Here is a 57,671-nt window from a genome sequence, read left to right on the forward strand (position 1 = left end):
TCGTAGACGGAGCGGTTGATCCGCATGATATTCTGCGTCTGCAAGGTATCGAAGCACTGGCGCGTTATATCGTTCAAGAGGTGCAAGAGGTTTACCGTCTTCAAGGCGTGAAGATTTCCGATAAACACATCGAAGTCATCATCCGTCAAATGCTGCGCCGTGTGAATATTGTCGATTCAGGTGAAACCGAATTCATTACCGGTGAGCAAGTCGAACGCGGCGATGTCATGACAGCCAATGAAAAAGCTTTGGAAGAAGGCAAAGAACCAGCACGTTACGAAAACGTATTGTTGGGTATTACCAAAGCCTCCTTGTCAACCGACAGCTTCATTTCTGCCGCATCGTTCCAAGAAACGACCCGCGTTCTGACCGAAGCTGCCATTATGGGCAAACAAGACGAGTTGCGTGGTCTGAAAGAGAACGTAATCGTAGGTCGTCTGATTCCTGCCGGTACTGGTTTGACCTACCACCGCAGCCGTCGCCAGCAATGGCAGGAAGCGGAGCAAGAAGCTTCCGAAATCGAAGCAAGAGATGAATAATCCGTAGGATGTTTGTTTGAAAGAAAACCGCAAGGCAATATCACTTGCGGTTTTCTTTTTCAGACGACCTGTGTGGATTATAGTGGATTAACTTTAAACCAGTACGGCGTTGCCTCGCCTTGCCGTACTATCTGTACTGTCTGCGGCTTCGTCGCCTTGTCCTGATTTAAATTTAATCCACTATATCAATGCCGTTGTGAAAAGTACGGTAGGAAGGGTGGCTCTAATGGAGTTGCGAACTGACTTATTTTTGATAAAGGTCGTCTGAAATAGGGAGTGCAGAGTTTGAGAACTCTTTATCCATTTCAGACGACCTCAGTTGCTAAATAGTTCTTAGTAAATACAAAATACCAACTTTTCTCTACCGTTTGCTTGACTAAACTCTTGCAATAAAAATATAATTCCACTCTTGCCGACATGGTGTCGGCAAGTATTTAACTCAACAGGACGAGAAAATATGCCAACTATTAACCAATTGGTACGCAAAGGCCGTCAAAAGCCCGTGTACGTAAACAAAGTGCCTGCACTGGAAGCCTGCCCGCAAAAACGCGGTGTGTGCACCCGTGTATACACGACTACCCCTAAAAAACCTAACTCTGCATTGCGTAAAGTATGCAAAGTCCGCCTGACCAACGGTTTTGAAGTCATTTCATACATCGGTGGTGAAGGCCATAACCTGCAAGAGCACAGCGTCGTACTGATTCGCGGCGGTCGTGTAAAAGACTTGCCGGGTGTACGTTACCACACTGTACGCGGTTCTTTGGATACCGCAGGTGTTAAAGACCGTAACAACAAGCCCGTTCTAAATACGGTGCTAAGCGTCCTAAATAATTACAGGGACTTAAATAGGCACGTCGGCCGCCTAAGCTGAACAACGGCCGAGTAAGTGAATGCTCTTTTGGGTATTCATGGGAATTGACCCGACTGAATAGATTAAAGGAAATTAAAATGCCAAGACGTAGAGAAGTCCCCAAGCGCGATGTGTTGCCTGATCCTAAATTTGGCAGCGTCGAGCTGACTAAATTCATGAACGTATTGATGATTGACGGTAAAAAATCTGTTGCCGAACGTATCGTTTACGGTGCATTGGAGCAAATCGAGAAAAAAACCGGCAAAGCAGCAATCGAAGTATTCAACGAAGCCATTGCAAACGCCAAACCTATCGTGGAAGTGAAAAGCCGCCGTGTGGGTGGTGCAAACTACCAAGTTCCTGTTGAAGTTCGTCCTTCACGCCGTCTGGCTCTTGCAATGCGCTGGGTTCGCGATGCGGCCCGCAAACGTGGTGAGAAATCCATGGACCTGCGTTTGGCAGGCGAGTTGATTGATGCGTCCGAAGGTCGCGGCGGTGCGTTGAAAAAACGTGAAGAAGTACACCGCATGGCTGAAGCCAACAAAGCATTCTCTCACTTCCGTTTCTAATTTTGAAAGGCTAATAAAATGGCTCGTAAGACCCCGATCAGCCTGTACCGCAACATCGGTATTTCCGCCCATATTGACGCGGGTAAAACCACGACTACAGAACGTATTTTGTTCTATACCGGTTTGACCCACAAATTGGGCGAGGTGCATGATGGTGCGGCTACTACCGACTACATGGAACAAGAGCAAGAACGTGGTATTACCATTACCTCTGCTGCCGTTACTTCCTACTGGTCAGGTATGGCGAAACAATTCCCCGAACACCGTTTCAACATCATCGATACCCCGGGACACGTTGACTTTACTGTAGAGGTAGAGCGTTCTATGCGTGTATTGGATGGTGCGGTAATGGTTTACTGCGCGGTGGGCGGTGTTCAACCGCAATCTGAAACCGTATGGCGTCAAGCCAACAAGTACCAAGTGCCACGCTTGGCGTTTGTAAATAAAATGGACCGTCAAGGTGCCAACTTCTTCCGCGTTGTCGAGCAAATGAAAACCCGTTTGCGCGCAAACCCAGTACCTATCGTAATCCCGGTTGGTGCAGAAGACAGTTTCACCGGTGTTGTTGACCTGCTGAAAATGAAATCCATCATCTGGAATGAAGCCGATAAAGGTACAACCTTTACCTATGGTGACATTCCTGCTGAATTGGTTGAAACTGCTGAAGAATGGCGTCAAAACATGATTGAAGCCGCAGCAGAAGCCAGCGAAGAATTGATGGACAAATACTTGGGCGGCGATGAGCTGACCGAGGAAGAAATCGTAGGCGCATTGCGTCAACGTACTTTGGCAGGCGAAATTCAGCCGATGTTGTGTGGTTCCGCATTTAAAAACAAAGGTGTTCAACGGATGTTGGACGCAGTTGTAGAATTGCTGCCTGCTCCTACCGATATTCCTCCGGTTCAAGGTGTTAACCCTAACACTGAAGAAGCCGACAGCCGCCAAGCCAGCGATGAAGAGAAATTCTCTGCATTAGCGTTCAAAATGTTGAACGACAAATACGTTGGTCAGCTGACTTTCATCCGCGTTTACTCCGGTGTCGTGAAATCCGGTGATACCGTATTGAACTCTGTAAAAGGCACTCGCGAACGTATCGGTCGTTTGGTACAAATGACTGCTGCAGACCGTACCGAAATCGAAGAAGTACGTGCAGGCGATATCGCGGCCGCTATCGGTCTGAAAGACGTTACTACCGGTGAAACCTTGTGTGCGGAAAGCGCGCCGATTATCTTGGAACGCATGGAATTCCCTGAGCCGGTAATCCATATTGCCGTTGAGCCGAAAACCAAGGCCGACCAAGAGAAAATGGGTATCGCCCTGAACCGTCTGGCTAAAGAAGACCCTTCTTTCCGTGTTCGTACGGACGAAGAATCTGGTCAAACCATTATTTCCGGTATGGGTGAGCTGCACTTGGAGATTATTGTTGACCGTATGAAACGCGAATTCGGCGTGGAAGCAAATATCGGTGCGCCTCAAGTGGCTTACCGCGAAACCATCCGCAAAGAAGTCGAAGCCGAATACAAACACGCCAAACAATCCGGTGGTAAAGGTCAATACGGTCACGTTGTGATCAAAATGGAACCTATGGAACCGGGTGGTGCAGGTTACGAATTTATCGACGAAATTAAAGGTGGTGTGATTCCTCGCGAATTCATTCCGTCTGTCGATAAAGGTATCCGCGATACCCTGCCTAACGGTATTGTTGCAGGCTACCCAGTAGTTGACGTACGCGTACGTTTGATCTTCGGTTCTTCACACGACGTCGACTCCTCTCAACTGGCCTTTGAATTGGCTGCTTCCCAAGCCTTCAAAGAAGGTATGCGTAAAGCCAATCCTGCTCTGCTTGAGCCAATCATGGCAGTTGAAGTGGAAACCCCTGAAGAATACATGGGTGACGTAATGGGCGACTTGAACCGTCGTCGCGGCGTCGTATTGGGTATGGATGATGACGGTATCGGCGGTAAAAAAGTCCGTGCCGAAGTACCACTGGCAGAAATGTTCGGTTATTCGACCGACCTGCGTTCTGCAACCCAAGGCCGCGCTACTTACTCTATGGAGTTCAAGAAATATTCTGAAGCTCCTGCCCACATAGCTGCTGCTGTAACTGAAGCCCGTAAAGGCTAATCAGGCAAATAGGTCGTCTGAAAGGCTGAAATGATTTTTTTCAGACGACCACCCCTGTTCTTTAATCGATCTTTAATGTAAAGGAATTAGCTCATGGCTAAGGAAAAATTTGAACGTAGCAAACCGCACGTAAACGTTGGCACCATCGGTCACGTTGACCATGGTAAAACCACTCTGACTGCTGCTTTGACTACTATTTTGGCTAAAAAATTCGGCGGTGCTGCAAAAGCTTACGACCAAATCGACAACGCTCCCGAAGAAAAAGCCCGCGGTATTACCATCAATACCTCACACGTAGAATACGAAACCGAAACCCGCCACTACGCACACGTAGACTGCCCGGGCCACGCCGACTACGTTAAAAACATGATTACCGGTGCCGCACAAATGGACGGCGCAATCCTGGTATGTTCCGCTGCCGACGGTCCTATGCCGCAAACCCGCGAACACATCCTGTTGGCCCGCCAAGTAGGCGTACCTTACATCATCGTGTTCATGAACAAATGCGATATGGTTGACGATGCCGAATTGTTGGAACTGGTTGAAATGGAAATCCGTGACTTGCTGTCAAGCTACGACTTCCCGGGCGACGACTGCCCGATCGTACAAGGTTCTGCACTGAAAGCCTTGGAAGGCGATGCCGCTTACGAAGAAAAAATCTTCGAACTGGCTGCCGCATTGGACAGCTACATCCCGACGCCCGAGCGTGCCGTGGACAAACCGTTCCTGTTGCCTATCGAAGACGTATTCTCCATCTCCGGTCGCGGTACCGTAGTAACCGGCCGTGTAGAGCGCGGTGTCATCCACGTTGGTGACGAGATCGAAATCGTAGGTCTGAAAGAAACCCAAAAAACCACTTGTACCGGTGTTGAAATGTTCCGCAAACTGCTGGACGAAGGTCAGGCAGGTGACAACGTAGGCGTATTGCTGCGCGGTACCAAACGCGAAGAAGTGGAACGCGGTCAAGTATTGGCTAAACCGGGTACCATCACTCCGCACACCAAATTCAAAGCGGAAGTGTACGTATTGAGCAAAGAAGAGGGTGGTCGTCATACTCCGTTCTTCGCCAACTACCGTCCTCAATTCTACTTCCGTACTACCGACGTAACCGGCGCGGTTACTTTGGAAGAAGGTGTAGAAATGGTTATGCCTGGTGAGAACGTAGCCATTACTGTAGAACTGATTGCGCCTATCGCTATGGAAGAAGGTTTGCGCTTTGCGATTCGCGAAGGCGGCCGTACCGTAGGTGCAGGTGTGGTTTCTTCTATCATCGCTTAATTGAAGGATATCGATAAATGGCAAACCAAAAAATCCGTATCCGCCTGAAAGCTTATGATTACAGCCTGATTGACCGTTCTGCCCAAGAAATCGTTGAAACTGCAAAACGTACCGGTGCCGTTGTAAAAGGTCCGATTCCGTTGCCGACTAAAATCGAGCGTTTCAACATTCTGCGTTCTCCACACGTGAACAAAACTTCTCGTGAACAATTGGAAATCCGTACCCACTTGCGCCTGATGGACATCGTGGATTGGACTGACAAAACTACCGATGCACTGATGAAACTGGACTTGCCGGCCGGTGTTGACGTAGAAATTAAAGTTCAATAATTGTTGCTTTTATGAAACCGAACGGATATCTCGTTCGGTTTTTTTGTTATCTATGTGTGTTGTAGAAATTAACAGCGTTGTTACACTTTCAGCTTTTGTTCGAATGCCTAACTAAGAAGTGATTCGGTATTGTCAAGAATATAGATAGACGTAGGAAACACGCTCTTCCTTTGACAACGCTGGATAGTTATTTCTGGATAGTTATTTAATGAAACATTTAAGCAAAAACAAAAGCTGTCCGAGGTAAAAAAAGCATAAGCAACGTAACAATTTCCTATATTTAAGGTCGTCTGAAAGCCCTTTATATCTTTCAGACGACCTCTATGGGTTTAACTGCAAGGAGTCCGTTTTAACGATTTTTAGGAGGCTGGAGTTTCTCTACCTGAATGTCTTTCGGATGGTCAGCGATAAATGATTTGGTCGCTTTGAGAATTGCTTGGATGCGAGGATCGGTCCATGGGACGATTCTATTGTGTTCATCACGTTTGTCAGACCAGATAATCACACCATCAGTATATTTTTTACTGATTTCCAGCATTTTTTTCCAACGTTCGGCATCAATAAATTGTTTGAAATAAGGACTACCTGTGGCGGAATAATATTGTGGCCAAAGGTAGCCGATGATTTTTTTATCGGGATAGCGTTTTTTGATGTCGGTAACGGTGGTTTGGACATCTTTTTCCCATTGCGCCAAATCGGGCGTGGTGATGTAGAACACGGGATTGGCGTAGTCGCTGATGGCTGCGCTCATCTGACGGCGTTTACTGAACTGCCGCCATTTTGCCAATACTGCTTCGTTGTCCGCCTGAGTTTGGTAGTAGCGGATGGCGTGCAGGTGTTCGTCGGGCAAACCGTAGTTGCTGATGTAGGCGCGGGGATTTTCTTCTTTGAAAATCCGGTACATACGGGAAAAGTCGGTTTTAAGCTCTTGAGGGGTGAGGATTTGTCCGTCTTTTTCGGCAAACCAGGTTTCGATGTCGGTGGAGATGGTGCGGTAGCCTTCGCGATAGGACTGGCGCGCCAATTCGCGAGTGCGTTTTTCGTTCAATACGCCGTGTTTGCGCTTGCCGGCAGGATCGGGCATCACCAGCTCGGATTCGTAAATCAGGAATACTTTGGACAATTTGTCGGCGGTCAGGTCGGGTTTGCCGACGTAGTCCATGCGGTCGTAAATGATAAAGTCTTTGCCGGAGGCAAGCGCGGAGGCGGCAAGGAAGAATAGGGATGCGGCGCAGATGAATGGTTTCATTGGATTTTCTTTTGAATGTAGAATGGGGGCGTTTGCTGCTTCGGCAATGCGTGGGCAAGTTTATATAAATTAATGGGAAAGGTCGCGGCAAACAAGGCGGAAGGGGTAAAAACAAGTCAAAGGTCGTCTGAAAAGGGTAAGCGGCGTTTTCAGGCGACCTTTTGGCGGCTGGCGGCAGTTTGTCTCTGTTCCATCCTGCCGCTTTGCTATAAAATCGAAACCCTCTTCAACCCGAAATCCAAATCAGGAAAATCATGATGGAAGCAGCCGGACAGCACAACGTCGATGCGGACGAGATCGCTAAATTCAGCCAAATTGCGGATAAATGGTGGGATAAAAACGGCGAGTTCAAACCTTTGCACGACATCAATCCGCTGCGCTTGGGCTATATCGACTCGTTCGCGCAATTGGCGGGCAAGCGTGTTTTGGATGTCGGCTGCGGCGGCGGGATTTTGTCGGAAAGCATGGCAACACGCGGCGCGGCGCATGTTACCGGCATCGATATGGCGGAAAAGTCGTTGCAAACCGCCCAAGCCCATGCCGCTGCCGAAGGTGTGGACAATATCGATTACCGCTGCATCCGCGTCGAAGACCTTGCCGCCGAACAGCCGCACAGCTTCGATGTCGTAACCTGTATGGAAATGATGGAACACGTTCCCGATCCCGCAGCCATCGTCAAAGCCTGCTCGGAGCTGGTGAAACCTGACGGTATGGTGTTTTTCTCCACCATCAACCGCAATCCTAAGTCTTATCTTCATCTGATTGTCGGCGCGGAATATGTGTTGAACGTCGTTCCCAAGGGGACGCACGATTGGCAGAAATTCATCACGCCCGCCGAGCTGGCGCGGATGTGCAGGCAGGCAGGTTTGGACGTTATCGACACCAAGGGCATGACCTACAATCTCTTGACCCGCCGCTATTCTTTATGCGACTCGACAGAAGTGAATTATATGATTGCCTGCCGCCCGGTTTAAAGTTGTTTGTCGGAATATGATAAAAGGTTGTCTGAAAAATGTTTTTCAGACGACCTTTTGATTATTTAACGAAGGTTGAACTGACTACCACAGCTTATTGCTTACGTTTATCCCACCAAGCGAATAAGTTGCCTAAAACGGTTCCCGATAAGGAGTGCCAGACGCAGGCGACGGCGGTGGCGACGGCGGATTCGGCGTTACCCGGGAAGAATTTGGCGCTCAGACCCGTGGCGAGACCGGCATTTTGTACGCCGACTTCGATAGCGATGGTACGTTTTTTGGCGGTGTTCATACCGGTTAGCGCGCCGCTGTAATAGCCGAGGATGTAGCCGCCGATATTGTGTGCGGCAATGGCGATCACCATAACTAAGGCAGATTCGGCAAAACGGTGGCCGTGGACGGCGGCAACACCGCCGACAATGCAGGCAAAGGCGGCAACGGCAACGGCGGGCATGATGGCGCGAACATCTTCAAACCAGTGTTTTTTGTGCAGCAACATATTGGCGGCAGAGCCGATAACGACAGGCAACAGGGTAACGAGCAACATAAACTTGAACATGCCCCAGCCGTCCATTTCGACGGTTTGTCCGACAAGGTAAGTCATCCACAGCGGCGTCATAACGGGGGCGAGGACGGTAGAGACGGTGGTCATGCCGACTGAGAAGGCAACATCGCCTTTGGCAAGGAAACTCATGATGTTGGACGAAACCCCGCCCGGGCAAGTACCGACCAAAACCAGACCCAGCGTCAATCCGGGCGAAAGGTTGAAGGCTTTGGCGATACCGATGGCGAGCAGCGGCATAATGGTGTATTGGGCAACTGCGCCGATGAAAATATCGAGCGGGCGTTTAGCCAAAATTTGATAGTCTTCTTTGCCTAGAGTCATGCCCATGCCGAGCATAATGATGCCGAGTACGACGACTTGCGTGTCGCCTTTCACCCATGAAAAGGTAGCGGGTTCGATAAAGGCAACGATAGAGGCAAGGACGATAATCAGTGCGGTGAATCGGGTCATTTGCCGGCTGACGGCGGTCAGAAAGTTCATAGTTTGCTCCTTTGTAGGTTGTTATGTATGACAGCGATTGCCATAATTTAACGGATATTAACTTTTCTGTATCATCCTGGCAATGATGGACAGACGTGTGCCAAAGGTCGTCTGAACACTAAGAAAGTACTGTTTTTGATAACGACGTTTTTCTAGAAACCGATTTATATATTGTCAACAATGTTTAATTGACACCTATAAACCGTTCACAACCAATCAATAAGTAGTCAAAAGTAATACCATGATTGAAAGAAATAATTCATTTATTTGCTTGGTATTCCGTATAAAAATGCCTGAAATCCTAACTAGTCTTTGACAATCTTTAACCCATCCCCTAATATCCAACAGTTTGATTCCGCACGGCGGATTTAAGAAAAACATTTTTGAGATTTTGAGAGGTAAAACGATTATGGAATGGGAATTTAACAGTTACTACACGTTGATTGCCGCCACATTGGTTTTGTTGATTGGCAGGGTTTTGGTAAACAAAGTCAAATTCCTGCGCGATTTCAACATTCCCGAGCCTGTGGCAGGCGGTTTGATTGCTGCGATTGTCCTGTTTGCACTGCATCAAGCCTACGGCGTGAGCTTCAAATTTGAAAAACCGCTGCAAGACGCATTCATGCTGATTTTCTTCACTTCTATCGGTTTGAGCGCGGACTTTTCCCGCCTGAAAGCGGGCGGTCTGCCGTTGGTGATTTTTACCGCCATCGTAGGGGCGTTTATCATCGTGCAAGATTTCGTCGGTGTCGGCTTGGCAAAAGCTTTGGGACTGGATCCTCTGATCGGTCTGATTACCGGCTCGATTACGCTGACCGGCGGACACGGTACCGCAGGCGCATGGGGTCCGGACTTTGAAAACAAATTCGGCTTGGTCGGTGCTACCGGATTGGGTATGGCTTCCGCCACGTTCGGTTTGGTATTCGGCGGCCTGATCGGTGGTCCGGTTGCGCGCCGTCTGATCAACAAAATGGGACGCAAACCCATCGATCAAAGCGGACAAAAGGCGAATTCAGACGAACATGCCGACGACGTGTTCGAACAAGCGAAGCGTACCCGCCTGATTACCGCCGAATCCGCCGTCGAAACGCTTGCCATGTTTGCAGCGTGTTTGGCATTTGCCGAAATTGTGGACGGCTTCGACAAAGAATATCTGTATGACTTGCCGAAATTCGTATGGTGTCTGTTTGCCGGTGTCGTCATCCGCAACATTCTGACTTCTGCGTTTAAAGTCAATATGTTCGACCGCGCCATCGACGTATTCGGCAATGCCTCCCTGTCGCTTTTCCTTGCAATGGCGCTTTTGAACCTGAAATTGTGGGAACTGACCGGTCTGGCGGGTCCTGTAACCATCATTCTCGCCGTACAAACCGTCGTGATGATTTTGTATGCGACATTCGTGACTTATGTCTTTATGGGACGCGATTACGATGCGGCGGTTTTGGCGGCAGGCCACTGCGGTTTCGGTTTGGGCGCAACGCCGACCGCCGTTGCCAATATGCAGTCCATCACTCAGACCTTCGGTCCTTCGCACAAAGCCTTCTTGATTGTGCCTATGGTCGGCGCGTTCTTCGTGGACTTGATTAACGCGGCAATCCTTTCCGGTTTCGTAAATGTCATCACCAAATAAGTAAGCATTTATAACGGTTCGTTGAAAAAGCACTTGCAACATTTACTTGCTGCAAGTGCTTTTGTTATGATGGTCGTCTGAAAAGCAGTCCGGTCTGGTCTGCAACCGCATCAAGGAGATATTTATGAACAAAAAACTGCTGGCTTTGCCGCTCGTCCTGATATTGGCCGCGTGCGGCAAGGATGAGCCCAAGCAGGCTTTGGAATGCAATCATCCCGCCGCCATCCAAAGCATCAAAACACAAATCCAAAACATTATCCGCCAGGAAGCGCGCGCATTTGCCCGCAACGACAGCCGTCAATTCGTCGATGCGGACAAAGTCATTGCTGCCGGTTCCGAACTGGAAATCGGCTTAACCAATGTCCAGCAAATTGATGAAGACAACAAAACCATGTGCGGTGCGGATTTAAGCATCCGAGTTCCTGCCGATGTCCTGAATGCGGCGGAAACCAATAGTCCTTTGATTTACAGCGAAACGACTTTAGCCGAAGTTCTGGAACAAAAGCTGACAGGCAGCAATTTGAAATTTGCCGACAATACACTTTCAACTTCCGTACGTTATACGCCTGATAAAGACGGCAACGCTGTTTTGGAAGACAACACTGTCTCCATGACGGCGCGCACGCTGTCCTCGCTGCTGCTGCCCTACGGTGTCAAAAGTATTGTGATGATTGACGGCAAGGCAGTCAGCAAAGAAGATGCCATGAAGTTGTTAAAAGGCAAACACGATGAGCCGCCTGTCGTTTCTCCGGAAGATATTCTGGAAAACAATGCCGCCAGCCAAGCATCGGGCGTGCCGCAGGCAGCAGGATTGGAAACCGAAATCCTGCATCCTGATATAGAAGCGAAACGCGAAGAGCCGTCCTTCTCGCAAAACGATCTGGACAATGCACGCCGTCAAAACCGTAATGCAGATTCTGAAATCCAAGGGGTATGGGACGGGATGGAGCATACTGTCCAAAAAGAACTGCTCGCCGAGCAGCGTGCCTGGATTCAGAACAAGATTCAAAACTGCCAACAGGCTGCCGCCCAGGCTGACAACCCTGCTCAAGCCGAATATCTCAAGCTCCAATGCGATACCCGCATGACGCGCGAACGTACGCAATACCTGCGCGGCTATTCGATTGACTAGACGGATCTTCCTTCTCGATCATCAAAAGGTCGTCTGAAATCTTGACTTCAAGGTTCCAGACGACCTTTTTCCTTTTTTCTGTATTTGGCTTCGTTTAATTTATTTGTAATTTTGATACAAAATCCGACGAATTTCGTTTCCATATGAATTGCAGCAGGTAAAACAATAGCAATATGGCGAAGGAGGAAGACTCGGCAGCCTCTTTTATCAAACTCGTTAAAATGATTTTATTTCAATGTATTAAAAACAGAAAAATCCTGAAAGGGGTCGTCTGAAAACAGCATGCATGGTTTGTGATGTAAGTCAAAGAGAAATGTAACAAAATTACTTATAGTAATCGTAGTGAAAATTTATCGTCTTTATTGCCACCTTATATCAAGGAGATACACCATGAACGCATCAGCCGACAATGTCGTCAGCCCCGCCGTAGCCGAGGTCAACAGTTTGGTTGAAAAGGGTTTGCGCTCGTTGGACGAGTTTCGCAAGCTGAATCAGGAGCAGATTGATTATATCGTTGCCAAAGCCTCCATTGCCGCGCTGGACAAACATGGTGTACTCGCCATGCACGCGGTCGAAGAAACGGGACGAGGTGTATTTGAAGATAAGGCGACCAAAAACCTGTTTGCCTGCGAAAACGTCGTGCGCCGCCTGCGCGATTTGAAAACCGTGGGCGTCATCAGCGAAGACGATGTAACCGGCATTATCGAAATCGCCGATCCGGTCGGAGTCGTCTGCGGTATCGTGCCGACCACCAATCCGACTTCCACCACCATTTTCAAATCTCTGATTGCGCTGAAAACCCGCAATCCGATTATTTTCTCGTTCCACCCTTCCGCCCAGCAGTGTTCCGCCCACGCCGCCCAAATCGTGCGCGATGCCGCGATTGCCGCCGGCGCGCCGGAAAACTGCATCCAGTGGATTGAAAAACCGTCTATGGAAGGCACTTCCGCGCTGATGAAGCATCCGGGCGTAGCGACGATTTTGGCGACCGGCGGCAATGCGATGGTGGAAGCCGCTTATTCCTGCGGCAAACCCGCGCTCGGCGTCGGGGCGGGCAACGTGCCTGCCTATGTCGAAAAAACGGCAAACATCCAGCAGGCGGCACACGACATCGTGATGTCCAAAGCGTTCGACAACGGCATGATCTGCGCCAGTGAACAAGCCGTCATCGCCGATAAAGAGATTTATAAAGAGTTGGTCGAAGAGTTCAAATCCTACGGCGTGTACTTCGCCAACAAAAAAGAAAAAGCCATGCTCGAAGACTTCATCTTCGGCGTTACGGCAAACTGCGCCAACTGCGGCGGCGCGAAGCTCAATTCCGCCGTTGTGGGCAAACCGGCGGCGTGGATTGCCGAACAGGCTGGGTTTAAAGTTCCCGAAAAAACCAACATCATCATCGCCGAATGCCGCGAAGTCGGCCCCAACGAGCCACTGACCCGCGAGAAACTCTCGCCCGTACTGGCGATGCTCAAAGCAGATTCCACCGAACAAGGCTTGCAGTTTGCCGAACAAATGGTCGCCTTCGACGGCTTGGGACACTCCGCCGCCATCCATACCGCTGATCAAGAATTGGCAAAAACCTTCGGCACCCGCGTCAAAGCCCTGCGCGTGATTTGGAACTCGCCTTCCACCTTCGGCGGCATCGGCGACGTTTATAACGCCTTCCTGCCGTCCCTGACCTTGGGCTGCGGCTCTTACGGCAAAAACTCCGTCGGCGGCAACGTCAGCGCAGTCAACCTGTTAAACATCAAAAAAGTAGGCCGTCGGAGAAACAACATGCAATGGTTCAAAGTACCCGCCAAAATCTATTTCGAGCGCGATTCCATCCAATATCTGCAAGATATGAAAGACTGTGAAAAAGTCATGATTGTGACCGACCGTTCGATGGTCGATTTGGGCTTCGTCGATAAAGTGACCCACCAGCTCCACCAACGCAAAAACAAAGTAACCATCCAGCTTTTCACCGATGTCGAGGCCGATCCGAGCGTCCAAACCGTCTATAAAGGCACGGATTTGATGCGCAGCTTCCAGCCCGACACCATCATTGCGCTGGGCGGCGGCTCGCCGATGGACGCGGCAAAAGCCATGTGGCTCTTCTACGAACAGCCCCAAGTCGATTTTGAAGACCTTGTCCAAAAATTCATGGACATCCGCAAACGCGCCTTCCGCTTCCCCGAATTGGGTCGCAAAGCCAAATTCATCGGCATCCCCACCACATCGGGCACCGGCTCCGAAGTTACGCCGTTTACCGTCATCAGCGACGGCGACAAAAAATACCCCATCGCCGACTACTCGCTGACCCCGACCATCGCCATCGTCGATCCCGCATTTACCATGACCGTCCCCGCCGGCGTAACAGCCGACACCGGTCTGGACGTACTGACCCACGCCGTAGAAGCATACGTTTCCGTGCTCGCCAACGACTTTACCGACGGTCTCGCCCTGCAAGCCATCAAGCTAGTGTTCCAATACCTCGAACGCTCCTACAAACACGGCGCGTCCGACCCCGAAGCGCGCGAACACATGCACAACGCCTCTACCATCGCAGGCATGGCGTTCTCCAACGCATTCCTCGGCATCAACCACTCGATGGCGCACAAAATCGGCGGCAAATACCACGTTCCGCACGGTCGCGCCAACGCTATCCTGCTGCCGCACGTCATCCGCTACAACGGTACGCGCCCGCAGAAAACCGCCACCTGGCCGAAGTACAACTACTACAAAGCCGACCTGAAATATCAGGAAATCGCCCGTACCTTAGGCTTACCGTGCGCCACCCCTGCCGAAGGCGTAGAATCCTTCGCCCGCGCCTGTCATGAACTGGCGGTCAACGTCGGCATCAAAATGTCGTTCAAAGAACAAGGCATCGACGAAAAAACTTTCATCGACGGCCGCAAAGAACTGGCACTGCTGTCCTTCGAAGACCAATGTACCCCCGCCAACCCGCGTCTGGCATTGGTCGCCGACATGGAAGAAATCCTGACTAAAGCCTACTACGGCGAATAAGGTTCGCGAAACACAATAAGGCGTAAGAAAAAGGTCGTCTGAAAACCGTATTTCGGGTTTTCAGACGACCTCTGTTTTTTGTATTGTGCCCCACTTATTTTTAGCAGCCGTAGCGTGGGCTTTGCCCACGGAGCAGACAAAGCAGAATAGTCTCGGCAAGATTTTGTCTTTCGTGGGCATAGCCCACGCTACGATGTGCTGCATCCCAAATCCTTCCACTCCAAACGTTGTCAAACATCTAACAGGTTCATGTCAACAAAGGTCGTCTGAAAACCTGAAACATAGTTTTCAGACGACCCCCTCACTATTTGCCCTATCACTCACCTCGTTTTCTCAACTCCGCCGGTGTGCAGCCGAAATATTCGCGAAATGCCTTGGTAAAGCTTGAAACATGGGCGTAGCCGCAACGGTAGGCTGTTTCGCCTATGCTGACGCTGTCCGTACCCAAAGCATACAGCGCATATTGCATATGCTTGTGCCGCAGCCACTCGCTTGCCGTCGTACCGAACGATTCTTTAAGGCGGCGTTGCAGCGTCCGCTCGCTGATATGCAGCGCGTCGGCAAGCGCAGATACTTGGTGCGCGCCCGCATCGAATGCCTGGTTGAGCAGACGGATGAAACTTTCCGAAGGATGCGGCGGTTCGGCGGCGGTTTCGGTATAGGGATAGCGATTGAGAAAATCCGTCCACAGTCCTGCCAAAAGTTGCAACACGTCCGCTTCACGCTGTAAGTCGTCCGCCAATCCACCTTGCTCCGCCCCCTTCAAGCTGCTTAAAGCAAGGCGGCGCAGACCGCTGTCCAGCGGCCAATGTCTGACTTTTTCCCGATAAACCGCCTGCAGCAAACCCGCATATTGCGGGCGCACCAGCCAGCGGTCTAGCCCCTTGAGCGTCAGTTTCGCCGTATGCCCGCCTTCATACAAATAACGGCTGAACAAGATTTCCTCGTCGCACGCAATCAATAGGACATGTCCGCCCTCAGCCTCAATACGGTAACGTTCGCGATTGATGCCAAAATCCAAACTGCCTTCGAGCAGCAGGACAAACGCGATGTATGGCTCCGACAGGCGCGTGCTTTGAAACGTTTTGCGCGCGGTCAGGCTGCCGCCGTGCAGGGAAATGCCGCTGCACAAGGTTTCAAAACGGTAGCTGCCGTCCAAATAGTCGCCCCCTTCGCCCTGTTGAACCATGTTGACGAGCTGTTGGCTGTTAAGACAGGATGTTTCCATAAGCTGTGTGGTGGAATCCGCGTATTTTGAACAAAAGGTCGGGCTACTTTATCACAATGGCAGAAAGACGGAAAACGGTGAAAACCCATAAAAGGTCGTCTGAAACCGGTACGCAGGTTTTCAGACGACCTTTGCTTTCCCAAAAATAATCTGTGGGCAAAGCCTACGCTACGGTTAGCTGTCTTTCAACCTGAAACGCAGGCTTTTCCTATAAAACAGCCCATTAAACAAAAATTCCATGCCGTCATCTCAGCACATACCTCGCCCCCCAAAATCTTCCGCTGAAAAATGTAAAAAAGTCGTCTGAAAACCCTGTTTCCAAGTTTTCAGACGACCTTATCTTATTGCAACGGTCAATGCCGAATTGGCTTTACACCACGATATTCACCAGTCTGCCCGGTACGACGATGATTTTCTTGGCGGGCTTGCCTTCCATGAATTTCACTGCGCCTTCGGTGGCGAGTGCGGCGGCTTCGAGGTCGGCTTTGGAGGCGTCGGCGGCGACGGTGATTTTGCCGCGCAGTTTGCCGTTGACTTGAACCATGACTTCGATTTCGGATTTGACCAAGGCGGCTTCGTCGACTGTCGGCCAGCCTGCTTCCCACAGTTTCGCGCCGTTCAATTCGCTCCACAGGGTTTCGCAGATGTGCGGCACGATGGGCCACAACAGGCGTACGGCGGTTTCCAATACTTCTTGGGCGACGGCGCGGCCTTGTTCGCTGCCGGTGTCGGTTTTGTCGTATTGGTTGAGCAGTTCCATCACGGCGGCGATGGCGGTGTTGAACTGCTGGCGGCGGCCGTAGTCGTCGCTGACTTTGGCGGTGGTGGCGTGCAGTTTGTGGCGCAGGTCTTTGAGTTCTTTAGACAAACCGTCTTGGTTGCCTGCAAACGCTTTGACCGCGCCGCCTTGTTTCAGGTATTCGTAAACGGTACGCCACAGACGGCGCAGGAAGCGGTGCGCGCCTTCGACGCCGCTGTCGCTCCACTCGAGGGACTGTTCTGGCGGTGCGGCAAACATCATGAACAGGCGGGCGGTGTCCGCGCCGTAGGCGTTAATCAGTTCTTGCGGATCGACGCCGTTGTTTTTGGACTTGGACATTTTTTCCGTGCCGCTGATGACGACGGGCAGACCGTCGGCTTTGAGGACGGCGGAAACGGGGCGGCCTTTGTCGTCGAAAGTCAATTCGACATCGGCGGGGTTGATCCAGTCTTTGCTGCCGTTAGCATTTTCGCGGTAGTAGGTTTCGCAAACGACCATGCCTTGCGTGAGCAGGCGTTCAAACGGTTCGTCCACGCTGACCAAGCCTTCGTCGCGCATCAGTTTGGTGAAGAAGCGCGCGTACAAGAGGTGCAGAATCGCGTGTTCGATACCGCCGATGTATTGGTCGACCGCGCCCCAGTATTTCGCGGCTTCAGTCGATACCATGCCTTCTGCGAACTTGGGCGACATGTAGCGGAAGAAATACCAGCTCGATTCCATGAAGGTGTCCATGGTGTCGGTTTCGCGTTTCGCCGCGCCGCCGCAGCATGGGCAGGTGGTTTCGTAAAATTCGGGCATTTTTGCCAAAGGCGAACCCATGCCGTCGGGTACGACGTTTTCAGGCAAAACGACGGGCAGTTGGTCGGCGGGGACGGGTATGTCGCCGCATTTTTCGCAATGGACGATGGGAATCGGGCAGCCCCAGTAGCGTTGGCGCGAAATACCCCAGTCGCGCAGGCGGTATTGGGTTTTCGGTTCGCCCGCGTCTTGGCTTTGCAGTTTGGTGGCGATGGCGTCGAAGGCCGTCTGAAAATTCATACCGTCCAAGTCGCCGCTGTTGACCAATACGCCGTTTTCTTTGTCGCCGTACCATTCCTGCCATTGGTCTGCGTCGAATGCGTTGTCTCCGACGGCAATGACTTGTTTTTTCGGCAGGCTGTATTTGGTGGCGAACTCGAAATCGCGTTCGTCGTGCGCCGGAACCGCCATCACTGCGCCGTCGCCGTAGCCCCACAATACATAGTTAGCAATCCACACTTCCAGCTCTTCACCGCTGAGGGGGTTAATGACAAAACGACCGGTCGGCATACCTTTTTTCTCCATGGTAGCCACATCGGCTTCAGCCACTGAGCCGGCTTTACATTCGACAATGAATTCTTGCAGTTGAGGCACATCGGCGGCAGCCGCGGTTGCCAGCGGATGCTCGGCGGCAACGGCAACATAAGTCGCGCCCATCAGCGTGTCGGGGCGGGTGGTATAAACTTGCAGGAAGTTCGCGTAATCGCCTTCCAAGCCCTGTTTGCTGTCGTCTGAAACGGCAAAGCGCACGGTCATGCCGCGTGATTTGCCGATCCAGTTGCGCTGCATGGTTTTGACTTGTTCCGGCCAGTGTTCCAGCTTGTCCAAATCGTTGAGCAGCTCTTCGGCGTAATCCGTGATTTTGAAGTAATACATCGGGATTTCGCGTTTTTCGATCAACGCGCCCGAACGCCAACCGCGTCCGTCGATGACTTGCTCGTTGGCAAGGACGGTTTGGTCGACAGGATCCCAGTTTACCGTGCCGTTTTTGCGATAGACGATGCCTTTTTCAAACAGCTTGGTAAACAGCCATTGTTCCCAGCGGTAGTATTCGGGTTTGCAGGTGGCGACTTCGCGCTCCCAGTCAATTGCAAAACCCAGGCTTTTGAGCTGGGTTTTCATGTATTCGATGTTGTCGTACGTCCAGGCGGCAGGGGCGACGTTGTTTTTCATCGCCGCATTTTCCGCCGGCATACCGAACGCGTCCCAACCCATAGGCTGCATGACGTTGAAGCCGTTTAAGAGTTTGAATCGGCTCAATACGTCGCCGATGGTGTAGTTGCGCACATGCCCCATATGCAGCTTGCCGCTGGGGTAGGGGAACATGGAAAGGCAGTAGTATTTGGGTTTGGAAGCGTCTTCGGAGACGTTGAAAATACGGGCGTCGTCCCATTTTTTCTGCGCCGCAGGCTCGATGGCGGCGGGCTGGTAATGTTCTTGCATGATGATGGTCTTAGACTTAAATAACAATGAGAAAGAATAATAAAAGCGCAATTATATAATAGGCAGGTTGGTTTTGATATGAATACCAACCAGTTCCAAATTTCTACCCTTCTTCCAAAAAATATTGACTTTATTTTATTTCTTTTTACAATTTCTCTTCGGATTATAACTTTAGCATTAATTAAAGGAGACTTTGTATGAAATACGCATTAGGTTTGTTGATGGCATTGGCTCTGTCAGCCTGCGGGGTAGTCGGTAATAAGACCATTTCTGACAATTCGTTAAAAAATAAAGCCGCATTTGCATTAAATGTTCCGGTTGAAAGTATTAGTATTTCTAATCGCCACGGAGATATCGATTCAGTCAAATTCGTAGCAACAACAGGCGGTAAATCGTATTCTTGCTATGTAACCACTGTCATGGGAGCGGTTTCATCTGATGCCTTATGTTCCGGTTCAAATGTTCATGGCGGCAAAGGAAGTCGAGGAGGATCGAGTTGTAACGCTTTATTGAAAGCTGCTGGCCGCTGCTAATAATTGCCGTAAATCGAGCAAAAGGTCGTCTGAAACTATTTCAGACGACCTTTTTTATAGATCATATCTTGCTCTTTTACACTTGAGTTTTCCCCACCCCACCCATATATCCGGTCTAGTTTTTACACATATCAACAACCATCACTATCATGAGCAACCAAGATTTTTATGCAACACTCGGCGTGGCGCGCGGTGCGAGCGACGATGAAATCAAAAAAGCCTACCGCAAGCTGGCGATGAAATACCACCCCGACCGCAATCCCGGCGACAAAGAGGCGGAAGAAAAATTTAAAGAAGTTCAAAAAGCCTACGACACCTTGTCCGACAAAGAAAAACGCGCCATGTATGACCAATACGGCCATGCCGCGTTTGAGCAGGGCATGGGCGGCGGCGCGGGCGGATTCGGCGGTTTTGGCGGGTTCGGCGGCGCGCAGGGCTTCGACTTTTCCGACATCTTCAGCCAAATGTTTGGCGGGGGCGGCGGCCGTCAGCCAAACTATCAAGGCGCGGATTTGCAGGTCGGCGTCGAAATCACGCTGGAAGATGCCGCCAAAGGCATCAAAAAACGCATCAACATCCCGACCTACGAAGAATGCGATGTCTGCCACGGCAGCGGCGCAAAACCCGGCACGTCCGCATCGACTTGTTCGACCTGTCACGGTTCCGGTACGGTACACGTCCGCCAAGCCATTTTCCAAATGCAGCAGACTTGTCCGACCTGCCACGGTACAGGCAAGGAAATCAAAGATCCGTGCGTCAAATGTCGTGGCGAAGGCCGCACCAAAACCAGCAAAACCGTTGAAGTCAACATCCCCGCCGGTATTGACGACGGTCAACGCATCCGCTTGAGCGGCGAAGGCGAACCGGGTACGCACGGCGTGCCCGCAGGCGATTTGTACGTCAACGTCCGCGTCAAAGAACACAAAATATTCGAACGCAACGGCTTGGATTTGCATTGCGAGCTGCCCATCAGTTTCGCCGTCGCAGCCCTGGGCGGCGAAGTCGAAGTTCCGACCTTGGACGGCAAAGTCAAACTGAACATCCCGAAAGAAACGCAAACCGGCCGCCGTATGCGCGTCAAAGGCAAAGGCATCAAATCCCTGCGCTCCAGCGCGACGGGCGATTTGTACTGCCACGTTGTGGTGGAAACGCCGGTCAACCTGACCGACCGCCAGAAAGAGTTGCTGGAAGAGTTCGAGAAAATCTCCACCGGCCTCGACCGCAGCCAAACCCCGCGCAAAAAATCGTTCTGGGACAAAGTGGGCGAACTGTTTGACTGATTCGGGTTTGAAAACAGTAAAAGGTCGTCTGAAAGCTGATATCGTCGGCTTTCAGACGACCTTTCTTCAACCTGTTTAAAAGAAAGCCGCAGATATAGTGGATTAACTTTAAACCAGTACGGCGTTGCCTCGCCTGAGCTCAAAGAGAACGATTCTCTAAGGTGCTGAAGCACCAAGTGAATCGGTTCCGTACTGTCTGTACTGTCTGCGGCTTCGTCGCCTTGTCCTGATTTAAATTTAATCCACTATATAACGGATAGTTTGCAACCGATACACTTGATGCATAGTTACCTTCGGGAATGGTTCTTTGACTACGACGATGCAGTATGTTATCGGTTTGAAATTGATCTGTTACGCGATATTCGGGCAGCTTTTCCGTAGGCAAAGCCTACGCTACGAATGAAGGAAATCATTCGGTTCTAAATAGATGAAAATACCCGCTTACCGCTATTACGATATTCCTCTCTTCATTTTCCGCAGAATCAATATCCCCCAAAACAAAACGTCGTCTGAAAGCTTTCAGACGACGTTTTGTTTGTATTGCCTTACCACATTTTCGACAATGTTTTTTCCACTTCAGCTTTGACTTGCGCACCGAAATGGCGGCGCACAAATTTACCGAAATCATCTTCGGGCGTGTAGCTGACCAGTTCGGGGGCTTTGACGACATCGCGGGCGATGCTGTAGACGCTGCCGAAGTCGTCAATCAGTCCGACTTTTTTGGCTTCAATGCCGGTATAGACGCGGCCGCTGAATACGTCGGGGTATTCTTTGTCTTTCAATTTTTCACCGCGTCCGAGTTTGACGGCCTTGATGAATTCTTGATGGGTGTCTGACAGCATACTTTCCCAGATTTTCGCCTGCTCAGGCGTTTCAGGGGTAAACGGATCACCCATGCCTTTGTTGCTGCCTGCGGTTTTCAGACGACGTTTGATACCCAGCTTGTCCATCAGGCCGGTTACATCGAAACCGCCGCCGATCACGCCGATACTGCCGACGATGCTGGAGGGGTCGGCGTAGATTTTGTCCGCGGCGGCAGCGATGTAGTAGCAGCCGGAGGCGCACATATCTTCGGCGACGACATAGACGGGGATGTCTTTATGTTCGCCTTTCAGACGACGTATCTCGTTAAAAGCAGTATTGGAGATAACGGGCGAACCGCCGGGGCTGTTGGCGCGGATGACGATGCCTTTTGCATTCGGATTGCTGTAGGCCGCCTCCATGCTGTCGCGCAGCATTTTGACCTGATCGTCCATGCCGCCGCCTATTTCGCCTTCCAATGTGATGACTGCCGTATGCTCTTTACCTGCGGCCAGCCCTTGTCCGGCCGTGCCGTCGTCCGAACCGAACCATAATGCGGCAATCAGCAGGACGCCGATAATCCGCCAGAAGTTGCGCCAAAAACGGGCACGCCGCTGCTCTTTATAGGCGGCAAGCAGTACGTCGCGCAACACGTCCCGTTCCCAGCGGCCTTCCGGGCCGTCCGGACGTTTATCGGGGTATCCGTTGGTTTCTTGCATAATTTTCCTTTGTTTCTAAATAAATCCTAAATCAGGTTCGGGGCATTTTATAACGAAACTTCCGGCTGAAAAACCTTCCGTTTACTCGAATGCCTCAAAATACGCCAGCAGGGTTTGCGGCAGCCATTGCAGGTTCAGACGACCTTTGTCGCGGCTGACGAACGCGGCGTGTCCGCCGTATTGGGGTTGCAGCAGCGTAACGGCGGACGAAACCTCTTCTACCGTCGGCAAGGCTTTCGGCGGCAGAAACGGGTCGTTGACGGCGTTGAGCAGCAAAAGCGGCGTACGCACGGTTTTCAGCCAATGCTTGCACGAAGCGCGGCGGTAATAATCATGCCGGTCGGCGAAACCGTGCAGCGGCGCGGTAAACCTGTCGTCAAAATCCCCCAGCGTTTTGCATTCTTTCAACGAGGTCGTCTGAAAACCTGTTGCGGCGGCTTTGGGCAATAAAGATTTTAAAAAATAGCGGGTGTAGAGCAGTTTTGACATCCCCTTATCAAAGCGAGTGCCTGCCGCTGCCGCATCCACCGGCGCAGAGACGGCGGCAGCGGCGTAAGGGACGGCAGCCATGTCCAGACTGCCGTATTCGCCCAAATATTTTGCCAGCGCATTGCCGCCCAAAGACACGCCCGCCGCATAAATCCTGCGGTAGCGTTCCGAAAGCATTTCCAGCATAAAGCCGATTTCCCGCGTATCGCCCAAATGATAAAACACAGGCGCGGTATTCTCTACGCCGCCGCAACTGCGGAAATGCACTACCACGCCGTTCCAGCCTTTTTCAATGACCGCGCGCATCAATTCAACGGCGTAATGGCTGCGGCTGCTGCCCTCCAATCCGTGAAACAAAACCACCAAAGGCGCATCGGGATCGGCGGCATCGACAAAATCACAGGCAACCAAAGTGCGTCCCGTACTGTCCGGCAGCAGCTCGCGGCGGTAGGCAGGGGCGGGGCGTTGAATGAATTTGGCAAATATCGTGTCCGCATGACCGTTGCGCAGCCATAGGGGCGTATTCGGGCATAAGGTTTCCATTATTCGAAATCCTTTTTGAAAACAACATAATAAACCAATAGCGCCGTCAGCATCCTATTCGTCCATCCTGCCCAAATATCCGTCGGATAATGTACGCCCAAATAAACCCGTGAAAATCCCGTCAACAAGGCAAACAAGATGCCGACGACAAAAGCGGTATGGCGGTATGCAGTCCGATAACACAATAGAATCAGCATCACTGCGATTGCGGCGGAAAACGTACTATGCCCGCTTGGAAACGAAAAATTGGCCTCTTCGACGGCACGAGGTCAAAGCAACGGGCGCGGACGCTGTATCCATGCCTTTATCCAAAGCATATTCAAAGTCGGCAACAATGCCGCCAAAGGCACGAATACCGCTGCCTGCAGTTTGCCAAACCGCCACAGGCATACCGCCGCCAAACAGACCGGCGGTACGGCGACGGCGGTTTTACCCAGATAATGAAGCAACAGCGCAATCGGAAAAAACCATTGTCCTATCTGTTCATGAATGACAAACATCAACGGATGTTCGAATGCAAAACTCCCGCCATTTGCCAGATGGATAGCGATATAAACAGAAAGAGGCAAAAATACCACAATGGCAGTTTGTACAAAACGGCGGAAAAAAAAGAAAAAAAATCAGGCATAAATCAGTGAAAAAATCAGGTTTGAATCAAATATCCGACAAACAAGCCGCGTTCGCAATCAAGAAGGACGAATTGATAGTCTTTGGCATTAATTTTTGATAATTACTGCTTTTTTCCCTCTGGAAAATCAGGTAAACCGAATAAGGATACCGCGAGAAAGTGTTATTCTGACCGTACAAACCAAACGGCATCCGTATCGTTTCCCATCGGGGCAGGCGGATGGTTCCGATAATAATTTCATTCAACATTCGGAGGTTATTATATCTGTGTCAGTATTTTTTTTAGAGGCGATTGTGGCTGTCGGCCTGGCATCCGTCGCCGCCATCGGCATACTGTGGGCAGGCGGAGCGGATTGGTAATCCGTCCGTATGCCTTCCCGTAAAAGGTCGTCTGAAAAACATTTTGTTTTCAGACGACCTTTTTTATCAATTTGACGTCTGCGTGGGATAAACCGAACCTAGTACCTGCCAAACCTGCCGCCGGCCCTACGAAATGATGATGCCTTATCCATTTCGCAGAAGGAACCCGCACTACGGTTTCCCGTCCTTTGCATGCCGAAGAAAAAAACGGTTGAGTGAAGATAATCCATTGATTCTGAAAGGATCATATTCAAGCAGCCGCCTACTCCGGCAAACGGAATAGATTCAGGACGATGTCGTCTGAAAATCTGAATTTCGAGGTTTCAGACAACCTTTTTAATCGGCAAACATTATTCATATCTGATTGGGCGCAGCGACAACGACGAAACGGGTGTTTTAAATTTTCATCCGCTATGTTTAGAATCGGCTTGATTTCGGATGGATGCCGCTTGCTGCAAAACAAAACGTCGTCTGAAAAACTTTCAGACGACGTCTGCATCCGCCTTAGCGTATGTCGATGTGTGCACCTTCATGCAGTTCGCGCAGCAGGTTGATTTCCGCCTGTTCGGCTTTTTTGCGCGACAGATATTGGCGTACGGCGTTTTGTTGGCGCTCTTCGGGCGTGCCGGCCTCACGGACGTCGTTCAGCTTGATGATGTGCCAGCCGAATTGCGTGCGTACGGGCGGGCTGACTTGGCCGGGTTTGAGTTTGTGGACGGCTTCTTCAAACGGAGCAACCATCATGCCGTCGGCGAACCAGCCTAAATTACCGCCGCTGCTCGCGCTGCCGTCTTGCGAATATTGGCGCGCCAAACCGGCGAAGTCTGCGCCGCTGCGGGCTTGTGCGTAGATTTTGCGGATGGTGCTTTCCGCGCCGGCCGCAGCGTTTTCGTTGTCGGCCTTAATCAGAATGTGTTGCGCATTGTATTGGCGCAGCGGCTCGCCTTCGGGCAGGGCGATGCCTTGCTGTTTCGCCTGTTCGATGGCGCGTGCAACTTCGGCATCGCTGACGCGGCTGTGCTGCATGACTGCCTGTTGGCGCACTTTTTCTGCGATGATGCTGTCCGCAATTTCACGGCGGATAGAGGCAGACGGGTTTTTCAGTGAAGGATTGGCGGCAATGACCGCCTCGATTTCTGCGTTATCTGCTTGAATATTCTTTCGTTTACCCGCTTGGATAATCAGGGATTGGTTGATGAGTTGCGCCAGAACTTGTTCGCGCAATTCGTTATCGCCGATTTGTGTGCCTTTAGGGATGGTTCGGCGCGCCCGTTCGACTGCCTGCGCCAGTTGGCGGCGGGTAATCACTTCGTTGTCGGCGATGGCGGCAATGCCGTCGCTCAGATGTACGCCGTCAGAACGGGTTTCGGTATCGGTCGTCTGAACAGCGACGGGTTTGACGGATTTTTTTACTGTTTTGGCCTTAGGGGCTGCGTGTGCGTTCAATGCCAGACCGAGTGCGGCGGCAAGAATCAGGGGTTTGACGTTCATGGGGTAACTACCTCGTTGGTTTTGCTGTAGCCGGGAATGGCCAAGCGCAGTTTTTCAAATGGATTGTTGCCGAGATTGCTCAGGTCTTTGAGTTGGAGATTGAAGAATACGGCGTTTTTGCGGCTGTTTTCGCCGGTCACGTAGCGTTGTCCGACAAGGCTTGCGCTCCAGCAGCCGCAGTTGCTTTTATATTCAGCTCCTACCAGCATTTCAAGAGGTTTCTTGGCTTGAATTTCGTAGTTGTAACGTGCAACTGCGTAAAGGTTTTTACGGATAGGCCATTGTGCCGCCAAATCGACTTGGCGGATTTTATCGTAGAAATAGTTGCCGTCGGATTGCAGGTAAATGCGTTCGTTGCGCCCGTATTTGTAACGCGCGCTCAACACTTTGCCCGGCTCGGGATTGTAGCGGACGGTCGCGGCATAGCTTTCGGCACGGCTTTGATTTTGGTTGTAGTGCAGATCGAAACCTACATGAAAGCTGTCACTCAGTTTGCCGTGTGCGAAGCCGACCCAGTCGGATTGGCTGCGTTCGTAGCGGCTGACGTTGCCGTCCAGCAATACGTTGTCGTTTTTGAAATAAAACTTTTGTCCGATACCAGCGCGGAATAGCTCGGCACCGTTGTTCGGATTGAGAAAACGGGTTTGCGCGGCGGCAGTCAGGCTGTTGGCGGAGTTGATGCGGTCGTTGCCGACGTACAGATTTTCACGGAAAAGCTGGTTGTAAGAGAAGCTGTTTTCCGAGGTGTCGAAATTAGGTAAGTCGTTTTGCGACTTGGTCGGGATGTAGTTGTAGAACAGGCGCGGTTCGAGGGTTTGCAGATAGGCTTTGCCGAACAAATTGGCGTTGCGCTCGAAGGTTATGCCGGTATCGACGTTGAATATCGGCAATACACGGCTGACGCGGCGACCGGATTGGTTGCCGAACGAGCCTAAGTCGTAATAAGTCGCGTGTACGCCGATTTTCGGACGGATATAGCCCCATTGGTTGTTGAAATCCCAGCGGACGCTGGGATACAGCACGGTACGGCTGCCGTCTTGTTTGCTGTCGTGTACGAAACGGGTGAACTGGCTGAATACGTTGATATTCGCTTTGCCCATGGTTTTCTGCCAACGTCCGGTCAGACGCGGCATGATGGCGTAAGGTTCGTCTTTGTAACCGTTTTGGTTGGCAAGGGTTTGGTATTTTTGTACGTTCAGCGCGCCGTCAAAAGAGCCGCCCCAGATATTGTCGCCGTAGTTCAGCCACAGTTGGCGGTTGAGGTTGACGTTGCTGGCAATGTCCTCGCGTCCGTAGAAGTCGCGGTAGTAATTGTCGTCTGAAACCTGATTGAAGCTGATGCCGCCGCTGAGTTTGTCGGTCAGTTGGTGGTTGTGGTCAAACTTGATTTGATAGCGGTTGTTTTCGTGGCGTTTTTTATCGTGCGGCATCCAATCGCCGTCGATGACGCCGTTAAATTTCGGCTCGAGATAGCGGACCTGTCCGCCAAGCTGCACGCCGCGCGAGCTGATGATGCCGGGGCGGAAGGTGGCGTCCAAGTTGGGGGCGAGGTTGAAGTAGTAAGGAAGGGCGAGTTCCAAACCGTCCGAACCGGTTGCCAAGGTCGGCACCAACAGACCGCTCTTGCGATGACCGTTGAGCGGGAAATCCGCCCAAGGCGTATAAAGCACCGGAACGCCGCCGAACACCAGCGACGCGTCTTTTGCCACGCCTATGCCCGTTTCCTGATCGGTTTCGATGCTTTTCGCTTTGATGTACCAACTCGCATCACCGGGCGAGCAGGTATTGAATTTGGTATTGATGAGCTTGTACAGCCCTTTGCCTTTCATTTCCGCCTTTTCACTGACGCTCTGGAGGCGGCGGCCGTCTTTTTCGGCATCGACGCGGACGTATTCGCTCGAGCCGGTATTGTCTTTCAGGTTGTACACCAAAGTATCGCCGCTGACGGTCGAACCGTCTTGATACAGCTTAAAGCGGTCGCCCGCCCTGACGGTATCGCTGATTTGGTCGTAATCCGCCCAATCGGCGTTCAACACTTCCTGATTGCGCTCGATGATGACATCGCCTTCGGCGCGGACGGCGACTTTTGACTGTCCGGCAACGTTGTCCGCAATCACGCGGGTGTAATCCTGCGGCAGGGGGTCTTCGCCGCTGCGTTTGATTTCAGGCTGCTTGTTTGCTTCGGAAGCCTGATGCTGGCAAAACAGGCAGGTATCGCCCAGAGACAATTTGTCCTGTTCGGTCGGACGATGGTTCTCCACACTTTGAACCGCAGGCGGAGTGGTCTTTACCGGCTCGTAATCGGCAGGTTGCGGCAAAGATGCATTTTGCGCATATGCCCCTCCCGCGCCGAAGCCGACGCTTAACGCCAAAACCAATGGTTTGAGTGAAAATAAACGAGCCAAAATCGCCCCTTAAATCGGTTTGCCAGTTAGAATAACGGTTATTTTAACCTGAAAATCCGCGACACCGCTATGCAACGACAAACCGAATTACAAAATTGGCTTCGCGCCGTCTATCCCGAACAAAACTTCGAATTGAGCTTCGCCGCCGCCGATGCCGACTTCCGACGCTACTTCCGCGCTGCTTTTGCCGACGGCAAGACCGTCATCTGCATGGATGCCCCGCCCGATAAAATGAGTGTCGCCCCTTACCTAAAAGTGCAAAAACTTTTCAATATGCTTAACGTTCCCCAAGTATTGCATGTGGACGAAGCGCAAGGATTTATGGTGCTCAACGACTTGGGCAGCACCACTTTCCTGACCGCCATGCAGCAAGAGCAAGGCGCAGATGCACACAAAGTCCTGCTGCTTGAAGCCATAGACGAACTGGTCGAGCTGCAAAAAGCCAGCCGCGCGGGCGAATTGACCGAGTACGACCGCGATATCATGCTGCGCGAAATCAACCTTTTCACCGAATGGTTCGTCGCCAAAGAACTCGGACGCGAACTCAACTTCAAACAACGCCAGCTTTGGCAGCAAACCATCGACACCCTGCTGCCGCCGCTGCTTACCCAGCCGCAGGTGTACGTCCACCGCGACTTCATCGTCCGCAACCTCATGCTCACAACCGGCCGCCCCGGCGTACTCGACTTCCAAGACGCACTCTACGGCCCGATTTCCTACGACTTGGTTTCCCTCCTGCGCGACGCCTTTATCGAATGGGAAGAAGAATTCGTCTTGGATTTGGTCATCCGTTACTGGGAAAAAGCCCGCGCCGCCGGATTGCCCGTACCCGCAGCGTTTGATGAGTTTTACCGCTGGTTTGAATGGATGGGCGTACAACGCCATCTGAAAGTCGCCGGCATCTTCGCCCGCCTGTACTACCGAGACGGCAAAGACAAATACCGCCCCGAAATCCCGCGCTTCCTCAACTACCTGCGCCGCACCTCTCGCCGCTACACCGAGCTTGCACCGCTTTACGCGCTGTTGGTCGAACTGGTCGGCGATGATGAATTGGAAACCGGGTTTACGTTTTAAAAGGCAGATGGCTTTGTGCCACTCTTGATAACGAAAGAGGTCGTCTGAAAATCCTGAAATGGGTTTTCAGACGACCTCTTTATAATATGTGAATTCGGGTTTGTCCACTGTGCCAATTTAAGCTTGGCTCGACAACAATCAAAACATCAATATCGTCATTCCCGCTCAGGCGGGAATCCAGGTTTTCGGTTTTCAGAAATACTTAGAGATTACTGCAATTTCAAACTTCTGGATTCCTGCCTACGCGGGAATGACGGCTGGGCCTTTTTGTTCAGGTTTGCCATGTATAGCTGACTTTATTGGTTTTATGCTGCACTGCCAACGATGGGCATTTCCATTCTATTGACACATAAAAACAGCGTATCTCAAGGATACGCTGTTTTCATCATTACTTTCCCATCATTGATGATGAATACCCAATACTTTGGCGTTGTGGCTGATGATTTCTTCGGCAAGCTGCGGGTTGTCGTTGAGCTTGATGCCGAAGCCGGGAACAAGTTCTTTCAGACGACCTTCCCATGAGGAAATGCGGCTTGGGAAGCATTGGTGGATGAGCTTGATCATCAAAGGTACGGCGGTTGATGCGCCGGGAGATGCGCCCAAGAGTGCGGCGAGCGAGCCGTCGGCGTGGGCGACGATTTCGGTGCCGAATTGGAGGACGCCGCCTTTTTCGGAGTCTTTTTTGATGATTTGAACGCGTTGACCTGCGGTGATCAGTTCCCAGTCGTCAGGGTTTGCTTCGGGGTAGTATTCCAGCAGGGAGGCGAAGCGTTCTTCTTTGGTTTTGCGCAATTCGCCCAAGAGGTATTTGGTCAGGGGCATATTTGCCCAGCCGGCGCGCAGCATGGGGTAGAGGTTGTCCAAGTGGATGGACAGGGGTAAATCCATGAGCGAACCTTGTTTGAGGAAGTTGGAGCGGAAACCTGCATAAGGACCGAACATGAGGTGGCGTTTGCCGTCGACGTTGCGGGTGTCGAGGTGTGGAACAGACATCGGAGGCGCGCCGACGGAGGCTTGTCCGTACACTTTGGCGTTGTGCTGCGCGGCGGTTTCGGGGTTGCTGTTGCGGAAGAACAGTCCGGAAACGGGGAAGCCGCCGTAGCCTTTGCCTTCGGGGATGCCAGATTTTTGCAGCAGGGTCAGTGCGCCGCCGCCTGCGCCGAGGAAGAGGAAGCGGGTGCGGAGGGTGAGCTGTCCGTCGGGGTTGCGGGTGTCGCTGGTTTTGAGTACCCATGCGCCGTCGGATTCGCGTTTGATGTCGTCGACGTGGCGGTTGAACTCGGTTTTGACGCCTTTTTCGCGCAGGTATTGCACCATTTGGCGGGTCAGGCTGCCGAAATCGACGTCTGTGCCTTCGGCGGAGTAGTTGGCGGCGACGGGTTGTCCTTCTTTACGGCCGTTGATGACCAGCGGCGCCCATTCGGCGATTTTGGCGCGGTCGGTGGAGAATTCCATCCTTTCGAAGAGTTTTTGGGATTTGAAGGCGTCGAAACGTTTTTGCAGGTAGTCGCAATGGTCGGTGTTCATGACCAGCGACATATGCGGGACGGTATGGATGAAGGAGTTGTCGGTGATTTTGCCTTCTTCGACAAGCGATGACCAGAACTGGCGGCTGATGTGGAATTGTTCGGCAATATTGAGGGCGCGGGTCGGGTCGATGGTGCCGTCTGCGCCGAGCGGGGCGTAATTGAGTTCGCATAACGCGGAATGCCCTGTGCCGGCGTTGTTCCAAGCGTTTGACGATTCCAACGCTACGTCTTCCAAGCGTTCGATAAGGGTGATTTCCCAAGACGGTTCGAGTTCTTTGAGCAAAACGCCCAAAGTCGCGCTCATAATGCCTCCACCCACCAAGACAACATCTGTTGCTTCAGCCATGGTTGTACTCCTAGAAACAGGCATATCCTGCCTTTATGATTATCCGTTGTATTACGAACGCCTGTTTCGGCGGTAAAACCTGCTGGCGCGGTGTTTTTGGCGTGGAAGATTGCGCGCGGGTTTTACGTTTTGAACCGATGTTAAACCGTTCATAATATGTTATTGAGAATTTAGTGGATTTTTCTGAGAATTGCAAAGATTTTCTGTTTGGATTTACATAAACGCGGTTTGAAAAGGTCGTCTGAAACATTCAGACGACCTTTATTTATCAGGTGTTTGGCGAGGTTATGCCTGATTTCATTCACTTCTTAAAGACTTCAGATTGTCAGCAAGATGGACGTGTTTTGATGAAAAAATGAAGAAGAAAACGTTTTTTCAGGATGCGTCATAAGCTGCCGCTTTTTCGAGCAGTTTTGACCTTGCCTGCGGCCATTCTTCGCGCAGCAGGCTGTATTCCACCGTATCGCGCACGCTGCCGTCTTTGCGCAGCTTGTGGCAGCGCAAGATGCCGTCTTGGTGTGCGCCCAAGCGTTCGATGGCGCGTTGGGAGGCGGTGTTGAGGTTGTCAGTCTGCCAGCAGGCGCAGCGGCAGTTTAAAGTGTCGAAAACGTAGTCGAGCAACATGATTTTGCAGGCGGTATTGATGCGCGTGCGCCGTGCCGACAGGGCGTACCATGTGAAACCGATGTAGAGGCGTGGGATGGCGGGGTCGATGTGGTAAAGCGAAGTCGAGCCGACGATTTTGCCCGTGTCTTCGTCGATGACGGCAAAGGCGAGGCGGGTTTGCGTAGCGGTGCGGATGTAGTCCGCCACTTGGTGGGGTTCGGGCGCGCTGGTTACGTTCAGCTTCCAAACTTCGCCGTCGCAAACTGCTTCGCGCAAACCGGCTTCGTGTGCCGCCGTCAAAGGTTCGAGACGGACGCGGTCGAAGGACAAAACGGGAGCGGATGAGAAATCAGTCATGGGGTTTCCTTTGTATTTGATGGTTTGAGTTTTCAGACGACCTTTTATAGTGTCTTAAACGGGGGTCGTCTGAAAACTATTGGTCAATGATGTTTGAACACCAGCACGCCCGACTCCGATACAAACCCGTCCAGCGGCAGGTCGTGCGGTTCGCGCGGCAGCGTGTCAACCAGTTGGCAATCGAAGCCTACGCCTATGGTTTTTGCCTGTAAACGGTATTTCATCGCCGCGAGCGTCGCGTCGTAATAGCCGCCAGCCTGCCCCAAGCGGTAGCCTTCGCGGTCCATGCCGACAATCGGGACAAGCAATATCGATAAACCGTGTACGCGGATTTTGCGTCCCGTAAACTGCGGTACATGCAGCTTCGCCCTGCCGCGTTTGCGTTCTTGTTTCGCCCCGTCGGCAGGATAGGGTGTGAACCACATCCGCCGCGAATGCGGTTCGATATAAGGCAGATAGAGTTTGGCGCCGCGTTTTTGCGCCGCACGCACAAAGCCGTCCAGCCGCAGCTCGCTGCCCATCGGCCAATACACGCCGATCTTCCGCCCCTTCTTGATATAACGCTTGAGCAGGCGGTTAACCGTTTGCCCCGCCGTCAACCGTCCTTGATGCCCCATCTGCGCGCGGGCGCGGCGCAATTCTCGGCGCAGGGCGTGTTTTTCCTCATTCCTCATTTCAGACGACCTTTTGAGTGTTGTTGTAGAATACGGCGATTATAAACGCTCCGTTAACATCAAAACAGGATTCCGCCATGTGGCATATCGTCCTTATCGGCTACCTCTTCGTCGCCGTCATGTATTCCGCCGCCCAGCCCAGCATCGTGCGCGCTTTGATTTATTTGGTTTTTTGGGCGGTCCTGCCCGTCGCGTTTACCGTTTTCACCGTCACCATCCGCCGCCGCAACCGCCTGATGAAGCAGCAGGAAAAAGAAGCATTCGAACAAAACCGCCGCGCAGCCGGACAAGAAGGCGGTAAACACGACGGCAGTGCATAAAATCCCTTTTCAGACGACCCCTTATCCGCTATAATCCGTCAGTTTTCCATTTCGGAAACACACTATTTTTTAAAACTTATGCCCACTTTCGCCGAAGGGTGCTTGACAATAGGCGCAGCCTATCAAGTTCTATGCGATTGAATGTGTGCTCTTAACCCTTTCAAGGAAATAAAATGTCTCAAATTACTATGCGTCAGATGATTGAAGCCGGCGTTCACTTCGGCCACCAAACCCGTTTCTGGAACCCGAAAATGGCACAATACATTTTCGGTGCGCGCAACAAAATCCACATCGTCAACTTGGAAAAAACCCTGCCGATGTTCCAAGAAGCGCAAGAAGCCGTACGCCGTCTGGTTGCCAACAAAGGCACCGTGCTGTTCGTCGGCACCAAACGTCAAGCGCGTGAAATCATCCGCGAAGAAGCTACCCGCGCCGGTATGCCTTTCGTCGATTACCGTTGGTTGGGCGGTATGCTGACCAACTACAAAACCGTTAAGCAATCCATCAAACGCCTGGAAGAAAAAACCGCCGCTTTGGAAAACGCTGCTGAAAGCAGTTTCAGCAAAAAAGAAATTCTGGAAATGCAACGCGATGTTGAAAAACTGGAACGTTCTTTGGGCGGTATCAAAAACATGAAAGGCCTGCCTGACGCGATTTTCGTTATCGACACCGGCTACCAAAAAGGTACTCTGGTCGAAGCTGAAAAACTGGGCATCCCCGTTATCGCCGTAGTCGATACCAACAACAGCCCTGACGGCGTGAAATACGTTATCCCCGGTAACGACGACTCCGCCAAAGCCATCCGCCTGTACTGCCGCGGCATCGCCGACGCAGTTTTGGAAGGCAAAAACCAAGCGCTGCAAGAAACCGTAGCCGCTGCCCAAGAAGCTGCTGCCGAGTAATCCGGCAAACCGAAGAGGGGCGTTATGCCCCTTTTCTCAAATCCCGTTCTGAAACCTTTTCAGACGACCCCATTCCCAAACACGGATACTCCGTGTTTCCCCAAAATCTAGGAGATTCAAAATGGCAGAAATTACTGCAAAAATGGTTGCCGACCTGCGCGCCGCTACCGGCCTGGGCATGATGGAATGCAAAAAAGCCTTGGTTGAAGCCGAAGGCAACTTCGAAAAAGCCGAAGAAATCCTGCGCATCAAATCCGGCGCGAAAGCCGGCAAACTGGCTGGCCGTACCGCTGCCGAAGGCGTATTGGCTTACGCCATCAACGGCAATGTCGGTGCATTGGTTGAAGTAAACTGCGAAACCGACTTCGTTGCCAAAGACGCAGGCTTCGTAGAATTCGCCAACTTCGTTGCGAAAACCGCTGCCGAGAAAAAACCGGCTACCGTTGAAGAACTGAGCGAACTGGTTGAAGCAGAACGCAAAGCCATCATCGCCAAATTGGGCGAGAACATGTCTGTCCGCCGCTTCCAAGTGATCGACACCGCCAACCAACTGGTTGCCTACATCCACGGTGCATTGGCTACCGAAGGCGTATTGGTTGAGTTCAAAGGTTCTGAAGACGTAGCGCGTAAAATCGGTATGCACATCGTTGCCGCTAAGCCGCAATGTGTAACCGAAGCCGAAGTAGATGCCGAAACCATCGAAAAAGAACGCCACATCTACACCGAGCAAGCCATCGCTTCCGGCAAACCTGCCGACATCGCCGCTAAAATGGTTGAAGGCCGTATCCGCAAATTCTTGGCCGAAATCACCCTGAACGGCCAAGCATTCGTGATGAACCCTGACCAAACCGTTGCCCAATTCGCTAAAGAAAACGGCACCGAAATCATCAGCTTCGTACGTTACAAAGTAGGCGACGGTATCGAAAAAGCCGTTGTCGACTACGCAGCCGAAGTTGCCGCTGCTGCTAAAGTGTAAGGCAGAAATGAAAAAGAAAGCACCTGGATTCCAAACGAATCAGGGTGCTTTTTTTTGAGAGTTACACTGTTTATAGTGGATTAACTTTAAACCGGTACGGCGTTGCCTCGCCTTGCCGTACTATCTGTACTGTCTGCGGCTTCGTCGCCTTGTCCAGATTTAAAGTTAATCCACTATAGAATCCTGTTGGAAATCGATATTTCATCATAATCAACTCATAATAATTATCCAAACCCATACACCCACGGAAAACGCGTTACCCTGTCAGCCAAACATCCCGAAAGGTCGTCTGAAAAATCAAACGCCCTTTCCCCGCATTAAAGCAGCGCCACAGGGTGAACTGAGCATTTGGAATGAATGGTCAGTTCACTCTGAATAATCGGCGCTAACCACACAAAGAAAGCAAGGTATCCCATGACACAACAAATCAAATACAAACGCGTATTACTGAAACTCTCCGGCGAATCCCTGATGGGTTCCGACCCTTTCGGCATCAACCACGACACCATCGTCCAAACCGTCGGTGAAATCGCCGAAATCGTCAAAATGGGCGTACAAGTCGGCATCGTCGTCGGCGGCGGCAACATCTTCCGCGGCGTGTCCGCCCAGGCAGGCAGCATGGACCGCGCCACAGCCGACTACATGGGCATGATGGCGACCGTCATGAACGCACTTGCCCTCAAAGATGCCTTCGAAACCCTCGGCATCAAAGCGCGCGTGCAATCTGCGCTTTCCATGCAGCAAATCGCCGAAACCTACGCCCGCCCCAAAGCCATCCAATACCTCGAAGAAGGCAAAGTCGTCATCTTCGCCGCCGGTACGGGCAACCCCTTCTTCACCACCGACACCGCCGCCGCCCTGCGCGGAGCCGAAATGAACTGCGACGTCATGCTCAAAGCCACCAATGTGGACGGCGTTTATACCGCAGACCCGAAAAAAGACCCGTCCGCTACACGCTACGAAACCATTACCTTTGACGAAGCCTTGAACAAAAACCTCAAAGTCATGGATGCGACCGCCTTCGCCCTCTGCCGCGAACGAAAACTCAACATCGTCGTCTTCGGCATCGCCAAACAAGGCTCGCTCAAACGCGTCGTTACCGGCGAAGACGAAGGTACGCTGGTTCACTGCTGATTCCCATCGGGCAATGCATTGAAGTGATTTGATAAGGCAAAAGGTCGTCTGAAAACCAAGATACAGGTTTTCGGACGACCTTCTTTTTTCTCAATATCCTCTCTCCTATGTATGGGTCGGAAATCCAAAGATTGTGTGCGGCGACGTAGCGCATTCGTTGCCTGCAAATTCTTCTAAAAAACTGTAGATTTGAGATTTGGTCAAACCCGTTTCATCCGTTTTCATTTCGGTGAAGCCGCATTTTCAGACGACCTTTTTCCCATCCCGTACCCGCAAGCGCCTTTCCACCTGTCAAATCCCCCCGAAAAAGCGTACAATCCCACGTTTATTTTTGAATTCATTATATTTTCAGACGACCTCCGTCAGAGAAAAGAGGTCGTCTGAAACCATTAGGCACGTTGACACACATGACCCACATGATTTACCCCAAAACCTACGACGTTATCGTCGTCGGCGGCGGTCACGCAGGCACGGAAGCCGCGCTCGCCGCCGCTCGCATGGGCGCGCAGACGCTTTTGCTCACACACAACATCGAAACGCTCGGACAAATGTCGTGCAATCCCTCCATAGGCGGCATCGGCAAAGGCCATCTTGTACGCGAACTCGACGCGCTCGGCGGCGCGATGGCGTTGGCTACCGACAAATCAGGCATCCAGTTCCGCCGTCTGAACGCCAGTAAAGGCGCGGCAGTGCGTGCCACGCGCGCGCAGGCGGACCGCATTTTGTATAAAGCCGCCATCCGCGAGATGCTGGAAAACCAAGAAAATCTGGAACTTTTCCAGCAGTCGGTTGACGACGTAACGCTTGACGGCGACCGCATTTCAGGCGTAATCACCGCTATGGGCGTGGAATTTAAAGCCCGCGCCGTCGTGCTGACCGCAGGCACGTTTTTGTCCGGCAAAATCCACATCGGTTTGGAAAACTACGAAGGCGGCCGCGCCGGCGACCCTGCCGCCAAATCGCTCGGCGGACGTTTGCGCGAATTGAACCTGCCGCAAGGCCGTCTGAAAACCGGCACGCCGCCGCGTATCGACGGGCGCACGATTGACTTCTCCCAACTGACAGAACAGCCCGGCGACACACCCGTTCCCGTAATGTCCGTACGCGGCAGCGCCGATATGCACCCGCGCCAAGTGTCCTGCTGGATTACGCATACCAACACGCAAACCCACGACATCATCCGCTCAGGCTTCGACCGTAGCCCGATGTTTACCGGCAAAATCGAAGGCGTCGGCCCGCGCTACTGCCCGTCTATCGAAGACAAAATCAACCGCTTCGCCGACAAAGACAGCCACCAGATTTTCCTCGAACCCGAAGGCCTGACCACCAACGAATACTACCCTAACGGTATTTCCACCAGCCTGCCGTTCGACATCCAAATCGCCCTCGTGCGCAGCATGAAAGGCCTGGAAAACGCCCATATCCTGCGCCCGGGCTATGCCATCGAATACGACTACTTCGACCCGCGCAACCTCAAAGCCAGCCTTGAAACCAAAACCATCCAAGGCCTCTTCTTCGCGGGACAAATCAACGGCACGACCGGCTACGAAGAAGCCGCCGCACAAGGCCTGCTCGCAGGTGCAAACGCCGTGCAATACGTCCGCGAACAAGACCCGCTCCTACTGCGCCGCGAACAAGCCTATCTCGGCGTATTGGTGGACGACCTCATCACCAAAGGCGTGAACGAACCCTACCGCATGTTCACCAGCCGCGCCGAATACCGCCTGCAACTCAGGGAAGACAACGCCGACATGCGCCTGACCGAAGACGGCTACAAAATCGGCTTGGTGGGTGAAGAGCAATGGCGCATGTTCAACGAAAAACGCGAAGCCATCGAACGCGAAATCCAACGTTTGAAAACAACATGGTACACGCCGCAAAAACTCGCCGAAGACGAACAAATCCGTGTGTTCGGACAAAAACTCAGCCGCGAAGCCAACCTGCACGACCTCCTGCGCCGCCCGAACCTCGACTACGCCACACTGATGACGCTCGAAGGCGCAAGGTCGTCTGAAAACCTCTCTGCCGAAGTCATCGAGCAAGTAGAAATCCAAGTCAAATACCAAGGCTATATCGACCGCCAAAACGAAGAAATCGACAGTCGCCGCGACATCGAAACCTTAAAACTGCCCGACGACATCGATTACAGCAAAGTCAAAGGCTTATCCGCCGAAGTGCAGCAAAAGCTCAACCAGCACAAACCCGAAACCGTCGGACAGGCAAGCCGCATTTCCGGCGTAACCCCAGCAGCGGTGGCATTGCTGATGGTGCATTTGAAGCGCGGGTTTAAGGGGGCGAAGTAGGCTTGTCTGCCGATAGCGCAAAATGTGGAAAGGCCGTCTGAAAAATAAATCGTAAGTCGGAGGGTATCCGACTTACGATCATGTTATGTCCAATTATCGGATACAAAATCCAACCTATAATTGGCTAATAGAAAAACAGAATAAAGACCGTCTAAAAACAAAACATAGTTTTCAAACGGTCTTTATGTTATTGGTAGGGGACATCGGTTCTCACCGATACGGCTTTGTACACATCTCTTTGGTATAATCTCACTCCCCCACATAACCGTAGAGTCCCATTGCATAAGTAATTAAACTTTTCATCTTTACCTCCAACTCTACTTTCAAAGAAGATTCCAAAAGATCAAATGAGATACTAAAGTTTTTGAAACATTCAAAAATTGGAAGGAGAGATATGCAATAAACCAAAGGAATATTGTGTTCTCAAATTCTATTTCTAATCATACTAGAAACAAAGGTTAAATTGTGCTTTCTTATGTAAATATGAATAATGATAAATTTAATTTAATTATGATTCATTGCGCAAATAAATTTAATTAAAGTAGTCGTAGGTCGGATTCTTGAATCCGACATCTTGGACGACTGTGTCGGATACAAGTATCCGGCCTACGGTTGAATGATTGCGGTCTGAATTCCCGTCTGTGCGGGAATGACGATACGGGTATTCTTATTTGAATTTATGATTAAACAAAGGGATGACATGGAAACCCAAACTTCAGAAAAAACCACTTTCGTTACGCAAGACGAATTCAATCGTAAGCCGATAGCTGAAAATATCATCAGGCTGCTTACCTCGACCATCGACCTTTCCCCTATGGTCATCGACGGTGGCTGGGGAACGTGCAAAACCGAATTTTGCCAAAAGCTGATTCGGCTCATGCAGCAGCAACATCCCGATTATCAGCCCGTCTATATCGATGCCTTCCGTTCAGACCACAGCGGAGAACCTTTGTTGGCATTGCTTGCCGAAATCATCAAAACCTGTACGCCTGAAGATACCAACGGACAGCCGTCTGAAAAACGCAAAAATATCACCAGGAAAATCGCGAAAGCCGCAGGATTCGGAATAAAAACCGTTGCTAAGGCAGTGGCCAGTCATCTCCTAAAACAGAGTACAGACGATTTGGCAGAAGAATTTCAACAGATAATGAATGACGGCCAAGATGCAGACAGTTTGGCCGAAACCGTAACCGATGCCGCTGCCACAATCGCCAGCCACACCATCGATGCAACCGTCGAAGCCTTATTGAAAGAGCAAATCGAAGCGGAAAAAAATCTAAAAACGCTTAAAGTCTGTCTGACAGAATTGGCAGCGGAAAAACCGATTATCCTGTTTATCGACGAACTCGACCGCTGCCGCCCCGATTACGCCGTCGATATGCTGGAAGTCATCAAGCATGTCTTTGATGTCGAAAACGTCAAAGTCGTACTGGTGACGAACACCAAGCAACTGCGCGCGGCGATTAATCATCGGTATGGGGCGGAAGTCGATGCGCACAAATATTTGGATAAGTTTTTGAAGTACAGCTTTGCCTTGCCGGATAAAGTTGTGGCTCCGTTTGGGATGAGACAGGCTTTAGTTTCAGTTGAATATTTCAAACAGTTGATACGAAAAAGTCGTATGGCTGATGAATTACGAAGCTTAATTGAAGAACGTAATGGAACAATAAATTTTATCAGCGATATGATAGAACGGAACAATATATCGCTTAGGGAAACGGAACGATTAGTCCGATTTTTAGAGATATACCATTCTTTAAGTGGTGGACTGAATAAGGTAATCTGGCAATATGCCTTGCTTCGCATTACAGGTGTATTTATCTTCTGCTTCTATCCGAGTTTAATGGACGATATTAATAAAAATCGTACTGATAGCAAAGATTTTGCTCGATTGTTTAATATTCAGTCTTTGGCGAATATTCCAAAAAATAGTTTTGGTGTGGTTCATACAAATACAAATGTAATTGCTATGATGCTCATTCTATATGGCACTGCAAATATACATTTTGACGTTAGTACCCTTCATGATAGAAGATCATGGCAAGAGCGGATAAATAAAGATTTTCTTGATAACGAAAATATTTATCCATATAGAATAGATGGAGTTCTTACTATTTTAAAAGACACCTTCCGAGTCCTCAGCCTTGAACAAACACCACAATAAAGAAAGGTCGTCTGAAAACACAAAAACCAAGTTTTCAGACGACCTTTCTTTATCCAATCTGGTGCCGGAGAAGGGAATCGAACCCCCGACCTTCGCGTTACGAATGCGCTGCTCTACCGACTGAGCTACACCGGCACGGTGTTCGTTATCATATACATAAACGGGATGTTCGGCAAGTTCGCATTTCCCGATAAGGTTGTTGCTCGGTGAAAATATATGCCGTGTTTTCAGACGACCTCTTTTAAAAAGGCCGTATGGGGATAGTGTTTTGTTGTTTGACTTTTCCACTTTCCGCACGCACGGAAACGGCAATGGGTTGGGCAGGTTTATCCGGAATCGGCAAACTGTCAGCCTCCGTCCGAATATAATATTTAACAGTGAACAAGCTAAATCTGGATGATAGGTTCGGCCGCGAGGTTGGATGAACGGGAGGCGCAAAGCGTATCGCATCAAGGTTCGATATTTCGGACAAATACCTGCGAATTGCGGCCGTTGGCGAGGTAGTCGCGGCGGCGTTCTTCGGGTAATGCGTCGGGAGAGGTCGTCTGAAAACCGCGTTCGGCAAACCATTCGCCTGTGCGGGTGGAGAGGGCGAACAGGCGACGGATGCCCATGGCGCGGGCTTTTTGGAAGAGGTGGTCGAGCAGCATTTCGCCGTAGCCGCCGTCGCGGGCTTCGGGAGAAACGACGAGGCAGGCGAGTTCGCCGATTTCGGGGTCGTCGAAAGTTTTGAGGGCGACGCAGCCGTAGATGTTGCGGTCGTGTTCGAGGACGGAGAAGCCGGAGATGTGGTTTTCGAGATATTCGCGGCTGCGGTGCAACAGGATGCCTTGCTCTTCCAGCGGGCGTATCAGGGCGATGATGCGGGGGATGTCGCGGCTGTGGGCTTGGCGGATGGAGACGAAGGAATCGCGGGCGATGGCGGTGCCGCAGCCTTCGCGGGTGAAGAGTTCGCGCAACAGTCCGCCGTCTTCGCGCCCGCTGAGGATTTGTACGCGGCTGACGCCGTTTTCGACGGCGTTGACGGCGGCTTGAAGCAGGCGCACGGGGACGTTGTGCGCGGTTTCTATCAGGTGGCGGACTTCGCCTGAGGATAGGGTGGACATGAGGACGCCGTCGGCGTTGCAAATGCCGGCTTCTTCGGTCAGGTACACGAGTTTTTCGGCTTGAAGGGCGACGGCGACGGCTTCGGCGGCTTCGCTCATACTGAGGTTGAAGGTTTTGCCGCCGTAGGAGTGTCCGAGCGGGCTGATGAGGACAATGGCGCCGTCGTCGAGGCGGCGGTTGATGGAGTCGGTGTCGGTTTTGCGGACGATGCCGGTGTAGCCCATGTCTATGCCGTCAATGACGCCGAGCGGACGGGCGGTGAGGAAATTGCCCGAAGCGGTGGGAATCGGTTTGTTGCGCAAAGGGGCGGATGCGCTGCTGCACAGGGCGGCTTCGATGTCGCTGCGTATCATGCCGACTGCCTGCTTGGCGTCGCGCAGGGTGGCATCGTCGGTAATGCGGCGGTTGCGGTGGTATTGCGGAACGAATTGTCTGTCGGCGGCGAGGCAGTTGAGAAAATGGCGCGTGCCATGTACCAACACGAGGCGCACGCCCAAGCCTGCAAGCAGGTGGAAATCGGCAGCGAGCCGGTTCAGGGTGTCGCCTTCGAGCAGGCTGTCGGTGATGCCGATAACCAGTGTTTTGCCGCGCAGGTAGTGGATATAGGGCGCGGCTTCGCGAAAATCGGCGACAAAGCCCGGAGATGTGTTCATAGCAAGACCAGATAGAAAAGCTGCATGATGAGGACGGTCAGCGCGACCAGTACCGCCAGCGTCCAGTTGAAGCCTTCTTCGGATTTGGCGGGTTTGGCAGCGGCTGCCGCCATCAGGGCTTGGAATTCTTCAGTCCGCCGTTTTTCTTCTTCTACACGACGCTTTTCCTCTTCAGTACGCCGTGCCGCCTCTTCTTTGGCTTTTTTGGCACGTTCGGCGCTGTCGAGCAAGCTGGCGATTTCGTGGCGGGAGAGTTGTTTGCGGTTGCGGATGTTGCCGCCCATGTCGTGTACGAGGCGGACGTCGGTTACAGCATTGGGCAGCGTGTCGGGATTGGCGGGTGCGGAAGACGGCGCCAGGCTGTCTTTGGCTTTGAACAGGCCTTCGCATTTATTGCAAACGACAAAGCCTTGTGCGACGTTGAGCTGGGTGTCTTTGACCCAAAGTGAGGTTTTGCAGTGTGGGCAGATACAGGCGGGCATAGGGGTTTTCCGTGTAAAGTGTGGAATGTGTTGTTTTAATGTGTGTTTGATCGGGTTGGATCGTCTGAAAAAGGGATTGACCGTTTTCAGACGACCTTTTTGTTTATCGTATTTTAGGCGACGCCGTAGCGTTCACGGTAGGCTCTGACCGGCTCGAGGAAGCCGCCGAATTCCGCATTGTTTTGCAGGAGCGTGAACAAGTCGTTCAGATTGGCAATGGCAACGACGGGCAGACCGTATTGTTTTTCCACTTCCTGAACGGCGGACAATTCGCCCGTACCTTTTTCCATGCGGTCGAGCGCGATGGCGACGGCGGCGGGCGTTGCGCCTTCTGCCTCAATCAATTTGACCGATTCGCGCACAGATGTTCCCGCAGAAATCACATCGTCGATAATCAAAACTCGGCCCTTGAGCGGCGCACCGACCAATACGCCGCCTTCGCCGTGGTCTTTCGCTTCTTTGCGGTTGTAGGCAAACGGCACGTTCACGCCTTTTTCCGCCAGCATAATCGCCGTCGCCGCCGCCAAAATAATGCCTTTGTAAGCAGGGCCGAACAGCATGTCGAATTTTACGCCGCTCTCAATAATCGCCTGCGCGTAAAACTTCGCCAGTTGCAGCGTCGATGCGCCGTCGTTAAACAGTCCGGCGTTGAAAAAATAAGGCGACTGACGACCTGCCTTGGTCGTAAATTCACCGAATTTCAATACATTCTGCGCCAGCGCAAACTTAAGGAAATCTTGACGGAAATCGGACATTTTGCTTCTTTCGAAAGATATTGATTTATAAAGGAAGAGATTATAAAGGATTCATGAGGAAAATGCAGGTCGTCTGAAAACAGGTTTTCTGGTTTCAGACGACCTGTTTCATTCAAGCCCTTTAAAATCTGCCATCCGCCATTATCTACCGGTAAGTGGCGATGGCAGCATACATAATATGCCCAAGCCGATGATTTACTGTTAGAATCCGAATTTATTTGTTTTCAAACCATTTTTCAGGAGCAAACGCCATGCGAAACGACGTTTACGACTATACCGTCACAGGACAGGTTGCTAAAAATACCGTCCTGCAAAAAACTTACCGCCTGCTCGGTCTGTCTTTCATTCCCGCCGTTGCCAGCGCATATTTCAGCGGCCGGTTCGGACTGAATCTGTTCTCTCTCTTCGGTCAGGGCTGGATGGGGCTGGTTGCCGTGCTGGTATTCTTCTACGGCATGACTTTCCTCATTGAGAAAAACCGTTACAGCAATGTCGGCGCAACCCTCCTGATGATCTTCACTTTCGGCATGGGTGTGCTGATCAGCCCGCTTCTGCAATATACGCTCGCTATTCCAAACGGTACGCAAATCGTCGGCATCGCTGCCGCCATGACTGCCGGGGTATTCTTCACCATGTCTGCCATGGCGCGCCGCACCAATGTCAATATGAATTCGCTAGGCCGCTTCCTGACCGTCGGCGCGGTGGTGTTGATGATCGCGATGATTGCCAACTTCTTCCTGCAAATCCCTGCATTGAGCCTTGCCGTTTCGGCAGCGTTTGTCCTATTCAGCTCGCTGATGATTATGTGGCAGGTGCGTACGGTGATTGACGGTGGAGAAGACAGCCATATCAGCGCGGCTCTGACCATCTTCATCTCCATCTACAATATCTTCAGCAGCCTGCTGCGTATTTTGCTGGCGTTCAGCGGCGATGATTAACCGTTTGCGCATCTGACGAAAGCATTCAAAGGTCGTCTGAAAACAGGTTTTCTGATTTTCAGACGACCTTTTTGACATTCCATTCCCCGCCCGCTATCCTGACGGCTGCCATCACTCACACCACTACCCATGAACACTATCCCCCCGCGCCGTGCCGTTTACGCAGGCAGCTTCGACCCGCCGACCCTCGGTCATCTTTGGATGATACAAGAAGCGCAGGCGCTTTTTGACGAACTCGTCGTCGCCATCGGTATCAATCCTGAAAAACACAATACCTACACTATAGACGAACGCCGCGATATGCTCGAAGCGATTACGGAAGGCTTTCCCAATGTCCGCATCAGCGTATTTGAAAACCGCTTCCTGGTTCGCTACGCGCGCGAAATCGGAGCAGGGTTTATCGTTCGCGGTATCCGTTCTGCCGCCGACTATGAATACGAACGCTCCATGCGCTATATCAACAGCGACCTTGCACCCGAAATTTCGACGGTTTTCCTGATGCCACCGCGCGAAATCGCCGAAGTGTCTTCCACTATGGTCAAAGGCCTGGTCGGCCCCGATGGTTGGCACGACATAATACGCCGCTACCTGCCCGAAGCCGTGTACGAAAAAATCGTGCAGGATTATGAAACTTGAAATCTGTTGTTGATGAAAAGGTCGTCTGAAAGCTTGATATGGGTTTTCAGACGATCTTTCGATTTATGGCAGTGTTTGTGCAATTCTAAATTTACATTGAATAATCAAATGATTAAATTCAATTTAAATATACTTTTGGGTGGCTGATTTGTTGCAAAATATAAACACGATTTGTCATAAATAAAGATAATTATTATCAATTATTTCGATTAAGCAAAAATATTTCCTATAATGCTGCATCCCTTCATCTTCCGAGTTGAACATGCAATATTCTGCCCGCCTTTCCCTGCTTCCCGCCCTGATTGCCTCAGCCTTTCCGCTGTATGCTGCCGATACAGCCGATGGTGAACACTAACCGCTACCCTGCCCACCGTTACCGTGGTCGGACAGTCTGACACCAGTGTACTCAAAGGCTACATCAACTATGACGAAGCCGCCGTTACCCGCAACGGGCAGCTCATCAAAGAAACGCCGCAAACCGTCGATACGCTCAACATCCAAAAAAACAAAAATTACGGTACAAACGATTTGAGTTCCATCCTTGAAGGCAATGCCGGCATCGACGCTGCCTACGATATGCGTGGCGAAAGCATTTTCCTGCGCGGTTTTCAAGCCGACGCATCCGATATTTACCGCGACGGCGTACGCGAAAGCGGTCAGGTGCGCCGCAGCACTGCCAACATCGAGCGCGTGGAAATCCTGAAAGGCCCGTCTTCCGTGCTTTACGGCCGCACTAACGGCGGCGGCGTCATCAACATGGTCAGCAAATACGCCAACTTCAAACAAAGCCGCAACATCGGTGCGGTTTACGGCTCGTGGGCAAACCGCAGCCTGAATATGGACATCAACGAAGTGCTGAACAAAAACGTCGCCATCCGCCTCACCGGCGAAGTCGGACGCGCCAATTCGTTCCGCAGCGGCATAGACAGCAAAAACGTCATGGTTTCGCCCAGCATTACCGTCAAACTCGACAACGGCTTGAAATGGACGGGGCAATACACCTACGACAACGTGGAGCGCACGCCCGACCGCAGCCCGACCAAGTCCGTGTACGACCGCTTCGGACTGCCTTACCGCATGGGTTTCGCCCACCCGAACGATTTTGTCAAAGACAAGCTGCAAGTTTGGCGTTCCGACCTCGAATACGCCTTCAACGACAAATGGCGCGCCCAATGGCAGCTCGCCCACCGCACGGCGGCGCAGGATTTCGACCATTTCTATGCAGGCAGCGAAAACGGTAGCCTAATCAAGCGCAATTACGCCTGGCAGCAGACCGATAACAAAACCCTGTCGTCCAACTTCACGCTCAACGGCGACTACAACATCGGGCGTTTTGAAAACCACCTGACCGTAGGCATGGACTACAGCCGCGAACACCGCAACCCGACATTGGGTTTCAGCCGCGCCTTTACAGCCTCCATCAACCCCTACGACCGCGCAAGCTGGCCGGCTTCGGGCAGGCTGCAACCCGTCCTCACCCAAAACCGCCACAAAGCCGACTCCTACGGCATCTTTGTGCAAAACATCTTCTCCGCCACGCCCGACTTGAAATTCGTCCTCGGCGGCCGTTACGACAAATACACCTTTAATTCCGAAAACAAACTCACCGGCAGCAGCCGTCAATACAGCGGCCATTCGTTCAGCCCCAACATCGGCGCAGTGTGGAACGTAACGCCTGCCCACACGCTCTACGCCTCGTATAACAAAGGCTTCGCACCTTATGGCGGACGCGACGGCTATTTGAGCATCGACACTTCGTCTTCCGCCGTGTTCAACGCCGATCCCGAATACACCCGCCAATACGAAACCGGTGTCAAAAGCAGTTGGCTGGACGACCGCCTCAGCACCACATTGTCCGCCTACCAAATCGAACGCTTCAATATCCGCTACCGCCCCGACGCGCAAAATGATCCCTACACTTGGGCAGTCGGCGGCAAACACCGTTCGCGCGGCGTGGAGCTGTCAGCCATCGGACAAATCATCCCCAAAAAACTCTATCTACGCGGATCGTTGGGCGTAATGCAGGCAAAAGTGGTTGAAGACAAGGAAAATCCCGACCGAGTGGGCATCCATTTGGACAATACCAGCAACGTTACCGGCAACCTGTTCTTCCGTTACACGCCGACCGAAAACCTCTACGGCGAAATCGGCGTAACCGGTACGGGCAAACGCTACGGCTACGATTCGAGCCAAAAGGTAACCACCACGCTTCCCGGCTTCGTCCGCACCGACGCCATGCTCGGCTGGAACCGCAAAAACCTGAACCTCACTTTCGCCGTCGGCAATCTGTTCAATCAAAAATACTGGCGTTCCGACGCCATGCCCGGCGCACCGCGCACTTATACGGCACGGGTGAATTACAGTTTCTAATCTTGGACAGGAAATGGAACAAAGGTCGTCTGAAAACTCGTGTTTCGAGTTTTCAGACGACCTTTTACCTTCTATACGCTCATGAATAAGGCGGGGCGCTTAAGTCTGCAAAGAATGTGGCAGTCCGCAAAGATAGCGTTTGCACGGCCTTTGCTATATCATTCCCTTATCTGAAACCAAGGAAAACATCATGTACGAAGTCAACCGCAGCGTCTTCCTGCTCATCCCGCTCGATCCTTTTTGGAACTGGCTGCAAACCCTGCCCGGTAATCATCTTGACGGTTTGACGCTTGAAGACATTCAAGCCGATGCCAATTCTTACCTCGTCCGTCCGTGTGAAACCGCCGACGAAGTTTGGGACGAAATCGAAGCGCGGTTTGAAGATATTTTCGCTGCCGAACTTGCCGACTGGTGCGAAGATGAAAGCGAATGGCCTGATTTGGACGCCGATATTTTCAACGAATGGTTCGACATACAGCTCTCCACCGTCATTACCGACCTCGAACACGAACCGCTCGCCCGTGAAGCCTTTCAACCCTTTAATCTGAACTGATGAACGTCCGCGTCCGCAATTACCATCTTGACGGCTACGGTCATGTCAACAACGCGCGCTATCTCGAATTTCTCGAAGAAGCGCGCTGGACATTTTTTGAGGAACACGGTTTCTTGTCCGAAATCGACGGCTTGATGCTGGTGGTTGTCCGCATCGACATCCGTTATCGCCGTGCCGCCGTCGATGGCGACATATTGCGTTTTGAAGGTCGTCTGAAAGAGCTGACCTCGCGCCATATTATCCTCACTCAAAACATCGTTTTGCCCAGCGGTAAAAATGCCGTCGAAGCCGAAAGTACGCTGATGGTTGTCAGCGCAGAAAGCGGGCGGAGCATCAGCATTCCCGAACCTCTCTTTACTCTTTTAAAACAATACGCCGAAGCATGAAAAAACTCATTACCATTGCCGCAGTCGCCATTATCGGTGCGCTGCTTGCCATCGTCCTTATTCCGGATAACAAACCTACTCCCGCATTCTCTTTGTCCGACCTGCAAGGCAAACCGGTGTCCAATGCCGATTTGCAAGGCAAAGTCAGCTTCATCAATTTCTGGTTTCCCTCCTGCCCGGGCTGTGTCAGCGAAATGCCCAAAGTCATCAAAATGTCCAGAGATTATCAAGGCAAAGACTTCCAAGTCCTCGGTATTGCCCAGCCGATAGACCCGCTGGAAAGCGTAAACCAATACGTCAAAGAATACGGCTTGCCTTTTACCGTCATGTTTGATGCCGATAAAGCCGCCGCCCAAGCGTTCGGTACGCAGGTTTACCCGACTTCTTTCCTGATCAATAAAAAAGGCGAAATCCTGAAAACCTTTGTCGGCGAGCCGGACTTTGCCGCGCTTTATCAGGAAATCGACAAAGAATTGGCGAAATAGCAATCAAAAAAGGGCGCAATGATGCGCCCTTATGTATTTATTGGGATAACGCGTTGATTCATTTTGCACAAATGCTGATTGATGCGAAAATGACAGCAGTTTCGGCAATATTGTTTTTGTGTGCCTTTCTTCATAACCTTAGATGATTTAAAAGGTCGTCTGAAAATCTAAAATACAGGTTTTCAGACGACGTTTGTCATTCATGTGTAGGCTAAGTTATTCCGCTTTCTCCAGTAAGGCGAAGCCTTCCACTTTGTTTCTCGGTCTCGCGCCCTGCCAGATTTTCGTCCAACCTTGCGGCGCGTCGGTGTTTTTAGGTTGCTGCACCAGACGGTAGCGGCAGGCAGCGTCGTCGATGTGGGGTTTCAAGTCTCTGTATTGCGCCCAAGCGATGCGGGTGCGGCGGTCTTCGGCGGCTATGCTGATACATTCGAGGTCGTCTGAAAGCCGTTGTTTCAGTTCGGGGGAGAGGGCGGCTTCCATTTGGAGGACGACGGGCGCGTGACTTTTGGCGGCATCAAGCCACGGCAGGAACAGGGTCATCAGCAATGCCCACGCCAGCGTAACGCCTGCCGCCCAGTTAGTGACGGCCTGTCTGCCGCGGATGTTTTTGCGGGTAATCGCCCACAGCCACAGCGGGGTAAACAGCAGGGCGACCGCCATCGGTATCGGGTCGATGTCGGGCGTGTAATACGGGCTGAAATAGGCGGCGCGTTCGGCGAGTTTGGCAGGCCAGCCGTAGTTCATGGCGAAGAAACCCGTCCACAGGAAGATGGCGAACAATCCGAATGCCATAACGCCGAACCAGTTGATAAACGCCGCCGCGCCGCGCCTCAGTCCGTCCAGTTGCGCCGCGCCGAGCAGGGCGAGCGGGGGCAGCAGCCAGACGAGGTTGTCTTGCAGGCGTTGCGGGCTGACGGCGAGTATGCTGAGGACGATGAGGAACCACGAAATGCACAATACGCTCCAGTTTTTTTCGCGGATGCGGGGGCGGCTTAACGTCCATGCGGCGAGCGGCCATGCGGGCAGGGTAAACCAGAGCAGGTTTTTCAGGTAGTAGAACAGGCTGAAGGTCGTCTGAAAACCACCCAAACCACCGAATGCGCCGAGCGAGTGGTGTTGCAGCCAGATGGAAAACAGTTCGGGCTGGGTTCTGGAGAAAATGAGCGGATAAACCGTCAAGAGCGGCAGTCCGATGGCAAATGCACCGACCAGCGTCAGGTAATAGCGTTTGACGCGCCATTTCTCATCGAGCAACAGGGCGGGGGCTAAAAACATCAGTGCGGCGGTCATCAGATAGCCCGATGAGAGCGACAGCAACGCCCAGCCGCCGCCCAGCAACAGGGAAGAGGTAATGACGCGGCGTTGCGCCAACGAAAAGCCGCACAATATCATGCCCGACGCGGCAAAGGCGACCGAAGCAGGGTTGAGGAAGTGTGCGACCGAGAGCAGCCCGATGCTGCCGATCAGGATGAGGACGACGCTGCGCCCGTGGTGCCTGCCCAAAAAGTTGAATCCGGCAAAACCGCAGGCGGTCAGCCCGATAATCGTAAAGAAAACGCCCGCAAACCGCGCGGCATCATAAGCGTCCGCCGCCCAAGGCGACAACAGGTGTTTGAACGCAGCCGCCACCCACAAATAGACGGGCGGAATCTGAAAATCCGGCTGCCCCAACACATGGGCGACCAACGGCGTCGCGCCTGCGTCTAAGGCTTCGACGGCGGTAAAGACGGTGGGTTCGGCGGGATTCCACAAGTCGTGCGAAAACACGCCCGGCCACAGCCAGGCAAATGCCATCAGCAGCAAGAGCCAGGGTTTTTCATGGGTTTTGGCAGGTTGTCGCGGATCGGGCGGGGTGTAAGTGAGCATAGCTTTGAGGGGTTGAACGTATTTTCGTGTAGTTTAGCAAAGATTCGGCGGTAGGTCGTCTGAAAGGAGGGGTTTGGTTTTTAATCTGGCGAAAATGCATTTTCAGACGACGTATAAAACAAAAAAGACTGCATAAAATGCAGTCTTTTTATTTCAGCAAAGCGGCGATTAGCGTTTGAACAGGTTGCCGAATTTGTTGTTGAATTTGTCCACGCGACCGGTGGTGTCGACGATTTTTTGAGTGCCGGTGTAGAACGGGTGGCACAAAGAGCAAACCTCGATGTTGAAGCTGTCTTTTTCCAGCGCGGATTTGGTGACGAATTTGTTACCGCAAGAGCAGGTAACGTTGATTTCGTGGTAATTAGGGTGGATACCTTGTTTCATTTTGTTTCCTTTCGGTTAAGCGGGCATAGGGGATGTACCTATGCTTCAGACAAGAGTCGGATTTTCGCTGTTTTTTTCTGTTCCGTCAAGAGGATATTGCCCGAGAGAGGTTGTCGGCATTTTTTTGTGTTCTTGAAATGATGATTGGGATAATAAGGTGCTGAATTATTTATCGTATTGTTTATTTGAGTAATTTTTTAAGAATTTTTGCTTTATTCTTGAACTTTATGCAAAATATAGGTCTGATGGCATATATTTATCGAATGAGGGACCGTATAGGAATGAAGGCAAAAATAAATGGTTTGATTCTGCGTGTGGTCAGCGGTTTGCTGCCGCCATCGTATTGTCGTGTTTTAGGCACGCCTGCTAAAAAAGTCCGTGGTTTTTTGGCAAAGAGAGTGTCGCCTCATATCGGCAAAAACGTCAATATTGAAAAAGGTGCGTATGTCATGCCGGATACGGTGATCGGCGATAACTCGGGGGTCGGTGTCAATTGCGAAATATGTTACGGTCTGACGATAGGAAATAATGTCATGATGGGGCCGGAATGTTTGTTTTATTCCAATAATCACAAGTTTAATCGTGAAACTTTGAAATATGAGGGCTATACGGAAATCAATCCGATTGTGATTGAGGATGATGTTTGGATCGGACGGCGCGCGATTATTATGGGCGGAGTCCGGGTAGGTAAAGGAGCAGTCATCGGCGCAGGGGCTGTGGTAACCAAAGATGTGCCGCCGTATTGCGTCGCCGCTGGGAATCCTGCGGTCATCAAGAAGAACCTATTAGAAGATTAAGTACACACATCACGGTTTCCAATCAAATATATAAAGGTCGTCTGAAAATGTTTTCAGACGACCTTTTTTCGTATCAAAGCAAATTAGCCGCGCCGCCAAGTCGTACCGCCGGCGTTGTCTTCCAGAATGATTTTGTGTTCGTTCAGAAGGTCGCGGATGCGGTCGGACTCCGCCCAGTTTTTATCCGCGCGTGCCTGTTTGCGCTGGGCGATTCAATCTTTGATTTCTTCATTAGAGAGGCTAGTAGGATTGATTTTATAGACATCTTTAAAAGTCAATTTGTTTGGTTTTCCCCGCCGCCAAGTCGTACCGCCGGCGTTGTCTTCCAGAATGATTTTGTGTTCGTTCAGAAGGTCGCGGATGCGGTCGGACTCTGCCCAGTTTTTATCCGCGCGCGCCTGTTTCCGCTGGGCGATTAAGTCTTCGATTTCTTCATTGGAGAGGCCGTCTGAAACCGCGCCGCCTTGCAGGAAATCGGTCGGATCGCGTTGCAGCAGGCCGATGATGCCGCCCAAGGCTTTCAGGCAGCCGGCGAGGTGCGCATCATTGGTTTTGTTCACTTCGCCTGCCAGTTCGAACAGCACGGCAACGGCTTCGACCGTACCGAAATCGTCGTTCATGGCGGCGTAGAAGTGGCGGGTGTAGTCGTTGGCGTTTTCGGACAATTCGAACTCGGCCGCAGGGGTGTTTTTCAAGGTGGTGTACAGGCGTGTCAATGCGCCTTTTGCGTCGTCCAGATGCGCGTCGGAGTAATTCAGCGGGCTGCGGTAGTGGGCGCGCAGGATGAAGAAGCGCACGACTTCGGGGTCGTATTGTTTCAACACTTCGCGGATGGTGAAGAAGTTGCCCAGCGATTTGGACATTTTTTCGCCGTCCACACGGATAAAGCCGTTGTGCAGCCAGTATTTGACGTGGCTGGCGATACTTTGACCGTGGTGGGTTTGAGCGTGGTCGTGGCCGCAGGTATGGCCTGTCGCGCCGACACTTTGGGCAATTTCGTTTTCGTGGTGCGGGAACTGCAAATCCGCGCCGCCGCCATGGATGTCAAAGGTATCGCCGAACAGGTTTTCACTCATGGCGGAGCATTCGATGTGCCAGCCCGGGCGACCTTTGCCCCACGGGCTTTCCCATGCCGGTTCGCCTGCTTTGGCGGCTTTCCACAACACAAAATCAAGCGGATCACGTTTGAAACCATCGACTTCCACACGCTCGCCTGCGCGCAGGTCGTCCAACGATTTACCTGATAATTGTCCGTAAGCGGCAAACTCGCGCACGGCGTAATAAACGTCGCCGTTTGCGGCAGGATAAGCCTTACCGTTTTGAATCAGGGTCTCAATCATGGCAATCATTTGCGGAATGTTTTCCGTCGCCTTCGGCTCGATGTCGGGACGCAATACGCCCAAAGCATCGGCATCTTCGTGCATAGCCTGAATGAAGCGCGCGGTCAGTTCGCCGATGGTTTCGCCGTTTTCAGCCGCACGGGCAATGATTTTGTCGTCAATGTCGGTGATGTTGCGTACATAAGTGAGCGGATAACCGCATTTGCGCAGCCAGCGGGCAATCATGTCGAACACAACCATCACGCGGGCATGGCCTAAGTGGCAGTAGTCGTAAACAGTCATGCCGCAAACGTACATACGCACGTTTTTAGGGTCGATGGGGGTGAAGGGTTCTTTTTGGCGGGTCAGGGTGTTGTAGATGGTGGTCATAGGATTATGGATTGATCTTTGTTGCTCGGATGATGATTGCTGTTCTGTTCCTGTAGATACAGACCAAGGAATATCACACGGTTGCCCGTTATTAATATGTTTGATATTCGTGAAGATTGGTTTTGCATAACAATTCTCAAATGTTTTTGTAAACTTTGATGTTTTAAACTTAACTTTTAATGAGGCTATATCTAATGAAGAAGGAGAAAGTTTGCTTATACTACTAGGCATTTCAATATGAAGAACTATTTTTATTTCGTTGCAATTTAAAGCTGAGTGAGCAAAATCTTTTTCCTCCTGCTTTTCTGCTTTAAATTTAGCGGAAACCAATCCTGCCAATGAATCTCGAATTTTTCTTGCGATTAAATATGGTAGGTCAGATAATTTTTCATCTATTGATTGAGAATTTGGCTCAAACTCAAGTTGGTAATAATCTTTGATTTCAATTAGCCAAAGTGTCGATTCATGAAGAGCTATTATATCTACACCTGAGCTGCCACTATCGTTATCCACACTTTGATCTATCCCATTTTTCCCTTTTTCATTTGTATCAATTTTGTTACGTAAATTACAACTGTTCTGAAAAATTTCATAATGTTCCCAATTATCATATTTGGTAGCACGGTAATCTTCAGGAAAAGTAAAAGTTAATCTCTTTTCTTTGATTATGGTCATAGCCTAACCTCAAATATTCAGATACCTGTCTGCCTGCATAATGCTTTCATCTAACAATATCAATGTATCCAAATCATTAATGCTGTCCCCTTGTTCTACTTTTGTTCCATCATCGGAAGCAACCAATGAGAAAAAACGTACAGGTAAATTTGTTTTATTTTCAAAATTCAAAAGTTCCAATTCTCTCAATAGGAATAAAGAGTGTGTCGCAATAAAGACTTGAATGCCTTGTTGAGATAAAGACCAAATAATACGGGCAGCCACTTTGATCAATTTAGGATTCAGATTAGCTTCCGGTTCATCCCAAAATAGATAGCCTTTATCTAGCAATGCCCCTGTTGCGATTAACCGGGCAATCATGACAAATTTCCGCAAACCCTCTGCTACCAAAGGTGCTTCAATCTTACCGCCCGTGTTTGTCAGCGATAGATAAAACCTTCCTTGTTCTTCAGATACTTTTCCTCCCATTGCGTTCTCAAGAGGTTCAAGTAATTCTCGAATTTTGGTTTCTCTGGGACCTTTGGCAAGCGGGTGATTTAATTGCATACAGGTATCAAACCAAGTTTCTTCGAAAGGGATGCTTTGGTTTTGATACAAAGAAGTAAACCAAGGGCAAAGTGTAATTAATTCACGGCTGGGTAAAAAGATAGGCGTCGGAGTATGTTCACTTTCTTTCAGCCCGATACTTTCGATATTGACTTGCGATGATGAATTGCTAGAGAAATTCAGCCTACTATGCGTAATACCGTTTTGCAGTTTTAAAACAATTTCCGTACGTCCACGCCCCTGCAAACGTTTGCTCAACCTGCCCAAGGAATCGGGACGGAAAACATTCAGTAATTTATCGGCAAAACTTTTTTGCAATTCTGTTTTCAGTAATCTGTTTTTGGTGTTAGATGTTACTTCTAGCAGGCTGTATAAAATTTTTAACAAATGTGTTTTGCCACAACCGTTTTCGGCAACAATAACATTGAGATTTTCAGAAAATTCGAAAGTATCGTTTGGAAGAACGGTAAAGTTTGTCAACTCAAGCGACTGGATATATTGGTTAGATGACATTTTTAATCCATTTCAATCTTGCTTTAAAATTGTTTCAGACAACCTTTTTGTAGAACAAATATCGTCTGAACCCCTTTCTTTTTTACTCCGGTTTAAATACGCCTGTATCCGTTTTAGGCTGCTGCTCGGCAATCTCAGTATTTGCCGCCGCTTGTTCCGCCTCCGCTTTTTCAGCTTCAATGCGTTTTTTCTCGGTCAGGTATTGGTTGATTTGGTGTACCAATTCCTGCGTGCCTTGGTGGGTCAGTGCGCTGATTTGGAAGAGGCGCGGGGTTTCCATGTCAAATTGGAAGCGGTCGTCTGGTTTCGGGTAGTCCCAGCCGATGGCTTCGAGGAAGGCGGCAGTGCGCGTTTGGGCTTCTTCTTCGTCGAGCATGTCGAGTTTGTTCAGCACGAGCCAGCGCGGTTTGCCGTAAAGTTCTTCATCGTATTTGCGCAATTCGTTGATGATGGCGAGTGCCTCTTCGGCTGGGTTGACGGTTTCGTCGAAGGGAGCTAAATCGACGACGTGCAACAGCAAGCCGGTGCGCGATAAGTGTTTGAGGAAGCGGTGGCCGAGGCCTGCGCCTTCTGCTGCGCCTTCAATCAGGCCGGGGATGTCTGCCATGACGAAGCTGTGGTTTTCGTCGATGCGCACGACGCCTAAATTCGGATGCAGGGTGGTGAAGGGGTAGTTGGCGATTTTGGGGCGCGCGGCGGATACGGCGGTAATCAGGGTGGATTTACCGGCATTGGGCATGCCTAACAAGCCGACATCGGCGAGGACTTTGAGTTCGAGTTGTAGGGACCGGGTTTCGCCTTCTTCGCCGGGCGTGGATTGTTTGGGCGCGCGGTTGACGGAAGATTTGAAGTGGATGTTGCCCAAACCTCCTTTGCCGCCTTTGGCAAGGCAGACGCGCTGGCCGTGGTGGGTGAGGTCGGCGACGATTTCGTCGGTGTCAAGGTCGCGGATGAGGGTGCCGACGGGCATTTTGAGGACGATGTCGTCCGCACCTGCGCCGTAGCGGTCGGAGCCGTGACCTTTTTCGCCGTTTTTGGCTTGGTAGCGTTTGACGAAGCGGTATTCGACGAGGGTGTTGGTGTTTTCGTCGGCTTCTGCCCACACGCTGCCGCCTTTGCCGCCGTCGCCGCCGTCGGGACCGCCGCGCGGTACGAATTTTTCGCGGCGGAAACTGGTTGCGCCATTACCGCCTTTGCCTGCGGCGACTTCGATTTTTGCTTCGTCGATGAATTTCATGGTGTTCTCTTGTATTTTGGGTTTCAGACGACCTTTTGTGTCGTAGGTCGTCTGAAAAAATGGGAATGGGGGATATTATAAGGGATATGGGGGATGTGCGCCCGTTTCTCTGTCCCGCTTGGTTTTTTGCCGGATGTTTTGTGAAAACAGCCGTCCTGAAATCGCGGTTTCGGACGGCTGTTTGCTTTTTGGGGATTATTTGGCAGTTTTTTGTTCTTCGCGTACTCTGTCTGCAAGCAGGTCTATGGTTTTCATACCTGATTCCCAGTCGGCAAATTCGACTTTGTATTTGCCGCCGACAATGACGGTGGGCGTGCCGTCGATTTTGTAGGTGTTGGTCAGCTCTGCCATTTTGTCTGCGCGGGTTTGGCTTTCGGGGGATTCGTAGGCGGCGAGGACTTTTTTGCCGTCAAAAGCGGTTTGCTCGGCCAACCATTTTTTGAGGGTTTCAGGGTCTTGCAGTTTGACTTTCTGATTAACCATAGCATCAAAGATATGGCTGTTTGCAATGTCTTTGGTGTCTGCGACCGCCATATCGACGGCGGCAGCAAGGCGCGCCAACGGTTTCATCTCATCGCCCCAAACAACGTGTTCAGTACGAAGGTAGGTGTCGTCTTTGAAGGTTTTGACGTGTTTGCTCAAAACGGGTTCGAGGTGGGCGCAGTGCGGACAGAAGTAGCCGAAAAATTCGAGGACTTCGACTTTGCCTGCCTGCTGTTGGGGAATAGGCGTGCTGAGTGTGGTGTAGTTAAGCCCCTCAACTAAAGCGACAGGCGCAGCGGAGGCTGCTGAAGCCGCAGGCGCACTGTCGGCGGGGACGCTGGTTTGGGCTTTGTTTTCGCAGGCGGTCAGGGCCAGCAGGGCGGCGGTAAGAGCCAAGGCTTTCAGTTTCATGTTTACTCCGTGATAGTTTGGTTAAATGGGAGATTTTATTGCATTTTGGCGGTTTGATATATGGTTTGATGTGAAAAAGACAGTTTCATGTAGGG

The 57,671-nt window shown here is 51.3% G+C and carries 44 protein-coding genes, 1 tRNA gene and 5 pseudogenes (1 of these 50 only partly in view); 26 read left to right on the top strand and 24 right to left on the bottom strand.

Features of this window, described 5'->3' with window-relative positions:
• The 6 genes and pseudogenes from rpoC to rpsJ form a co-directional block, all read left to right on the top strand.
• Positions 1-539, top strand: a pseudogene (gene rpoC, locus RSJ68_11525) (DNA-directed RNA polymerase subunit beta'); it begins 3,635 nt to the left of the window's first position.
• Between the two features lie 457 nt (positions 540-996).
• A pseudogene (gene rpsL / locus RSJ68_11530) lies at positions 997-1,370 on the top strand (30S ribosomal protein S12).
• Between the two features lie 117 nt (positions 1,371-1,487).
• A complete protein-coding gene (gene rpsG / locus RSJ68_11535; protein ID WNU97013.1) occupies positions 1,488-1,958 on the top strand; it encodes a 30S ribosomal protein S7 in 471 nt (156 codons plus the stop codon).
• An 18-nt stretch (positions 1,959-1,976) separates the two neighbouring features.
• Positions 1,977-4,082: an elongation factor G gene (fusA, locus tag RSJ68_11540; GenBank protein WNU97014.1), complete on the top strand. Its 2,106-nt coding sequence runs from the start codon at positions 1,977-1,979 to the stop codon at positions 4,080-4,082.
• Positions 4,083-4,175: 93 nt separating this feature from the next.
• Positions 4,176-5,360 (top strand): elongation factor Tu, encoded by a 1,185-nt coding sequence (gene tuf, locus RSJ68_11545; GenBank protein ID WNU97015.1) that lies wholly within the window; start codon positions 4,176-4,178, stop codon positions 5,358-5,360.
• 17 nt (positions 5,361-5,377) lie between these two features.
• Entirely contained in the window at positions 5,378-5,689 is a 312-nt protein-coding gene (rpsJ, locus tag RSJ68_11550; protein WNU97016.1) for a 30S ribosomal protein S10, read from the top strand.
• Positions 5,690-6,038: 349 nt separating this feature from the next.
• Here the strand turns inward: rpsJ and RSJ68_11555 are convergent, their stop codons facing one another.
• A complete protein-coding gene (locus tag RSJ68_11555; protein WNU97017.1) occupies positions 6,039-6,938 on the bottom strand; it encodes a hypothetical protein in 900 nt (299 codons plus the stop codon).
• Between the two features lie 254 nt (positions 6,939-7,192).
• On the opposite strand from RSJ68_11555, the gene ubiG reads away from it, so the two are divergent.
• Entirely contained in the window at positions 7,193-7,912 is a 720-nt protein-coding gene (gene ubiG / locus RSJ68_11560; protein WNU97018.1) for a bifunctional 2-polyprenyl-6-hydroxyphenol methylase/3-demethylubiquinol 3-O-methyltransferase UbiG, read from the top strand.
• A gap of 94 nt (positions 7,913-8,006) precedes the next feature.
• On the opposite strand, the gene RSJ68_11565 is transcribed toward ubiG, so the two are convergent.
• Positions 8,007-8,957 (bottom strand): bile acid:sodium symporter family protein, encoded by a 951-nt coding sequence (locus RSJ68_11565; GenBank protein WNU97019.1) that lies wholly within the window; start codon positions 8,955-8,957, stop codon positions 8,007-8,009.
• A gap of 409 nt (positions 8,958-9,366) precedes the next feature.
• Here RSJ68_11565 and gltS point away from each other — a divergent pair, with 409 nt between their 5' ends.
• From gltS to adhE, 3 genes are all read left to right on the top strand, one after another.
• Complete coding sequence (gene gltS / locus RSJ68_11570; GenBank protein ID WNU97020.1) at positions 9,367-10,587, top strand: sodium/glutamate symporter; 1,221 nt, start codon at positions 9,367-9,369, stop codon at positions 10,585-10,587.
• 124 nt (positions 10,588-10,711) lie between these two features.
• Positions 10,712-11,719 (top strand): lysozyme inhibitor LprI family protein, encoded by a 1,008-nt coding sequence (locus RSJ68_11575; protein WNU97021.1) that lies wholly within the window; start codon positions 10,712-10,714, stop codon positions 11,717-11,719.
• Positions 11,720-12,109: 390 nt separating this feature from the next.
• Positions 12,110-14,725, top strand: coding sequence for a bifunctional acetaldehyde-CoA/alcohol dehydrogenase (adhE, locus tag RSJ68_11580; protein ID WNU97022.1), 2,616 nt, complete (start codon positions 12,110-12,112; stop codon positions 14,723-14,725).
• Positions 14,726-15,041: 316 nt separating this feature from the next.
• On the opposite strand, the gene RSJ68_11585 is transcribed toward adhE, so the two are convergent.
• Both RSJ68_11585 and leuS read right to left on the bottom strand, forming a co-directional pair.
• Positions 15,042-15,953, bottom strand: coding sequence for a helix-turn-helix transcriptional regulator (locus RSJ68_11585; GenBank protein WNU97023.1), 912 nt, complete (start codon positions 15,951-15,953; stop codon positions 15,042-15,044).
• Positions 15,954-16,323: 370 nt separating this feature from the next.
• Positions 16,324-18,954 (bottom strand): leucine--tRNA ligase, encoded by a 2,631-nt coding sequence (leuS, locus tag RSJ68_11590; protein WNU97024.1) that lies wholly within the window; start codon positions 18,952-18,954, stop codon positions 16,324-16,326.
• A gap of 197 nt (positions 18,955-19,151) precedes the next feature.
• Between leuS and RSJ68_11595 the strand changes: the two genes are divergently transcribed.
• Both RSJ68_11595 and dnaJ read left to right on the top strand, forming a co-directional pair.
• The gene (locus tag RSJ68_11595; GenBank protein WNU97025.1) at positions 19,152-19,487 is read left to right on the top strand and encodes a hypothetical protein; all 336 of its coding nucleotides are present in this window, start codon (positions 19,152-19,154) and stop codon (positions 19,485-19,487) included.
• A 149-nt stretch (positions 19,488-19,636) separates the two neighbouring features.
• Positions 19,637-20,767 (top strand): molecular chaperone DnaJ, encoded by a 1,131-nt coding sequence (dnaJ, locus tag RSJ68_11600; protein ID WNU97026.1) that lies wholly within the window; start codon positions 19,637-19,639, stop codon positions 20,765-20,767.
• Positions 20,768-21,312: 545 nt separating this feature from the next.
• On the opposite strand, the gene RSJ68_11605 is transcribed toward dnaJ, so the two are convergent.
• From RSJ68_11605 to RSJ68_11630, 6 genes are all read right to left on the bottom strand, one after another.
• Positions 21,313-22,287 (bottom strand): S49 family peptidase, encoded by a 975-nt coding sequence (locus RSJ68_11605; protein WNU97027.1) that lies wholly within the window; start codon positions 22,285-22,287, stop codon positions 21,313-21,315.
• An 81-nt stretch (positions 22,288-22,368) separates the two neighbouring features.
• A complete protein-coding gene (locus RSJ68_11610) occupies positions 22,369-23,319 on the bottom strand; it encodes an alpha/beta fold hydrolase (GenBank protein WNU97028.1) in 951 nt (316 codons plus the stop codon).
• Positions 23,319-23,519 carry a phosphatase PAP2 family protein gene (locus RSJ68_11615; GenBank protein WNU97029.1) on the bottom strand — a complete coding sequence of 67 codons (201 nt, stop codon included), beginning with the start codon at positions 23,517-23,519 and terminating at the stop codon, positions 23,319-23,321. Before RSJ68_11615 ends, RSJ68_11610 begins: the two co-directional genes overlap by 1 nt.
• Positions 23,520-23,588: 69 nt before the next feature.
• Positions 23,589-23,819 carry a hypothetical protein gene (locus RSJ68_11620; GenBank protein WNU97030.1) on the bottom strand — a complete coding sequence of 77 codons (231 nt, stop codon included), beginning with the start codon at positions 23,817-23,819 and terminating at the stop codon, positions 23,589-23,591.
• Between the two features lie 991 nt (positions 23,820-24,810).
• A complete protein-coding gene (locus tag RSJ68_11625; protein ID WNU97031.1) occupies positions 24,811-25,797 on the bottom strand; it encodes a peptidylprolyl isomerase in 987 nt (328 codons plus the stop codon).
• Complete coding sequence (locus RSJ68_11630; protein ID WNU97032.1) at positions 25,794-28,202, bottom strand: LPS-assembly protein LptD; 2,409 nt, start codon at positions 28,200-28,202, stop codon at positions 25,794-25,796. The genes RSJ68_11625 and RSJ68_11630 overlap by 4 nt, the downstream gene beginning before the upstream one ends.
• 69 nt (positions 28,203-28,271) lie before the next feature.
• Here RSJ68_11630 and RSJ68_11635 point away from each other — a divergent pair, with 69 nt between their 5' ends.
• Positions 28,272-29,276: a phosphotransferase gene (locus RSJ68_11635; protein WNU97033.1), complete on the top strand. Its 1,005-nt coding sequence runs from the start codon at positions 28,272-28,274 to the stop codon at positions 29,274-29,276.
• 399 nt (positions 29,277-29,675) lie between these two features.
• Here the strand turns inward: RSJ68_11635 and RSJ68_11640 are convergent, their stop codons facing one another.
• The 3 genes from RSJ68_11640 to RSJ68_11650 all read right to left on the bottom strand — a co-directional run bounded on the left by RSJ68_11640 (position 29,676) and on the right by RSJ68_11650 (position 32,788).
• Positions 29,676-31,151: a malate:quinone oxidoreductase gene (locus RSJ68_11640; GenBank protein ID WNU97034.1), complete on the bottom strand. Its 1,476-nt coding sequence runs from the start codon at positions 31,149-31,151 to the stop codon at positions 29,676-29,678.
• A 375-nt stretch (positions 31,152-31,526) separates the two neighbouring features.
• Positions 31,527-32,114 (bottom strand): GNAT family protein, encoded by a 588-nt coding sequence (locus RSJ68_11645; protein WNU97035.1) that lies wholly within the window; start codon positions 32,112-32,114, stop codon positions 31,527-31,529.
• An 83-nt stretch (positions 32,115-32,197) separates the two neighbouring features.
• A complete protein-coding gene (locus RSJ68_11650; GenBank protein WNU97036.1) occupies positions 32,198-32,788 on the bottom strand; it encodes a 5-formyltetrahydrofolate cyclo-ligase in 591 nt (196 codons plus the stop codon).
• A 77-nt stretch (positions 32,789-32,865) separates the two neighbouring features.
• Here RSJ68_11650 and RSJ68_11655 point away from each other — a divergent pair, with 77 nt between their 5' ends.
• The 6 genes from RSJ68_11655 (at position 32,866) to RSJ68_11680 (ending at position 40,587) form a co-directional block, all read left to right on the top strand.
• The gene (locus RSJ68_11655; protein WNU97037.1) at positions 32,866-33,108 is read left to right on the top strand and encodes a hypothetical protein; all 243 of its coding nucleotides are present in this window, start codon (positions 32,866-32,868) and stop codon (positions 33,106-33,108) included.
• A gap of 173 nt (positions 33,109-33,281) precedes the next feature.
• Positions 33,282-34,010, top strand: a complete 729-nt coding sequence (gene rpsB / locus RSJ68_11660; GenBank protein ID WNU97038.1) for a 30S ribosomal protein S2 — start codon at positions 33,282-33,284, stop codon at positions 34,008-34,010.
• A 121-nt stretch (positions 34,011-34,131) separates the two neighbouring features.
• Positions 34,132-34,986: a translation elongation factor Ts gene (tsf, locus tag RSJ68_11665; GenBank protein ID WNU97039.1), complete on the top strand. Its 855-nt coding sequence runs from the start codon at positions 34,132-34,134 to the stop codon at positions 34,984-34,986.
• Positions 34,987-35,400: 414 nt separating this feature from the next.
• Positions 35,401-36,120: a UMP kinase gene (pyrH, locus tag RSJ68_11670; GenBank protein ID WNU97040.1), complete on the top strand. Its 720-nt coding sequence runs from the start codon at positions 35,401-35,403 to the stop codon at positions 36,118-36,120.
• 407 nt (positions 36,121-36,527) lie between these two features.
• The gene (mnmG, locus tag RSJ68_11675; protein WNU97041.1) at positions 36,528-38,423 is read left to right on the top strand and encodes a tRNA uridine-5-carboxymethylaminomethyl(34) synthesis enzyme MnmG; all 1,896 of its coding nucleotides are present in this window, start codon (positions 36,528-36,530) and stop codon (positions 38,421-38,423) included.
• A 700-nt stretch (positions 38,424-39,123) separates the two neighbouring features.
• Positions 39,124-40,587, top strand: a complete 1,464-nt coding sequence (locus RSJ68_11680; GenBank protein WNU97042.1) for a P-loop NTPase fold protein — start codon at positions 39,124-39,126, stop codon at positions 40,585-40,587.
• Positions 40,588-40,646: 59 nt separating this feature from the next.
• On the opposite strand, the gene RSJ68_11685 is transcribed toward RSJ68_11680, so the two are convergent.
• The 4 genes from RSJ68_11685 to pyrE all read right to left on the bottom strand — a co-directional run bounded on the left by RSJ68_11685 (position 40,647) and on the right by pyrE (position 43,584).
• Positions 40,647-40,722 (bottom strand) — tRNA-Thr (locus tag RSJ68_11685).
• A gap of 314 nt (positions 40,723-41,036) precedes the next feature.
• On the bottom strand, positions 41,037-42,347 hold the full coding sequence (gene argA, locus RSJ68_11690; GenBank protein WNU97043.1) for an amino-acid N-acetyltransferase: 1,311 nt from the start codon (positions 42,345-42,347) through the stop codon (positions 41,037-41,039).
• Positions 42,344-42,829, bottom strand: a complete 486-nt coding sequence (locus tag RSJ68_11695; protein WNU97044.1) for a hypothetical protein — start codon at positions 42,827-42,829, stop codon at positions 42,344-42,346. Before RSJ68_11695 ends, argA begins: the two co-directional genes overlap by 4 nt.
• A gap of 113 nt (positions 42,830-42,942) precedes the next feature.
• A complete protein-coding gene (pyrE, locus tag RSJ68_11700; protein WNU97045.1) occupies positions 42,943-43,584 on the bottom strand; it encodes an orotate phosphoribosyltransferase in 642 nt (213 codons plus the stop codon).
• Positions 43,585-43,835: 251 nt separating this feature from the next.
• Here pyrE and RSJ68_11705 point away from each other — a divergent pair, with 251 nt between their 5' ends.
• The 6 genes and pseudogenes from RSJ68_11705 to RSJ68_11730 all read left to right on the top strand — a co-directional run bounded on the left by RSJ68_11705 (position 43,836) and on the right by RSJ68_11730 (position 48,952).
• The gene (locus tag RSJ68_11705; GenBank protein ID WNU97046.1) at positions 43,836-44,522 is read left to right on the top strand and encodes a Bax inhibitor-1/YccA family protein; all 687 of its coding nucleotides are present in this window, start codon (positions 43,836-43,838) and stop codon (positions 44,520-44,522) included.
• Positions 44,523-44,651: 129 nt separating this feature from the next.
• On the top strand, positions 44,652-45,158 hold the full coding sequence (gene coaD / locus RSJ68_11710; protein WNU97047.1) for a pantetheine-phosphate adenylyltransferase: 507 nt from the start codon (positions 44,652-44,654) through the stop codon (positions 45,156-45,158).
• 262 nt (positions 45,159-45,420) lie between these two features.
• Positions 45,421-47,528: pseudogene (locus RSJ68_11715) on the top strand (TonB-dependent receptor).
• Between the two features lie 190 nt (positions 47,529-47,718).
• Positions 47,719-48,081: a VacJ gene (locus tag RSJ68_11720; protein ID WNU97048.1), complete on the top strand. Its 363-nt coding sequence runs from the start codon at positions 47,719-47,721 to the stop codon at positions 48,079-48,081.
• On the top strand, positions 48,081-48,467 hold the full coding sequence (locus RSJ68_11725) for a thioesterase family protein (GenBank protein ID WNU97049.1): 387 nt from the start codon (positions 48,081-48,083) through the stop codon (positions 48,465-48,467). The genes RSJ68_11720 and RSJ68_11725 overlap by 1 nt, the downstream gene beginning before the upstream one ends.
• Complete coding sequence (locus tag RSJ68_11730) at positions 48,464-48,952, top strand: TlpA disulfide reductase family protein (GenBank protein ID WNU97050.1); 489 nt, start codon at positions 48,464-48,466, stop codon at positions 48,950-48,952. Before RSJ68_11725 ends, RSJ68_11730 begins: the two co-directional genes overlap by 4 nt.
• A 216-nt stretch (positions 48,953-49,168) precedes the next feature.
• Here RSJ68_11730 and RSJ68_11735 read toward each other — a convergent pair whose 3' ends face one another.
• Positions 49,169-50,821: a glycosyltransferase family 39 protein gene (locus RSJ68_11735; GenBank protein WNU97051.1), complete on the bottom strand. Its 1,653-nt coding sequence runs from the start codon at positions 50,819-50,821 to the stop codon at positions 49,169-49,171.
• Between the two features lie 168 nt (positions 50,822-50,989).
• Positions 50,990-51,205, bottom strand: coding sequence for a 50S ribosomal protein L31 (gene rpmE, locus RSJ68_11740; GenBank protein ID WNU97052.1), 216 nt, complete (start codon positions 51,203-51,205; stop codon positions 50,990-50,992).
• Positions 51,206-51,486: 281 nt separating this feature from the next.
• On the opposite strand from rpmE, the gene RSJ68_11745 reads away from it, so the two are divergent.
• Positions 51,487-52,002 carry a DapH/DapD/GlmU-related protein gene (locus tag RSJ68_11745; GenBank protein ID WNU97053.1) on the top strand — a complete coding sequence of 172 codons (516 nt, stop codon included), beginning with the start codon at positions 51,487-51,489 and terminating at the stop codon, positions 52,000-52,002.
• 83 nt (positions 52,003-52,085) lie between these two features.
• Here RSJ68_11745 and RSJ68_11750 read toward each other — a convergent pair.
• The 5 genes and pseudogenes from RSJ68_11750 to RSJ68_11770 form a co-directional block, all read right to left on the bottom strand.
• Positions 52,086-52,241 (bottom strand): annotated as a pseudogene (locus RSJ68_11750) (cysteine--tRNA ligase).
• A 51-nt stretch (positions 52,242-52,292) separates the two neighbouring features.
• Positions 52,293-53,711: pseudogene (gene cysS / locus RSJ68_11755) on the bottom strand (cysteine--tRNA ligase).
• 684 nt (positions 53,712-54,395) lie between these two features.
• Complete coding sequence (locus RSJ68_11760) at positions 54,396-55,445, bottom strand: AAA family ATPase (GenBank protein WNU97054.1); 1,050 nt, start codon at positions 55,443-55,445, stop codon at positions 54,396-54,398.
• 82 nt (positions 55,446-55,527) lie between these two features.
• Positions 55,528-56,682 (bottom strand): GTPase ObgE, encoded by a 1,155-nt coding sequence (gene obgE, locus RSJ68_11765; GenBank protein WNU97055.1) that lies wholly within the window; start codon positions 56,680-56,682, stop codon positions 55,528-55,530.
• 195 nt (positions 56,683-56,877) lie between these two features.
• Complete coding sequence (locus RSJ68_11770; GenBank protein WNU97056.1) at positions 56,878-57,576, bottom strand: thiol:disulfide interchange protein DsbA/DsbL; 699 nt, start codon at positions 57,574-57,576, stop codon at positions 56,878-56,880.
• Positions 57,577-57,671 lie beyond the last annotated feature (95 nt).

This window comes from Neisseria sp. DTU_2020_1000833_1_SI_GRL_NUU_006, assembly GCA_032388755.1.
Classification (GTDB): Bacteria; Pseudomonadota; Gammaproteobacteria; order Burkholderiales; family Neisseriaceae; genus Neisseria; species Neisseria sicca_C.

Coding starts and splice junctions, on each gene's coding strand:
- RSJ68_11555 (WNU97017.1), bottom strand. CDS start 6,938: ATGAAACCATTCATCTGCGCCGCATCCCTATTCTTCCTTGCCGCCTCC.
- RSJ68_11595 (WNU97025.1), top strand. CDS start 19,152: ATGAAATACGCATTAGGTTTGTTGATGGCATTGGCTCTGTCAGCCTGC.
- leuS (WNU97024.1), bottom strand. CDS start 18,954: ATGCAAGAACATTACCAGCCCGCCGCCATCGAGCCTGCGGCGCAGAAA.
- RSJ68_11725 (WNU97049.1), top strand. CDS start 48,081: ATGAACGTCCGCGTCCGCAATTACCATCTTGACGGCTACGGTCATGTC.
- tuf (WNU97015.1), top strand. CDS start 4,176: ATGGCTAAGGAAAAATTTGAACGTAGCAAACCGCACGTAAACGTTGGC.
- dnaJ (WNU97026.1), top strand. CDS start 19,637: ATGAGCAACCAAGATTTTTATGCAACACTCGGCGTGGCGCGCGGTGCG.
- adhE (WNU97022.1), top strand. CDS start 12,110: ATGAACGCATCAGCCGACAATGTCGTCAGCCCCGCCGTAGCCGAGGTC.
- RSJ68_11620 (WNU97030.1), bottom strand. CDS start 23,819: ATGTTTGTCATTCATGAACAGATAGGACAATGGTTTTTTCCGATTGCG.
- RSJ68_11655 (WNU97037.1), top strand. CDS start 32,866: ATGTGGCATATCGTCCTTATCGGCTACCTCTTCGTCGCCGTCATGTAT.
- RSJ68_11650 (WNU97036.1), bottom strand. CDS start 32,788: ATGAGGAATGAGGAAAAACACGCCCTGCGCCGAGAATTGCGCCGCGCC.
- RSJ68_11720 (WNU97048.1), top strand. CDS start 47,719: ATGTACGAAGTCAACCGCAGCGTCTTCCTGCTCATCCCGCTCGATCCT.
- RSJ68_11770 (WNU97056.1), bottom strand. CDS start 57,576: ATGAAACTGAAAGCCTTGGCTCTTACCGCCGCCCTGCTGGCCCTGACC.
- pyrE (WNU97045.1), bottom strand. CDS start 43,584: ATGTCCGATTTCCGTCAAGATTTCCTTAAGTTTGCGCTGGCGCAGAAT.
- obgE (WNU97055.1), bottom strand. CDS start 56,682: ATGAAATTCATCGACGAAGCAAAAATCGAAGTCGCCGCAGGCAAAGGC.
- mnmG (WNU97041.1), top strand. CDS start 36,528: ATGACCCACATGATTTACCCCAAAACCTACGACGTTATCGTCGTCGGC.
- RSJ68_11635 (WNU97033.1), top strand. CDS start 28,272: ATGCAACGACAAACCGAATTACAAAATTGGCTTCGCGCCGTCTATCCC.
- RSJ68_11585 (WNU97023.1), bottom strand. CDS start 15,953: ATGGAAACATCCTGTCTTAACAGCCAACAGCTCGTCAACATGGTTCAA.
- rpsG (WNU97013.1), top strand. CDS start 1,488: ATGCCAAGACGTAGAGAAGTCCCCAAGCGCGATGTGTTGCCTGATCCT.
- gltS (WNU97020.1), top strand. CDS start 9,367: ATGGAATGGGAATTTAACAGTTACTACACGTTGATTGCCGCCACATTG.
- RSJ68_11745 (WNU97053.1), top strand. CDS start 51,487: ATGAAGGCAAAAATAAATGGTTTGATTCTGCGTGTGGTCAGCGGTTTG.
- rpsB (WNU97038.1), top strand. CDS start 33,282: ATGTCTCAAATTACTATGCGTCAGATGATTGAAGCCGGCGTTCACTTC.
- RSJ68_11565 (WNU97019.1), bottom strand. CDS start 8,957: ATGAACTTTCTGACCGCCGTCAGCCGGCAAATGACCCGATTCACCGCA.
- RSJ68_11625 (WNU97031.1), bottom strand. CDS start 25,797: ATGAACGTCAAACCCCTGATTCTTGCCGCCGCACTCGGTCTGGCATTG.
- RSJ68_11640 (WNU97034.1), bottom strand. CDS start 31,151: ATGGCTGAAGCAACAGATGTTGTCTTGGTGGGTGGAGGCATTATGAGC.
- RSJ68_11760 (WNU97054.1), bottom strand. CDS start 55,445: ATGTCATCTAACCAATATATCCAGTCGCTTGAGTTGACAAACTTTACC.
- ubiG (WNU97018.1), top strand. CDS start 7,193: ATGATGGAAGCAGCCGGACAGCACAACGTCGATGCGGACGAGATCGCT.
- argA (WNU97043.1), bottom strand. CDS start 42,347: ATGAACACATCTCCGGGCTTTGTCGCCGATTTTCGCGAAGCCGCGCCC.
- RSJ68_11575 (WNU97021.1), top strand. CDS start 10,712: ATGAACAAAAAACTGCTGGCTTTGCCGCTCGTCCTGATATTGGCCGCG.
- RSJ68_11705 (WNU97046.1), top strand. CDS start 43,836: ATGCGAAACGACGTTTACGACTATACCGTCACAGGACAGGTTGCTAAA.
- pyrH (WNU97040.1), top strand. CDS start 35,401: ATGACACAACAAATCAAATACAAACGCGTATTACTGAAACTCTCCGGC.
- rpmE (WNU97052.1), bottom strand. CDS start 51,205: ATGAAACAAGGTATCCACCCTAATTACCACGAAATCAACGTTACCTGC.
- RSJ68_11735 (WNU97051.1), bottom strand. CDS start 50,821: ATGCTCACTTACACCCCGCCCGATCCGCGACAACCTGCCAAAACCCAT.
- RSJ68_11730 (WNU97050.1), top strand. CDS start 48,464: ATGAAAAAACTCATTACCATTGCCGCAGTCGCCATTATCGGTGCGCTG.
- RSJ68_11645 (WNU97035.1), bottom strand. CDS start 32,114: ATGACTGATTTCTCATCCGCTCCCGTTTTGTCCTTCGACCGCGTCCGT.
- rpsJ (WNU97016.1), top strand. CDS start 5,378: ATGGCAAACCAAAAAATCCGTATCCGCCTGAAAGCTTATGATTACAGC.
- coaD (WNU97047.1), top strand. CDS start 44,652: ATGAACACTATCCCCCCGCGCCGTGCCGTTTACGCAGGCAGCTTCGAC.
- fusA (WNU97014.1), top strand. CDS start 1,977: ATGGCTCGTAAGACCCCGATCAGCCTGTACCGCAACATCGGTATTTCC.
- tsf (WNU97039.1), top strand. CDS start 34,132: ATGGCAGAAATTACTGCAAAAATGGTTGCCGACCTGCGCGCCGCTACC.
- RSJ68_11610 (WNU97028.1), bottom strand. CDS start 23,319: ATGGAAACCTTATGCCCGAATACGCCCCTATGGCTGCGCAACGGTCAT.
- RSJ68_11695 (WNU97044.1), bottom strand. CDS start 42,829: ATGCCCGCCTGTATCTGCCCACACTGCAAAACCTCACTTTGGGTCAAA.
- RSJ68_11605 (WNU97027.1), bottom strand. CDS start 22,287: ATGCAAGAAACCAACGGATACCCCGATAAACGTCCGGACGGCCCGGAA.
- RSJ68_11680 (WNU97042.1), top strand. CDS start 39,124: ATGGAAACCCAAACTTCAGAAAAAACCACTTTCGTTACGCAAGACGAA.